At 60.4% G+C, this 57671-nt stretch carries 50 protein-coding genes and 2 pseudogenes (2 of these 52 cut by a window edge); 18 read left to right on the forward strand and 34 right to left on the reverse strand.

Annotated features, from left to right (window positions below):
• Nucleotides 1-491, reverse strand: partial view of a FadR/GntR family transcriptional regulator gene (locus V6765_RS01780; RefSeq protein WP_448425943.1) — the 5' portion only. It extends 292 nt beyond the left edge of the window; the window shows 491 of its 783 coding nt (coding positions 1-491); its start codon is at nt 489-491; its stop codon lies beyond the left edge, outside the window.
• Between the two features lie 110 nt (nt 492-601).
• On the opposite strand from V6765_RS01780, the gene V6765_RS01785 reads away from it, so the two are divergent.
• The 4 genes from V6765_RS01785 to dgoD are packed head-to-tail and all read left to right on the forward strand — an operon-like array spanning nt 602 to nt 4656.
• The gene (locus tag V6765_RS01785; protein WP_448425945.1) at nt 602-1624 is read left to right on the forward strand and encodes a TRAP transporter substrate-binding protein; all 1023 of its coding nucleotides are present in this window, start codon (nt 602-604) and stop codon (nt 1622-1624) included.
• Between the two features lie 57 nt (nt 1625-1681).
• The gene (locus V6765_RS01790; RefSeq protein WP_448425947.1) at nt 1682-2191 is read left to right on the forward strand and encodes a TRAP transporter small permease; all 510 of its coding nucleotides are present in this window, start codon (nt 1682-1684) and stop codon (nt 2189-2191) included.
• On the forward strand, nt 2188-3462 hold the full coding sequence (locus V6765_RS01795; protein ID WP_448425949.1) for a TRAP transporter large permease: 1275 nt from the start codon (nt 2188-2190) through the stop codon (nt 3460-3462). Before V6765_RS01790 ends, V6765_RS01795 begins: the two co-directional genes overlap by 4 nt.
• Before the next feature lie 18 nt (nt 3463-3480).
• Nucleotides 3481-4656, forward strand: coding sequence for a galactonate dehydratase (dgoD, locus tag V6765_RS01800; RefSeq protein WP_448425951.1), 1176 nt, complete (start codon nt 3481-3483; stop codon nt 4654-4656).
• 108 nt (nt 4657-4764) lie between these two features.
• On the opposite strand, the gene V6765_RS01805 is transcribed toward dgoD, so the two are convergent.
• From V6765_RS01805 to V6765_RS01860, 12 genes are all read right to left on the reverse strand, one after another.
• The gene (locus V6765_RS01805) at nt 4765-5895 is read right to left on the reverse strand and encodes an aromatic ring-hydroxylating oxygenase subunit alpha (protein ID WP_448425953.1); all 1131 of its coding nucleotides are present in this window, start codon (nt 5893-5895) and stop codon (nt 4765-4767) included.
• Nucleotides 5896-6046: 151 nt separating this feature from the next.
• A complete protein-coding gene (argE, locus tag V6765_RS01810; RefSeq protein ID WP_448425955.1) occupies nt 6047-7144 on the reverse strand; it encodes an acetylornithine deacetylase in 1098 nt (365 codons plus the stop codon).
• Between the two features lie 29 nt (nt 7145-7173).
• Nucleotides 7174-8103: a LysR substrate-binding domain-containing protein gene (locus V6765_RS01815; protein ID WP_448425957.1), complete on the reverse strand. Its 930-nt coding sequence runs from the start codon at nt 8101-8103 to the stop codon at nt 7174-7176.
• A 105-nt stretch (nt 8104-8208) separates the two neighbouring features.
• Nucleotides 8209-8886 (reverse strand): DUF1028 domain-containing protein, encoded by a 678-nt coding sequence (locus tag V6765_RS01820; RefSeq protein ID WP_448425958.1) that lies wholly within the window; start codon nt 8884-8886, stop codon nt 8209-8211.
• Nucleotides 8887-8934: 48 nt separating this feature from the next.
• Nucleotides 8935-9348 (reverse strand): RidA family protein, encoded by a 414-nt coding sequence (locus tag V6765_RS01825; RefSeq protein WP_448425960.1) that lies wholly within the window; start codon nt 9346-9348, stop codon nt 8935-8937.
• A 53-nt stretch (nt 9349-9401) separates the two neighbouring features.
• Nucleotides 9402-10679, reverse strand: coding sequence for a flavin-containing monooxygenase (locus V6765_RS01830; RefSeq protein ID WP_448425961.1), 1278 nt, complete (start codon nt 10677-10679; stop codon nt 9402-9404).
• Between the two features lie 200 nt (nt 10680-10879).
• Nucleotides 10880-11962: an ABC transporter ATP-binding protein gene (locus tag V6765_RS01835; RefSeq protein WP_448425963.1), complete on the reverse strand. Its 1083-nt coding sequence runs from the start codon at nt 11960-11962 to the stop codon at nt 10880-10882.
• The gene (locus V6765_RS01840) at nt 11959-12786 is read right to left on the reverse strand and encodes a carbohydrate ABC transporter permease (RefSeq protein WP_448425965.1); all 828 of its coding nucleotides are present in this window, start codon (nt 12784-12786) and stop codon (nt 11959-11961) included. The genes V6765_RS01835 and V6765_RS01840 overlap by 4 nt, the downstream gene beginning before the upstream one ends.
• Complete coding sequence (locus V6765_RS01845; protein WP_448425967.1) at nt 12783-13685, reverse strand: carbohydrate ABC transporter permease; 903 nt, start codon at nt 13683-13685, stop codon at nt 12783-12785. The genes V6765_RS01840 and V6765_RS01845 overlap by 4 nt, the downstream gene beginning before the upstream one ends.
• Nucleotides 13686-13803: 118 nt before the next feature.
• Nucleotides 13804-15039 (reverse strand): ABC transporter substrate-binding protein, encoded by a 1236-nt coding sequence (locus V6765_RS01850; protein ID WP_448425969.1) that lies wholly within the window; start codon nt 15037-15039, stop codon nt 13804-13806.
• 58 nt (nt 15040-15097) lie between these two features.
• Nucleotides 15098-16000 carry a sugar phosphate isomerase/epimerase family protein gene (locus V6765_RS01855; protein ID WP_448425971.1) on the reverse strand — a complete coding sequence of 301 codons (903 nt, stop codon included), beginning with the start codon at nt 15998-16000 and terminating at the stop codon, nt 15098-15100.
• A 4-nt stretch (nt 16001-16004) separates the two neighbouring features.
• The gene (locus V6765_RS01860) at nt 16005-17045 is read right to left on the reverse strand and encodes a Gfo/Idh/MocA family protein (protein ID WP_448425973.1); all 1041 of its coding nucleotides are present in this window, start codon (nt 17043-17045) and stop codon (nt 16005-16007) included.
• A gap of 134 nt (nt 17046-17179) precedes the next feature.
• On the opposite strand from V6765_RS01860, the gene V6765_RS01865 reads away from it, so the two are divergent.
• A complete protein-coding gene (locus tag V6765_RS01865; protein WP_448425974.1) occupies nt 17180-18196 on the forward strand; it encodes a LacI family DNA-binding transcriptional regulator in 1017 nt (338 codons plus the stop codon).
• 23 nt (nt 18197-18219) lie between these two features.
• Here the strand turns inward: V6765_RS01865 and V6765_RS01870 are convergent, their stop codons facing one another.
• From V6765_RS01870 to V6765_RS01895, 6 genes are all read right to left on the reverse strand, one after another.
• On the reverse strand, nt 18220-18972 hold the full coding sequence (locus V6765_RS01870) for an SDR family NAD(P)-dependent oxidoreductase (RefSeq protein ID WP_448425976.1): 753 nt from the start codon (nt 18970-18972) through the stop codon (nt 18220-18222).
• Nucleotides 18973-18991: 19 nt separating this feature from the next.
• Complete coding sequence (locus V6765_RS01875) at nt 18992-19453, reverse strand: MaoC family dehydratase (protein ID WP_448425978.1); 462 nt, start codon at nt 19451-19453, stop codon at nt 18992-18994.
• Complete coding sequence (locus V6765_RS01880) at nt 19453-20625, reverse strand: acetyl-CoA C-acyltransferase (RefSeq protein ID WP_448425980.1); 1173 nt, start codon at nt 20623-20625, stop codon at nt 19453-19455. Before V6765_RS01880 ends, V6765_RS01875 begins: the two co-directional genes overlap by 1 nt.
• Nucleotides 20626-21543, reverse strand: a complete 918-nt coding sequence (locus V6765_RS01885; protein ID WP_448425981.1) for an SDR family NAD(P)-dependent oxidoreductase — start codon at nt 21541-21543, stop codon at nt 20626-20628. It lies immediately after the preceding gene.
• Nucleotides 21544-21638: 95 nt separating this feature from the next.
• Complete coding sequence (locus tag V6765_RS01890; RefSeq protein ID WP_448425982.1) at nt 21639-22937, reverse strand: TetR/AcrR family transcriptional regulator; 1299 nt, start codon at nt 22935-22937, stop codon at nt 21639-21641.
• 75 nt (nt 22938-23012) lie between these two features.
• Complete coding sequence (locus tag V6765_RS01895; protein WP_448425984.1) at nt 23013-24815, reverse strand: acyl-CoA dehydrogenase; 1803 nt, start codon at nt 24813-24815, stop codon at nt 23013-23015.
• A gap of 2265 nt (nt 24816-27080) precedes the next feature.
• Here V6765_RS01895 and repA point away from each other — a divergent pair.
• The 4 genes from repA (at nt 27081) to V6765_RS01915 (ending at nt 31234) form a co-directional block, all read left to right on the forward strand.
• Nucleotides 27081-28298: a plasmid partitioning protein RepA gene (repA, locus tag V6765_RS01900; RefSeq protein ID WP_448425986.1), complete on the forward strand. Its 1218-nt coding sequence runs from the start codon at nt 27081-27083 to the stop codon at nt 28296-28298.
• A complete protein-coding gene (gene repB, locus V6765_RS01905; protein WP_448425988.1) occupies nt 28295-29299 on the forward strand; it encodes a plasmid partitioning protein RepB in 1005 nt (334 codons plus the stop codon). The genes repA and repB overlap by 4 nt, the downstream gene beginning before the upstream one ends.
• A 206-nt stretch (nt 29300-29505) precedes the next feature.
• Nucleotides 29506-30825 (forward strand): plasmid replication protein RepC, encoded by a 1320-nt coding sequence (gene repC / locus V6765_RS01910; protein WP_448425990.1) that lies wholly within the window; start codon nt 29506-29508, stop codon nt 30823-30825.
• A 16-nt stretch (nt 30826-30841) separates the two neighbouring features.
• Nucleotides 30842-31234, forward strand: coding sequence for a VOC family protein (locus V6765_RS01915; protein ID WP_448425992.1), 393 nt, complete (start codon nt 30842-30844; stop codon nt 31232-31234).
• A gap of 45 nt (nt 31235-31279) precedes the next feature.
• On the opposite strand, the gene fic is transcribed toward V6765_RS01915, so the two are convergent.
• Nucleotides 31280-32380, reverse strand: coding sequence for a protein adenylyltransferase Fic (gene fic, locus V6765_RS01920; RefSeq protein WP_448425994.1), 1101 nt, complete (start codon nt 32378-32380; stop codon nt 31280-31282).
• Between the two features lie 299 nt (nt 32381-32679).
• Here fic and V6765_RS01925 point away from each other — a divergent pair, with 299 nt between their 5' ends.
• A complete protein-coding gene (locus V6765_RS01925) occupies nt 32680-33741 on the forward strand; it encodes a DUF1963 domain-containing protein (protein WP_448425996.1) in 1062 nt (353 codons plus the stop codon).
• A gap of 51 nt (nt 33742-33792) precedes the next feature.
• Here V6765_RS01925 and V6765_RS01930 read toward each other — a convergent pair whose 3' ends face one another.
• The gene (locus V6765_RS01930) at nt 33793-34872 is read right to left on the reverse strand and encodes a tyrosine-type recombinase/integrase (RefSeq protein WP_448425998.1); all 1080 of its coding nucleotides are present in this window, start codon (nt 34870-34872) and stop codon (nt 33793-33795) included.
• A 145-nt stretch (nt 34873-35017) separates the two neighbouring features.
• On the opposite strand from V6765_RS01930, the gene V6765_RS01935 reads away from it, so the two are divergent.
• A complete protein-coding gene (locus V6765_RS01935) occupies nt 35018-35971 on the forward strand; it encodes a DUF1403 family protein (RefSeq protein ID WP_448426613.1) in 954 nt (317 codons plus the stop codon).
• Nucleotides 35972-35973: 2 nt separating this feature from the next.
• Nucleotides 35974-36684, forward strand: a complete 711-nt coding sequence (gene scpB, locus V6765_RS01940; protein ID WP_448425999.1) for an SMC-Scp complex subunit ScpB — start codon at nt 35974-35976, stop codon at nt 36682-36684.
• A gap of 66 nt (nt 36685-36750) precedes the next feature.
• On the opposite strand, the gene V6765_RS01945 is transcribed toward scpB, so the two are convergent.
• The 4 genes and pseudogenes from V6765_RS01945 to V6765_RS01960 form a co-directional block, all read right to left on the reverse strand.
• Nucleotides 36751-37581, reverse strand: coding sequence for a DUF3883 domain-containing protein (locus tag V6765_RS01945; protein ID WP_448426000.1), 831 nt, complete (start codon nt 37579-37581; stop codon nt 36751-36753).
• Nucleotides 37582-37629: 48 nt separating this feature from the next.
• Complete coding sequence (locus V6765_RS01950) at nt 37630-37953, reverse strand: helix-turn-helix domain-containing protein (protein ID WP_448426002.1); 324 nt, start codon at nt 37951-37953, stop codon at nt 37630-37632.
• A pseudogene (locus V6765_RS01955) lies at nt 37943-38303 on the reverse strand (type II toxin-antitoxin system RelE/ParE family toxin). The gene V6765_RS01950 and the pseudogene V6765_RS01955 overlap by 11 nt, the downstream one beginning before the upstream one ends.
• 48 nt (nt 38304-38351) lie before the next feature.
• Nucleotides 38352-40709: a hypothetical protein gene (locus V6765_RS01960; protein ID WP_448426003.1), complete on the reverse strand. Its 2358-nt coding sequence runs from the start codon at nt 40707-40709 to the stop codon at nt 38352-38354.
• 122 nt (nt 40710-40831) lie between these two features.
• Here V6765_RS01960 and V6765_RS01965 point away from each other — a divergent pair.
• Nucleotides 40832-41940: pseudogene (locus tag V6765_RS01965) on the forward strand (RHE_PE00001 family protein).
• A 44-nt stretch (nt 41941-41984) separates the two neighbouring features.
• Here V6765_RS01965 and V6765_RS01970 read toward each other — a convergent pair.
• From V6765_RS01970 to V6765_RS01980, 3 genes are read right to left on the reverse strand one after another with little or no spacing between them, the layout of a single operon-like run.
• The gene (locus V6765_RS01970; RefSeq protein WP_448426004.1) at nt 41985-43367 is read right to left on the reverse strand and encodes an exonuclease domain-containing protein; all 1383 of its coding nucleotides are present in this window, start codon (nt 43365-43367) and stop codon (nt 41985-41987) included.
• A 13-nt stretch (nt 43368-43380) separates the two neighbouring features.
• Nucleotides 43381-43890 carry an ImmA/IrrE family metallo-endopeptidase gene (locus V6765_RS01975; protein WP_448426005.1) on the reverse strand — a complete coding sequence of 170 codons (510 nt, stop codon included), beginning with the start codon at nt 43888-43890 and terminating at the stop codon, nt 43381-43383.
• A gap of 2 nt (nt 43891-43892) precedes the next feature.
• On the reverse strand, nt 43893-44210 hold the full coding sequence (locus V6765_RS01980; protein ID WP_448426007.1) for a helix-turn-helix domain-containing protein: 318 nt from the start codon (nt 44208-44210) through the stop codon (nt 43893-43895).
• A 171-nt stretch (nt 44211-44381) separates the two neighbouring features.
• Here V6765_RS01980 and V6765_RS01985 point away from each other — a divergent pair, with 171 nt between their 5' ends.
• Together V6765_RS01985 and V6765_RS01990 are read left to right on the forward strand one after the other, a co-directional pair.
• Complete coding sequence (locus tag V6765_RS01985) at nt 44382-45086, forward strand: multiubiquitin domain-containing protein (RefSeq protein WP_448426008.1); 705 nt, start codon at nt 44382-44384, stop codon at nt 45084-45086.
• A complete protein-coding gene (locus tag V6765_RS01990) occupies nt 45083-45415 on the forward strand; it encodes a hypothetical protein (RefSeq protein ID WP_448426010.1) in 333 nt (110 codons plus the stop codon). Before V6765_RS01985 ends, V6765_RS01990 begins: the two co-directional genes overlap by 4 nt.
• A gap of 44 nt (nt 45416-45459) precedes the next feature.
• On the opposite strand, the gene V6765_RS01995 is transcribed toward V6765_RS01990, so the two are convergent.
• Nucleotides 45460-45825, reverse strand: a complete 366-nt coding sequence (locus V6765_RS01995; protein WP_448426012.1) for a hypothetical protein — start codon at nt 45823-45825, stop codon at nt 45460-45462.
• Nucleotides 45826-45917: 92 nt separating this feature from the next.
• On the opposite strand from V6765_RS01995, the gene V6765_RS02000 reads away from it, so the two are divergent.
• The 3 genes from V6765_RS02000 to V6765_RS02010 all read left to right on the forward strand — a co-directional run bounded on the left by V6765_RS02000 (nt 45918) and on the right by V6765_RS02010 (nt 50645).
• Nucleotides 45918-46844 (forward strand): HesA/MoeB/ThiF family protein, encoded by a 927-nt coding sequence (locus V6765_RS02000; RefSeq protein WP_448426014.1) that lies wholly within the window; start codon nt 45918-45920, stop codon nt 46842-46844.
• A gap of 199 nt (nt 46845-47043) precedes the next feature.
• Complete coding sequence (locus V6765_RS02005) at nt 47044-48990, forward strand: ATP-dependent nuclease (protein ID WP_448426016.1); 1947 nt, start codon at nt 47044-47046, stop codon at nt 48988-48990.
• Complete coding sequence (locus V6765_RS02010) at nt 48987-50645, forward strand: UvrD-helicase domain-containing protein (RefSeq protein WP_448426018.1); 1659 nt, start codon at nt 48987-48989, stop codon at nt 50643-50645. Before V6765_RS02005 ends, V6765_RS02010 begins: the two co-directional genes overlap by 4 nt.
• A 96-nt stretch (nt 50646-50741) precedes the next feature.
• Here V6765_RS02010 and V6765_RS02015 read toward each other — a convergent pair whose 3' ends face one another.
• From V6765_RS02015 to V6765_RS02035, 5 genes are all read right to left on the reverse strand, one after another.
• The gene (locus V6765_RS02015; protein WP_448426019.1) at nt 50742-51773 is read right to left on the reverse strand and encodes a hypothetical protein; all 1032 of its coding nucleotides are present in this window, start codon (nt 51771-51773) and stop codon (nt 50742-50744) included.
• Nucleotides 51763-53427 (reverse strand): HsdM family class I SAM-dependent methyltransferase, encoded by a 1665-nt coding sequence (locus V6765_RS02020; protein WP_448426020.1) that lies wholly within the window; start codon nt 53425-53427, stop codon nt 51763-51765. Before V6765_RS02020 ends, V6765_RS02015 begins: the two co-directional genes overlap by 11 nt.
• 785 nt (nt 53428-54212) lie before the next feature.
• Entirely contained in the window at nt 54213-55484 is a 1272-nt protein-coding gene (gene fahA, locus V6765_RS02025) for a fumarylacetoacetase (protein ID WP_448426021.1), read from the reverse strand.
• Nucleotides 55481-57217, reverse strand: a complete 1737-nt coding sequence (locus V6765_RS02030; RefSeq protein WP_448426023.1) for a CocE/NonD family hydrolase — start codon at nt 57215-57217, stop codon at nt 55481-55483. The genes fahA and V6765_RS02030 overlap by 4 nt, the downstream gene beginning before the upstream one ends.
• Before the next feature lie 40 nt (nt 57218-57257).
• Nucleotides 57258-57671: the 3' portion of a TetR/AcrR family transcriptional regulator gene (locus V6765_RS02035; protein WP_448426025.1), read on the reverse strand. Its footprint extends 270 nt past the window's final position; 414 of the gene's 684 nt are visible here — the last part of the coding sequence; the start codon falls outside the window, past its right edge; its stop codon occupies nt 57258-57260.

Here is a 57671-nt window from a genome sequence, read left to right on the forward strand (position 1 = left end):
GAAAACATCGCCTGCAGATCATCGGCGCCCGGATGCATCGCATGGGCGCTTGAAAGGATCTGCGCGACCTGCGCTTCGGTTGCGCGCTCGGCGGCAAGTGCGGCGGCGGCCGGCTCGATGATGCAGCGCAGCTCTGTTGTCTCGGCAAACATCCGCCCGATACGCGGATGAGAGGGTTCGTGCCAGGACACAACGTCTGAATCAAGAAGGTTCCACTCGTCGAGCGGTCGCACCCGCGTGCCGTAGCGCCGCGCCGTGCGCACCAGCCCCTTGCCGGAAAGCACCTTGATCGCATCCCGGATCGTCGCGCGGCTGACATTCAGGGACTCCGCCAGTTCCGGCTCGGTCGGCATGATCTCGCCAGGGCGGTAGACATCATTGGTGATCCGCCGGCCGAGCACGGTCACCGCCTCCTTGGCCGCCCCGGTCGGCAGCGAAGAATTGAGGTCGTTCGGAAAGGCGAGCGCGCCCCGGCGATTGGTTTTTGTCATGCTGGGTCTTTACATATGATCTAGAAAACGGCACTCTCTCGTCGCTGACATTGAATCGGACTGTGTCCGACATCGTCAAGTCCCGAAGGGACTATGTGAGGGAGGAAATCATGAATATCAGACAATGGCTTGCGACGGCATGCGTCGCGGCAACGGGCGCGCTTGCCGCGCTTCCGGCTTCCGCCGAAACCATCAAGTTCGGCATCGGCATCGCCGAGGGCGATTTTCCGGAATACAACGCCCTGGTGCGCTTCAAGGAATATGTCGAGTTCAAGACCAATGGCGAGATCGAGGTCCGCCTGTTTCCGAACAACCAGCTTGGCGGCGAACGCGAGATGCTGGAACAGGTGCAGCAGGGCAGCCTCGAGCTGACCTTTGCCGCCGATGGTGCAATGGCGGGCTTCTATCCGCCGATGCAGGTCTGGTCGATCCCCTATCTGTTCGAAAGCGCGCCGATCGCCTGGCAGGTGATGAACAGCGACTTCGCCGACAATATGCGCGACGACATTCTCGACAAGACCGGCATGCGCGCGCTCGCCTTCTCGCAGAACGGCTTCCGCTCATTCACCAACAATGTGCGTCCGATCGTCAATCCGGAAGACCTGTCCGGCCTGAAGATCCGCACCATGGAAAGCCCGGTGTTCATGGAGCTGGTGAACTCCCTCGGCGCCACGGCGACGCCGATCTCGGGCGCCGAAGTGCTGATGTCGCTGCGCCAGGGCGTGGTTGACGGTCAGGAAAACCCGCCGGCGGTGGTCTATGGCGGCGGCCTCGGCGAGGTCCAGAAATACTACACGCTCGACGAACACGTCTTCGGCCTGCATGTGATCATCGCCGATGAAAAATGGTTCTCCGGCCTGTCGCCGTCCAACCAGCAAATCGTCATCGACGCGGCGAACCTGATGGCCTGGACCGAAAACCTGCAGAAGACCGAGGGCGACTGGCGCTTCTCCGAAAAGCTGAAAGAGGAGCTCGGCATGGAAATCCATGTTTCCACGCCGGAGGAAAAGGCGGCCTTCAAGGAAATCACCCAGGCCCCGGTCGAGGCCTTCATCCGCACCAAGGTGGGTGACGCGCTCGTCGACGAACTGCTCGCCACGGTCGAAGAGGCCAAGGTGAAACTCTACGACTGATCCATCCGGACACGCGCCATCCCTTGCCGAAAAGGGGTGGCGCAATGGAGTTTTCCAATGCGCGCAATTGCCCTGAGGATCGCCCGGGCGCTCGCCCGAACCACCGAAATTCTGGCGACGCTGATCATGATCGTCGTGACGGCGCTGAACCTGACACAGGTCGGCGGACGCTATCTTTTCAATACCGGTTTCAGCTGGACCGAGGAATATATGCGCTATCTGATGATCTGGCTGATGATGCTGGGCTCGGTCGCCTGCATCTTCCGCGCCGAACATATGGGCATAGAGGCGCTGGAGCACCTCGCCGGCCCGCGCTTCGCGCCGCTCGTCAAATCGGCGCTCTATTCAATCGCCGCGATCTTCTGCGTCGTCCTTCTGGTCTATAGCTGGCCGCAGGCGCTCAGAAATGCGAGCCAGGTGGCGCCTGCCTCCGGCATTCCGATGATCTATCCCTATCTCGCGCTGCCGGTCGGCGCGGCGCTGATGTTGGTGCAGATCGCCCTGTCATGGATCGCCGGCTTCGAGCCCGAACATGACGATCTTTCCGATACCGGGGGCACGGCATGATCTGGGTCGCGCTCACGGGCCTCGGTCTGCTTTTCATCGGCGTGCCCGTCGCCTTCGCCATCGGCCTTGCCGGTCTTGTCGGCATTCTTGTCGCAGATGTGCCGCTGTCGATCGCGGCGACCCGGATGTTCACCGGCGTCGACAGTTTCGTCTTCCTCGCCGTGCCGTTCTATATCCTCGCCGCTGAGATCATGAACCAGGGCGGCATCACTACGCGGCTGATCTCGATCGCCCAGCAGGCGACCAGATGGCTGCGCGGCGGCACGGCCTATGCCAATATCGGCGCATCGGTTCTGTTCTCTGGCATTTCCGGCTCTGCGGTGGCCGATGCCGCGGCCCTTGGCCGGGTGTTCATCTCCGAAATGCCGAAGGAAGGCTACACCCGTCCCTATGCGGCGGCCGTGACCGTCGCCTCCTCGATCATCGGCCCGATCATCCCGCCTTCCGGCCTCGCGATCCTGATTGCCGCCGTGTCCGGCCAGTCGGTCATCAACCTGTTCCTCGGCGGCGTGATCCCCGGCCTGCTGATCGGCCTCGCCTGTGCCGGGATCGTCTTCATCGATGCGCTGCGCAAGCGCGTGCCGATGCCGCGGCCGGCGCATACCGGCGACGGCACGGCGCGCATGATCATGGAAGGCGCGGCCGTCGCCACCCTGCCGCTGATCATCGTCGGCGGCATGGTGGTCGGCGCTTATACCGCAACCGAGGGCGGCGGCATCGCGGTCGCCTATGCGCTTGTCCTGTCGCTGTTCGTGTTTCGCGGTCTCGACATGGCCGGGCTCTGGCGGGCGATCATGAAGGCGGCGCGGATTTCGGCCTCCGTCTATCTGCTGGTCGCCGCCTCGAGCATTCTGTCCTATGCGCTGAACCTGCTCGGCATTGCCTCCTGGATCAGCAGTGCTGCGGAGATGTTTGCCGACAGCCCCGTGCTGTTCCTGTTCGCGGTTGCCTTTCTGATGCTGATTCTCGGCACCTTCCTCGATATCGGCGCGGCGATCCTGATCTTCGTTCCGCTCCTGATGCCGGCGGTGCGCGAACTCGGCATCGATCCGGTGCAGGCCAGCATGGTCGTGATGATCACGCTCGCGATCGGTCTGGTGACGCCGCCGGTCGGCGTGGTTCTGTTCGTCGTCATGCGGGTCGGCCGCATCGGCATGTATCCGCTGATGCGGGCGCTGATGCCGTTCCTGCTTGCCGAACTTGCCGCTGTCGCGCTTCTATGTCTGGTGCCGGAGTTCTCGACCTGGCTCCCCGAAAAGCTCAATCCCTGATACCGAAGGCCACCTCACGTGAAAATCACCGCCATCGAAACCGTTGTCGTCAATGCGATCCACCGGAACTGGATCTTCGTCAAAGTGGTCACCGACCAGCCGGGCCTTCACGGCTGGGGCGAAGCGACGCTTGAATGGAAGACCCGCGCCGTTATCGCCACTGTGGAGGACCTGAAACCCTTCCTGATCGGCGAGGACCCGGCCCGCACCGAGCATCTGGTGCGCCGCATGACCCATTTCAGCTTCTGGCCGCTCGGCGCCATCGGCCTGTCGGCCGTCTCCGGGATCGAGCAGGCGCTGTGGGACATCAAGGGCAAGGCGCTGGGCGTGCCGGTCTGGCAATTGCTCGGCGGCCGGGTCCGCGACAAGGTGCGTGTCTACACCCATTTGCGGCGCGCGAAGATCGGCGCGCAGGTCGGAACCGAGGACATCTCCGGCTTCTGCGACGCCGTGCAGGAGACCGTGGAAATGGGCTATGAGGCGGTCAAGCTCGGCTTTGTGCCTTATAGCGGCTATGACGCGCCGCTTCCCGCCATGCGTCACGTCGAAAAGCTCGCCGCCGCCGTGCGCGAGCGGGTCGGCGACGGTGTCGATATCATGACCGATTTCCACGGCCGTCCGCAATCGATCGACGCCGCCAAGGCCTATATCGACGCGATCGCGCCCATCCGGCCGCTGTTCGTGGAGGAGCCGATCCAGCCCGGCAATACCCCGGCCATGGCCGATCTCGCCCGTCGCGTCGACTGCCCGCTTGCCACCGGCGAACGGCTGTTCACGCCTCGCGAGTTCGCCGAGGTCGCAGAGACCCGCGCCGTCGCCTATATCCAGCCCGATCTTGCCCATTGCGTCGGCTTTTCCGGCGGTCGCCGGATTGCCGCGATCGCCGAAGCCGCCGGGATGGGTATCTGTCCTCACAACCCGATGGGTCCGGTCGCCGGCGCTGTCGCCCTGCAATTCGATGTGGCGACCCCGAATTTCGTCATTCAGGAAGAGGCGGTCGGTCTGGTGCCGTGGTTCCGGGATATCTGCAGCGCCTATCCGCTCGATCTCGTCGACGGCTTCTGGCGCGCGCCCGAAGCGCCCGGCCTCGGCATCGAGATCGATGAGGCGGCCGCCGCCAGACATCCCTTCGAACAGGAGATTATCCCGGCCATGGAGGCAGGATTGCCGGACGGAACGGTTGCGCACTGGTGATCAACCGAAAACAGCGCAACGCGAACGGCTCAAGCGCTCGCGTTGCAAACCTAGATACCACGACCCTCGGAACGGTGTAAATGGCGATGCCAGGTCACCAGGCGCGGTCTACGTCCCCGATACCTTCTGCGAAATCCAGGTGGCGAATTCGTAGTTGGGGCGTTCGAGGTGGGACAACGCGCCGGGTTTGGCGAACTTGCTCTGAAGGCCCTTCCAGACGCGCTCGGTGCAGCCGCGATCTTCCTCGTTGACGTGGTCGAGCAGGCCCTTCAGGGCCGCGAAATGCTCCTCCGCCTTCGGGTCGTTCATGTAGTCCGGAGACAGGCCGCCGCCATAGAGGATCTTCACGCCGCCCGGACCATCGGGCAGCAGCGACAGATACCAGAAATAACCGGGCGTCAGCGTGATCATCAGCGACGGGTAGATCGCGAGCAGCCAGGTGCGGCGGCGCTGGTCGCCTTCCAGCACCGTGTTGGAAGGATGCGCCAGCGCCAGCGGCACCGAGTCATCCTTGAGGATGTGATGGTAGTTGAAGCCGGGAAACCCTTCCGGGCAGACCATGTCCTGGAGCTTCGAAGCGCCGCCGATCGTACCGGCGTGACACATCGGCAGGTGATAGCTCTCCATGAAATTCTCGGCGAGGATCTTCCAGTTGGTGTCCCAGCGATGCTCCTCGCTGAACGTCTGGACATAGTCGCCCATGTTCAGATAGCCGACCAGCGTGTCGAGGTCGGACAGCGTTTCCGCGACGGGCGGCAGGCCGGGGTCGAGCGTGACCATGATCCAGCCCAGCCATTCTTCGCAGCGGATCGCCGGCAGGCTGACGTCCTTCTTGCAGAAGCTGCCGTTCTTCTCCATCGCCGGCGCGCCGCGCAGGCTGCCATCGAGCGAATAGGTCCAGGCGTGATAGGGACAGGTGATCGTGCGGACATTGCCGCGGCCTTCCAGCAGCACCGACATGCGGTGGCGGCAGACATTGGAGAGCGCCCGCAATTCGCCTTCCCTGTCGCGCAGGACGATGATCGGCTCGCCCGCGATCTCGATGGTCATGTAGTCGCCTGGCTTTTTCAGGGCATCGGCCCGTCCGGCGCAAAGCCAGCTTTTGGAGAAGATCTCGGACTGCTCGAGTGCTAGAAAATCCTCGCTCGTATAGGCCGAGACCGGCATGGCCTGGGCGTTTTCGAACGGGGTCGCCACATTCTCCGCAAGCTCGCTGACCGCGTCCACATGCTTCGTCATTCCACTCTCCTTTTCGCGACGCCCGGTCTTCGTGCTGCGTCGCGGCTTCCAACGCGGCCCTGTCCAAGGCATATTAACCGCAGAATGGCGCGCGGCGTGGAACAGAGAAAGAAAGAAATCGCTTAGTTGCAATTAAGCAAAGGCGAAGCCGTCAGCGGAACACCCAGTCGCGGATCAGGGCGTGGTAGCGTGCGAGCTGATCGATGGCGATCGATTCATCCGGCTGGTGCCCGTCCTTCATCGTGCCCGGACCGCAGACGACGGTCGGGATGCCGCGTTCGACAAAATAGCCGGCCTCGGTCCCGAACGCGACGGTCGCCGGCGTCGGGTCGGGCAGAGCGTTGGCAAACCGCGCGAGCATGGGATCGTCCGCCAGGGCCGAGAGACCGGGATACTGTCCCGTGCAGGTGATCCGCCCGCCTTCGGGAACAACGAGGCGGGAGAGAATGGCATCCGGTGTTTCGGTCGCCAGATGGCGGATTTCGAACAGAACCTCGGCATGATCCGGCACGATGTTGAGCGCCACGCCGCCCTGGGCAACGCCGGCATGGACGGTGGAAAAAGGCGGGTCGAAGGCGTTCTCCCGCGCACCCTCCTGCGCCAGCGCGTCCTGAAGGCTTCCCAGCGCGAGGATGAATTCGGCGGCCCCGTGAAGCGCATTGGTGAAATAGGGCGCCATCGCGGAGTGGCCCGGCGTGCCGTCGAATTCGGCCCGGTAGCTGGCCTTGCCCTTGTGGCCGAGCACCGGGCGCATCAGGGTCGGCTCGCCGACGATACAGAGATCCGGCCGGCCCAGCACCGGCACGACACTGTCGATCATTTCCGGAATGCCGCGACAGCCGAGCTCCTCATCCCAGCTCAGGCAGATCAGAACGGGTCTTGGCGGCGGCGTTTCCCGCAGTGTTTCGGCCAGCGCCAGCACGCAGGCAATAAAGCCCTTCATGTCGGTCGTCCCGCGACCGACATAGCGTCCAGCGCGCTCGGAGAGCCGGAACGGCTCTTCCGTCCAGGTCTGTCCGTCGACCGGAACGACATCGGTATGGGCGGAAAACAGCGTCCCGCCATCGCCATCGCCGAACCGGGCGAGCAGGCCGGCCTTGGTCCCGTCCCGCGCGGGGATGAGGGTAACATTAAACTCCGAAGCGTCCAGCAGGTCTTTCACCCAGTGGATAAGATCAATATTGGGCGTGCCGGCAATCGTCGGGAAGGCGACGAGCTGTTCGAGCAGCGGCTTTATTCTGTCCGGCATGGCGGGCTTCTCTGACTGTGGCGCGCGGCCTAGCTACCGGCGAAATGGAAAGTGTCGTCGTTCTGGATGAAATTCTTCGCGTGTTCGATAAAGGTCGAAACGGTGCGGGCGTTTGCCGCCCCCTCCGACATCAGCAGGCCCATATTGAGCGGCCGCACCGATCCCGACAGCGGCACGAAACGAAGCTTCTGGCCGTCGGGCGCGAGATTGGACAAGGGGCGGATATTGGCGACCGAATATCCGAAATTATTGGCCACCAGCGAGCGCATTACCGCCATATCCCGGGTCCGCTCCGCGATTTCCGGACGGATGCCCAGCGACGAGAAGATCGAAAGGAAATAATCGGTGCTCATCGGCAGGTCGAGCAGGATCATCGGATAGCGCGCAAGGTCCATCGGCGAGACATAGGGGCGCTCGGCAAGCGGGTGGGCCTCGCTGAACAGCGCGAAAGGCGGCAGTTCGACCAGCGGCACGAAGTTCAGATCCGCCGGAATGTTGAGATCGTAGGTGAGCGCGATATCGAGCCTTGCGGCGCGCAATTCGTTGAAAAGCTCGGACTGGTCCCGCTCGAACTGGCTGAACGCGACCTCGGGGAACAGATCGACAAAGCTGCGGCGCAGGCGCGGCAGCACGATCTGCGCAAAGGTCAGGAGGCAGCCGACCCTGAGATTGCCGCGCACCGTTCCGGCCACATCGGCCGCCAGCTGGTTGAGCGCATTGGCCTTTTCCAGCGTCTCGCGCGCGGCGTTGAGGAACAGTTCGCCGGTCTGCGACAGGGAAAGGCCGTGGGCATGGCGGCGCACGAACAGCTTGAGGCCGAACTCCGCCTCAAGCTGGGCGATGGCCGCGGAGATGGAGGGCGAGGAAACATTGATCTTCTGCGCGGCATGCGCAATCGAGCCGCAGTCACAGACCGCGACGAAATATTCCAGCTGTCTGAAGGTGATACGAAGCGGCACCCTGTTCCTCTATCCTTCAAAAGCCCCAGGCCTGTCAGCCGATGATCCAGTATAAGGTGCTTTTGCGGGGGAGCAATCGAGCATGGGACGGCCGACCGGGTTCCGTCATTCGTCGCCCGGCACGCCGTAGGAGGGCGCGGCCTCGGGGTTGAGGGCGCGGGTGACATAATCGTCCGCCTGGGGCTTGTAGATTTCAAGGGCGCGGGCCAGGGCCGCGATCGGGCAATCCGCGTCCAGCCAGTCGATGCGAAGCTCGATATAGGGCCAGCTCTGCCGGTCGACCACCAGAAGGCCGGCGGAATGGACGGGCCCGGCCTCGCCGCCCGCGGCAAGGCCCGCCTGCATCGCGGCGACCAGCCGGTCGGCAAGCGTGCCGGCGGCCGTTTCGAAGGCGGAAACCATGGTGGCGGGCACCTGGTCATTGGCCAGCAGATTGCCGCCGGCCGCGCAGTCGGTTCCGGACGCGCTGGTCCATATCCCGAGCGCCTTGGGGCCTGAATGGATCGCGCTTTCGCCCTTGCCGTCGATCGCAAGAAGCTGGCGGTAGGCCGGAAAGCCATCGGCATCGCGGGCGGAAGCCACGGCCTCTTCGGCGCTGGCGCCGTTCTTCATTGCGGCAAGCATGAGCGGGCCGAGCGCCGGGTTGGTGACATTCTGGGTCGAAACCGCGCCGACACCGGCCTCGGCGAACATGCAGCGCGCGGCAACCGCCGGGGAAGACGATGAAATGGCGACGCCGAACTGTCCGGTGTCGCGACAGCGGGCAATGATGGAAAAGGTCATGTCCAGGCCTTTGTTGGTTCGATCGGGGCTGGGTCGGTCGGGGGTGGTTCAGTCGGGGATGACGGCGGTTCCGTCGATTTCGACGAGCCATTCCGGTCGTGCGAGACAGGTGACGACCACGCCGGTCGAGACCGGGTGCACGTCCTTTATATATTCGCCCATGGTGCGGTAGACGGCCTCGCGGTGGCGCACATCGGTGAGATAAACCACGACCTTGCACAGATGCTCCATCGAGCCGCCGGCCTCCTCGATCAGCTGCCGAATATTCTGCATGACCTTGTGGGTCTGCTCGACCGGATCATGGCTTGCGATGTTTTCGGCGGTGTCGAGGTCCTGCGGGCACTGGCCACGCAGAAAAACGGTCCTGCCGCGCGCCACCACGGCCTGGCACAGGTCGTTGTCGAGCTTCTGCTCGGGATAGGTGTCCCTGGTGTTGAACTTGCGGATGCGCGTATGTGCCATGAGGCTCCCCTTTTTGCTTGCGTCCGATATCGGGCTCGATGCGGCGATGCGGCCTATTCCGCCGCTGACCGCAAGCCATCCGAAGGCGCTTGATAGTCGCGGTATTTCTGCTGGATCAGGATGTGATCGGCAACATATTTCGCATCGTGCCAGACGCCCCAGATGAAGCTCGACCCGCGCCCGGAAAGCCAGGGCAGTCCGAGAAAATAGAGGCCCGGCTCGCCGGAGACGCCGCGCTGGTGAACCGGTTGGTCGCGCTCGTCGCATATGTCGAGTTTCAGCCAGCTGTAGTCGGAGCGAAATCCGGTGGCCCAGATGACCGTGGTGATCCCGGCCTCTTCGAGATCGAGTTCGGAAACGGGATTGGCGATGCAGTCGGGCGTCGAGCCGAAGACGCGCGCCTCAGGTTCTTCCGGCAGGTTGAGGCCATTGCGGGCGACATAGGCGTCGGCCTCATCGAGCAGCGACAGGTAGTAAGAATCGCCGCCGGCGATGTTGTCGGCAAGGTCACGGGCGAAGCTGAGGACGCCGTTCTCGAAACTTTCGGTGCGGCCGACCAGCGTCATGCCGTTCTCCGCCAGCCTGCGGAAATCGATGGTCTCGCCGCCGCGCGCGCCGCTGACGGCGATGGTCACATGTTCCGTGCCGGGCGCCTGCGCCTGCAGGTTCCATTTGCCGAGAACGCCCAGCCACCAGACGAAATCGCGGCCGCGATAGGCGCGCGGCGGCCGGTCATGCGGGCCGACGGACAGATAAACCTTGCGCCCGCTGCGGGAAAGTTCATCGGCAATCTGGACGCCGGACGATCCCGCGCCGACAACCAGAACATTTCCGGCCGGCAATTGCGCGGGATTGCGGTAGGCGGACGAATGCATCTGATTGACCGAAGCCGTTTCCGGAATGATCGGCGGCATGGCGGGTTGCTGAAACGGACCGGTGGCCACGACCACGTTCAGGGCTTCGAAGTCGCCCTTGTCGGTCTTCACCAGAAAGCCGCGTTCGTGGTCCTTGCGTTCGACGGAAAGAACCTCGACCCCGCAGCGGACGGGCGCACCGATTTTTTCGGCATAGGCCACGAAATAGTCGGCAACGGCATCCTTGTGGACGAAGCTGTCGGGGTCGTCGCTCTCGAATTCGAGGTTCGGGAAACGGTCGTGCCAGGCCGGACCATTTGCAACGAGCGAATCCCAGCGCGCCGTGCGCCAGCGTTCGGCAATCCGGCTCCGTTCGAGCACGACATGCTGCGTTCCGTTGTTGCTGAGATGCTCGCTCGCCGCGATCCCGGCCTGACCCGCGCCGACCACGATCGTGTCAAATCTTTCCAAAGCCATGCGTATACAATCCCGTTGCCACGGGTCCTTTTGGACCTTCGCGTTTCGTCAAGAAACCTACGGGCATTGCCAGGCAAACAAAAATAGCAATTCTGATAGCGTATGTTAGGAGACGCCTAATCCATGGCGTGACGATACGCGGCGACAGAACCCGTAAGACAGGATCCGCAAACATGATCGACGATCCGGTATTGCGACGGTCAGCCGCCCGAAAGCGGCAGCCGTTTTTCCGTCTTTGCATCGAAGACGTGAAGCTGCGCCAGATCGAAGGCTACGCCGACGCTGTCGCCGGGCTTCACATCGGTGCGACCGTTCAGGACAAGGGTAAAGTCCTCCGCGCCATCGGCGGCGAGATAGGTGCTGGAGCCGGTGCTTTCGACGGTGGCCACCGGGAAGCTCAGCATCGCCTCATCGGCCGGGACGACGCGCAGATGCTCCGGCCGCAGGCCGACCGTGACAGAATGGCCCTCGGGCAGACCGGTCTCGACGGCGATCGTCTGCGGTCCGCCGAGTTCGAGCGTCAGCGACTTCCCGCCCGGGCCGACGCGCGCCGATACGAAATTCATGGCAGGCGAGCCGATGAAGCCGGCGACGAAGCGGTTGACGGGGCGGTCGTAGAGTTCGAGCGGCGCGCCCTGCTGCTCAATGATGCCGGCGCGCATGACGACGACGTGATCGGCCATGGTCATCGCCTCGATCTGGTCATGCGTCACATAGACCGATGTCGCCCCCAGCCGGTCGTGCAGCGCGCGGATTTCCTTGCGCATCTGTACCCTCAAAGCCGCATCGAGATTGGAGAGCGGCTCATCGAACAGGAAGGCCTTGGGATGGCGGATGATCGCCCGGCTCATCGCCACGCGCTGGCGCTGCCCGCCCGACAATTCGCGCGGATAGCGGCCGAGAAGTTCCGAAAGCCCGGTCGTTGCCGCAACCTCTTCCGCCGCCTTCTTTGCCTCCGCCTTGGCGATGCCGCGAATCCGCAGACTGTAGGTCAGGTTCTCCTCGACAGTCATATGCGGATAAAGCGCATAGGACTGGAACACCATGGCGAGATCGCGTTTGCGCGGCGGCACGTTGTTCATGGTCTCGCCGGCAATGGTCAGCGTGCCGCTGGTGATCTTCTCAAGGCCGGCGAGCGAGCGCAGCAGGGTCGACTTGCCGCAACCCGAAGGGCCGACCAGGGCGACGAAGGTGCCCTTGGGGATGCCGAGCTCGATGTCTTTCAGGGCGTGATAGGCGCCATAATGCTTATTCACGCCTTCGAACTGGATGTGATACGTCATTTGAGGGCTCCAGAGGTGAGGCCGGACACAATACGGCGTTGCAGAAGAACGAAAATGGCGAGGATCGGCGTTACGTAGATCGTCGCATAGGCCATGATCTTGTTCCACTCGGTGGTGTTCGGGCCCATGAAGCTGTTGAGGCCGACGCTTGCCGGCTGCAGCTCGGCGGCCTGGATCATCGACTTGGAATAGACGAACTCCCCGAAGGCCTGCATGAAGATCAGGATGGCGCTGACGAGAATGCCGTTGCGCGCAAGCGGCAGCACGATCCTGAAGAACGCGCCGATGCGGGAATTCCCGTCGACCATCGCCGCCTCCTCAAGTTCGATCGGCACGCTCATGAAGGTTGCGCGGACGAGGACGACGAAGAACGGCATGCTCTTGGCCGCGATCGCCAGGATCACGGCGAAGCGGGGGAAGTCAAGCAGCCCGACCTGCGAGAAACCGACGAAGATCGGCGTGATCATCAGCGATGCCGGCAGAACCTGCAACAGCAAGATCAGGAACAGGCCGGCATCGACCCAGCCGCTGCGATAGCGGGCGAGCACATAGGCGCAGCCCACGCCGAGCGCCGCAATCAGCGCGACGGAGCCGGTGGCAATGACGAGCGAGTTCCAGAGATAGCGCGCCATGTTGCGGCTCGCCCAGACATCGCCATAGGTCGCCCACTGCGGATCGGACGGCAGCAGGCGCGGCGGCGTGGCAAACATCGCCGAGCCGGTCTTCAGGCTGGTGACATACATCCAGTACAGCGGGAACAGGTAGATGACCGCCAGCATGATGGCGATGACGAGCATCAGGCGGTTGCGGGAGGTATCGCTCATCCTCTCACCTCATGGCGCGTGGAGCGGACATAGACCAGCGAGGCGAACATCACGAACACGATCATGATGACCGAAACCGTCGCGCCCTTGGCGAAATCATACTGCCGGAACGACAGATCCCAGGCCCAGTATTGGGCGACATTGGACGAATTGTTGGGCCCGCCGTCGGTGATGGCGGCAAACAGGTCGAACTGCTGCAGGGTGAAGATCAGACCGAGCGCGACGACCGCGCCGATCGTCGAGCGCATCATCGGCAGCGTGATGGTCCAGAACCGCTGGAAGACGTTGGCGCCGTCGAGTTCGGACGCCTCGTAGAGATCGCGCGGGATCGAGGACAGGCCGACCGAAAGCAGGATCATGTTGAACGAGGTTCCAAGCCAGACATTGGCGAGAATGACCGCCCAGAGGGAATAGGACGGGTCAGACCGCCAATAAATGTTGCCATCCGTTATGCCCGTCGCCGTCAGAAGGAAATTGAGCACGCCGTAATCGCCCGACAGGATCCAGTTCCAGATCGCGCCGACGACAAGGCCGGGCATCACCCAGGACACCAGAAACAGGCCGCGCAGCCACGAGGCTCCCGGAAACTGGGTGCCGAAGAACAGCGCAAGGCCGAAGCCGAGCACGAACTGACCGGCAATGGAGGCCGTGACGAAGATCGCCGTGTTGAGGAGAATGCCGAAGGTTTCCGGCTGGCTGAAGAGATCGACATAGTTCCGGAAGCCCACAAACGGCCGCGCGAGCTGGCCCATGCTGAACATGTCGACCTCCTGGAAGCTCATCAGCACATTGTAGAGCAGCGGCAGGCCGGACAGCAGGAACAGAAAGGCGAGCGGCACGGCCACCAGCGTGATATCGAAGCCGCGACCATCGGTCAGGCTGGAAAGGATGCGTTTCATATCTCCTCCGGCGTTGCCCGTAAAACCATCCGCCCCGCCGAAGCGGCGCGGATGGTCTCTCCGGGAGGAAAGGGTCCGGCGGCACCTGCCAAGGGTCAGGGCCGCCGTCAGGCGAAGATTACCGGTCCGGGACGGCGGAAATCTTCTGGGCGGCCTGGTCCAGCGCGGCCTGCGGGTCCATCTGGCCCGTCAGCGTGGCCTGGATGGCGTCCTGGATCGCCTTGGAGATCTTCGGCCATTGCGGATGCGGGCCGCGCGGCTTTGCATATTTCAACTGTTCGACGAAGGTCGCCAGCGCCGCGTCCTTCAGCTCATTGCCGGTCGGCGGGATCGCGATGTCGGAACGGGCCGGAATCTGACCGTAATTCTCGAACATCTTGTCATCCTGCGAGACGAAATATTCCAGCACCTCGAAGGCTTCCTCCGGATGCTCGGTGCTGGAGAAGATCGCCCAGTTATAATCGCCCATGGCCGAGGACCGCTCTGCGCCCTCTTCCGGCACGGGCAGCAGCGCCACACCCCAGTCGAAGTCGGCATCCGCGAGCATGCGGTCGATTTCCCACGGGCCGGAAATGGCCATGGCGGCATTGCCGGCGTTGAAGGTCGCAGTCGCGTTCCACTGGCTGTTGGTCAGCGTATCGGGAGAAGCGAGCTTCTCGTCCATGATCTCTTTCCACGTCGCCAGCGCCTCGACCGCGCCTTCGGTATTGATGTTGTCATAGGTCGCACCACCCATCTGCGCCCATGGCAGGAACTGGAAGGTGCCCTCCTCGTTCGCCTTGGCCGAGAACGCCAGACCGTAAACGTTGTTTTCCGGATCGGTCAGCGTGCGGGCCGTCTCGACAAGCTCGTCCCAGGTCTTGGGCGGCTGGGCGGGATCGAGACCGTGCTCGCGGAACATGTCCTTGTTGTAGTAGAGCGCGATCGTGTTGGTGGCCTTCGGCACGGCATAGTACTTGCCGTCCCAGGTCGCCGATTCCAGCGGACCGGGGAAGTAGTTCTCGGCATTGATGACATCCGAATCCGCGATCATGTCGGTGAGATCGAGAAACGCGTCGCGCGAGGCGAACATCGCGGTGTTCGGATTGTCGATCGCGATAATGTCGGGCGCGTTGCCGGTCGCATAGGCGCGCATGGCCTCGCTCACCACGTCATCGAACTGGATCTCGCGATATTCGACATGGATGCCGTTATCGAGATCGTTGAACTCCTTCACCAGATTGGGGGCGGGCTGGATATCCTTGTCCAGCGACCAGACGGTGATCGTCGTATCTTCGGCATAGGCGGCAACGGCAAAGGCCGATACGCCGGCAAGCGCGACGGCGCCTGCCATAAGGGTCTTGCGAATTGTCATTTTCTCTCCTCCTTTTGATTGTGCGCGTCATCCCGGCTCCCACGGCCGGAGAAGACGGCTATTGCGGATCGACGACGAATTCGCCGCCCCGGCAATTCTTCAGGTGGTTCAGCGCGTGAACCTGCCCCGTCATTTCCAGCTCATCGCGATAGACCGGGTCGTGCCAGCCCTCGATGTCGATCGATCCGGACCAGCCGGCGAGCCGCAGCTCCGAGATCACATCCGTCCAGTTGGTGTCGCCGAAACCCGGCGAGCGCATGAAGACGAAGGGATGCTTTCCGAAAACGCCATGCTCGCGGATCACCTCCCAGCGGATGGTGGCGTCCTTGCCATGCACGTGGAAGAATTTGTGCGCCCATTTGCGGATCTGCGGCAGCGGGTCGATGAGATAAACCATCTGGTGGCAGGGCTCCCATTCGAGCCCGATATTGTCGTCCGGCGTCTCGTTGAACATCAGTTCCCAGGCGTCGGGATTGTGGGCGATGTTCCAGTCGCCGGTCTGCCAGTTGCCGTCCATGGCGCAGTTTTCGAAGGCGATCTTCACGCCCTTGTCGGCGGCGCGCTTGGCAAGCTCGCTCCAGATCTCGCGATAGCGCGGCAGGCTGTCCGTCAGCGGCTTGTTGCGGATGCGGCCGGTAAAGCCGGCAACGCAGGTCGCGCCGAAATGGTGGGCATTGTCGATGCAGTCCTTCCAGCCCTGCAGCGTGTCGCGGTCGATATCGGTGGTCTCGAGCGGATTGCCGAACATGCCGAGCGTCGAGATCGTGATGTCGCGGTCGTCGATGGCCTCGCGGCAGCGCTTACCGAGTTCGGCGAGGTCCTGGCCGCGGGTGGACTGCCAGAAGAAGGGCTCGAAGCTTTCGAAACCCATGTCGGCGATCTTGGCGATGCGTTCGGCCGCGCCGCCTTCCGTTGCCTTGATCATGGTGCCGATGCGGATCGCTTTTGCGGGATTGGTCACGAATTCATTCCTTTACTTGCAAATCGACGGGAAGGCCGGTGCGCGCGCTTTCGATCGCACCCATGACCATTGCGAGGCTCTTAATATTGTCATCGCTTGCCGTTTCCGGGCGGGTCCCGTTCAGCACCGCCCGGACGAAATCGATCATCACGCTGGCGTGGCCATGAACCTCGCCCTCAGCGGGAACCGGCGGCATGTCGAGCGCCGTGAAGCCGTTCAGAAGTCCCTGTTCCTTGCCGGCAATGGTGACATCGAAATCGCTGTCGCCATCCCAGGTGATCATGCCGCGCGAACCGACGAGCCGCCAGCGCCCTTCCCAGCTCGTCGGACGGCCTTCCGCGCACCACGAGCCGCGATAGGTCAGAACCGCATCGCCGGAGAGACGGTAAATGGCATTCGCCGCCGCGCCATGGGCATACCAGGAACCGGCCGGGTTGGTTTCGACGCAATAGACCGAGAGCGGCGTCGCGCCGGACACGAACCGCGCCGCATCCAGTGTGTGGATGGCCATGTCGAGCAGCAGAACATTGTCCATGGCTTCACGGAAACCGCCGAAATGCGGGCCGAGAAAGAAGTCGCAGTGAACGCCGGTGAGGTCGCCGATCAGGCCTTCCGCAACCGCGCGCCGCAAGCGGCGGATGCCCGGAATGAAGCGCCGGTTCTGGACGATGGCGTGAATTTTCCCGGTTTCCGCCGCAAGCCGCACCAGATCGCGCGCCTCTTCCAGGGAGGCTGCAAGCGGCTTCTCGCTCAGCACATGGCAACCATGGCTGAGGCCGGTCGCGGCAACGGAATGGCGCGCGGCGGGAATAACCACGTCGAACAGGATGTCGGCATCGCAACGCTGCAGCGTATCGGCCAGATCCGTGCCGATGATGATATCGCCGAGATCGAATTCGGCCGCCAGCGCTTCGGCGGTGGCGCGGTCCAGATCGACGAGACCCACGAGTTCGATCGCGTCGCGAAGCTCTTCATTTGCCTGCAGCGCGCGAAGCCAGCCCTTGGCCATAGCTCCGCATCCGCACAGGACGGCTTTCATTTTCACGTATTTCCTCCCTTTCGGGCGGCTATTTCCTTCTCCAGGCCGCCCGTAAACGTTTACGGTACTATGAACGGGTCAATGAATATGTCAATAGATTTTCCGTAATCGTTTACGAAAAGAATAGTGGAGAAACGCCGATGGCCGGCATTCGCCAGCTCGCCGATCATCTCAATATTTCCATCGGCACGGTGTCGCGCGCCCTGAACGGCAAGCCCGACGTCAATGCGGACACCCGTCGCCGCGTCCTCGAAGCGGCCGAAAAGCTGGGCTATGTCGCCAATCAGGCGGGCCGCGCGCTGCGCCAGGGCAAGACCGGCATTGTCGGCTTCATGATGGAGACCGATCCGGAGACCACCCGCTACGGCGATCTGTTCTTCACCAGCGTGTTCGATGGCGTGCAAAGCGTATTGTCGCGTCACCAGCTCGATCTCGTGACCCTGCTCTGCTCCTCCAGCGAAGAACCGGACGCCTATCTCGACCGTATCGTCGCGCGTGGCTTCGCCGACGCCATCATTCTCTCCGGCACGCGGCGGCACGATCCCCGCTTCGAGCTTCTGGCCCGGCGCAAGATCCCGTTCATACCGCTCGGCCGCAGCCTGACCGATGTCGGCCAGCCCTGGATCGACCTCGATTTCGAAGGCATGGCGGAAACGGCGGTCAACCGCCTCGTGGCAAACGGGCATCGCCGCATCGGCATCATCTGGCCGCACGGGGATTATAACCTCGCCTATATCTTCGTCGACCGGATCCGCGAGACGCTGGCGCATCACGGCCTGTCCCTGCCCGACGCTTATATTTTCAAGGGGCCGCCCAATGAAGACGGCGGTTACCGGATCGCGCGCGACATAAAGGCATGCGCGGAGCCGCCGACGGCGATCGTTCTCGTCAACGAGGCAACCATCATGGGACTTTACCGGGGGCTGTCGGAGGTCGGCCTGAGGCCGGGCAAAGATCTCGCCATCATCGGCCGGCACAGCCCCCAGGCGAAGTTTCTGTCGCCAAGCCTCACCTCATTCGACCTGTCGCTGCGCGATCTCGGCATCGCCCTGGCCGAAACCCTGCTCGGTTCGATGCCCGCCTATCGCGAGTTCTACCCCGATATCGTCAGCCGCCGGATCTGGCCGATGACGCTGGTGGAAGGCGAAAGCGGCTGACGAGGGCGGATGGCTACCCGGGTCTACAGCGAAGACACCAGATGTCCGCCGTCGACCGGCAGGTCGATACCGGTGATATGGCGGCCAGCGTCGGAGGCGAGCAGGAGCAGCGGGCCTTCGAGGTCGGAAATCCTGCCGATCTTCTTCATCGGCGTCCTTGCGATCAAGGCGAGGCCTTCGGGCGTCTCAAAGAAGCCTGCATTCATCTCCGTCTCGATATAGCCCGGACAAAGCGCGTTGACGCGAATGCCGTGAGCGGCCCAGTCGAGCGCCAGACATTTGGTGAGGTGCGAGGCGCCAGCCTTCGACGCCGAGTAGGCGGCCAGGCCGCGCGAGGCCCGAAGCGCGGTAATCGACGAGATATTCACGATCGATCCGCCGGTCCCCTCGCGTTCCATGCGGCGCGCGACGGCCTGGGCAACGAGAAACAGGCCGCGCAGATTGGTATCAAGCGTCTTGTCCCAGTCGCTGGCGGAGATTTCAAGCGATCTGCCGAAGGTCGCGACGCCGGCGTTGTTCACCAGGATATCGATGCCGGGCGCGACGGCGTTGACCGCGGCCTCGACGGAATTCTCGTCGGTGACGTCAAGCGCCACGACCTGAACCTCGGCTCCGCCGTCAACGAGCTTGCGCTGCAGAGCCTCGAGTTTTTCCACGCGCCGGGCGGCCAGCGCGAGCCTTACACCTTGCCGCGCGAATATTTCCGCGAAGCCTGCGCCAAGGCCGCTCGATGCGCCCGTTATCAAGACTGTTTTGCGTTTCAGATCCTCAAACATTCCGTTCCCCCGGCCAGTCTCAGACAACAACCAAAATCAGCCATTCGCAAACCAGCGCCGGCTTGTCCTCGTGTTCGATATCGATGGCGACGTCGAGCGTCAGTTGCCACTGGCCCGGCTTTCGCGCGACAAGGTCCTTGAGAACAAAGCGGCCTCTTATCCGGGAGCCGGCCTTGACCGGCGAGACCATGCGCACCGAATTGAAGCCGTAATTCACCGACATCGAGACCCCCTCGATGGCTCCGACGGCATCGTCGAAAAGGGCCGAGAGCAGGGAGAGCGACAGAAAACCATGCGCGATCGTCCCGCCAAACGGCGATTTTCGGGCGCGATCCGGGTCAACGTGGATAAACTGATGGTCGTCGGTCGCTTCCGCGAACCGGTCGATGCGGTCTTGCGTGACCTCCCGCCAATCGGAATACCCGATCTCGCGGCCGATTTTGGACTGCAACGCCTCCAGACTGATCGATGCATGCGCCATCAAAGAACCTCGAACAGCCCGGCCGCGCCCATGCCGCCGCCAACGCACATGGTGACGACGACATATCTGACGCCGCGACGCTTGCCCTCGATCAGGGCATGGCCGACCATGCGCGCGCCCGACATGCCATAGGGATGACCGATGGAAATCGCGCCGCCATCGACGTTGAGGCGATTATCGGGAATGCCGAGCGTGTCGCGGCAATAGAGTACCTGAACGGCAAAGGCCTCGTTCAGCTCCCAAAGCCCGATATCGTCTATTCTGAGATCGAACCGTTCGAGCAGTTTCGGTACGGCGAAAACCGGACCGATGCCCATTTCGTCCGGCTTCGTGCCCGCTACCGCCATGCCCACATAGCGCCCGAGCGGCGTCAGGCCGCGCCGTTCGGCAAGGCCGGCCTCCATGACGATAGCGGCCGAGGCGCCGTCTGAAAGCTGGCTGGCATTGCCCGCCGTGATGACGCCGTTGTCGCGCACGGTCTTCAGCCCCGCGAGGCCCTCGGCGGTGGTCTCCGGCCGGTTGCCTTCATCCCTTGTCAACGTCACCTGGCGCTGCGACACCGCGCCGGTCGCCTTGTCGACGACATTCATCATCGCTGTCACAGGGATGATTTCGGCGTCGTAGCGGCCCGCCGCCTGCGCTGCCGCCGTTCTGTGCTGGGATTGCAGCGCGTAGGCGTCCTGCGCCGCGCGGCCAATCCCGTAACGCTTCGCCACAATCTCGGCGGTATCGATCATCGGCATGAAGGTATCGTCGTGCATGGCGACGAGTTCGGCGTCCATATCGATGCGCTGACTTTCGGTCTGAACCGTCGAGATGGATTCGACGCCGCCGGCCAGCACGACATCCATGCGATCGACAATCACCTGCTTTGCCGCCGTGGCGATTGCCATCAGGCCGGAAGAGCACTGCCGGTCGATCGTCATGCCGGGCACCGTGACGGGCAACCCGGCCCGGAGCGCCGCGGTGCGGCCGATCGTGTGCTGATAACCCTGCGGCAGGGCCGAACCGATAATGCAATCGTCAATCTCGCCGGCGTCGACTTGAGCGCGCTCCACCGCCGCCTTGATGGCGTGCGCGGCGAGGCTGGGGGCCGGCAGATTGTTGAAAGCGCCGCGATAGGCCTTGCCGATCGGCGTGCGCGCGGTGGAAACGATAACTGCGTCGCGCATTCAAGCCTCCTGCCCTGCTGAAAAACCGGCGTTCTGCAATTCCAGCCCGCCCTGAGCCGATCCGTTTTCGGGCACCAGCATTTCGTCGGCATCGCCAAGCTCTTCCAGTCTGGCGAGGATCTGTTCGGCCACATCATCGCCGCTGCCGAGATAGCGTCCCTTGGACAGGGTGATCCGGGCCGTCTCGAAACTTCCGGCGCCGGCGCACAGAATGGTCTTCGTCGGGGCTTCATTGGCCACGAGCGCCAGCACCGCGGGGCTGACCCTGGCAGGATCGAGCGCGGCCAGCATATCATCCGGCATCAGGCCTTCGAGCATGCGCGTTCCGGCCGTCGGGGCCAGGCAATTGACGTTGATATCGTATTTCGCCCCTTCGAGCGCTAGCGTGTTCATCAGGCCGACCAGCGCGAGCTTGGCCGCGCCGTAATTGGCCTGACCGAAATTGCCGTAGAGACCGGTTGAAGACGTCGTCAGCACGATGCGGCCGAACCCGCGGCTGCGCATGCCGTCCCAGACGGCTTTCACGGAATTGACGGACCCCATCAGATGTACCTCCAGCACCAGCCGGAAGTCGGCGAGGTCCATCTTGGCAAAAGTCTTGTCCCGGAGGATCCCCGCATTCGCCACCAGAATGTCAACCTGGCCCCAGCGCGCCTCGGCATCGGCAACCATCGCCTGCACCTGGCCGAAATCGGTGACATCGGCGCCATTGGCCATCGCCGCCCCGCCTGCGGCCGTGATCTCCGCAACGACCTTTGCCGCCGCCTCGGTCGAGCCGCCCGAGCCATCGACCGCGCCGCCAAAATCATTGACGACGACGCTTGCGCCGCGCCGCGCCAGCAACAGCGCGTGCTCCCGCCCGAGACCGCCGCCCGCGCCGGTCACGATTGCCACCTTGCCGGTCAAGTCAATTGCCATCTGCCACCTCCTCCAGAAATGCGAATATGGGCCACGCGGATGGTGGCCGAGGGATATTCACGATGGAGCAGAGATACCCGTCGCTCGGGGGAGTGTCAAATTTTTTGTTTATTTGTACTGTTTTCTGGAAGGCTCCAGTGACGCCCCTCGACGAGGGCGGTCAGATCGCGACGGAACTCCTGGCTGACATGCGCCAGATCCGTTGTCGCCGTTCCCATGCAGGTGATGCGGATATGTTTGCCGATAAACAGAAATTGCGCCATGAACGCAGCCAGAGACGTTTGTTCGACCTGCATGATGGAGAAGATGCGCGTCCATGCCTGCCCCTGGTCGCGTATCGCCTCCCACACTCTGACGCGCAGTTCGGGCTCACGCGCGGCCTTGAGCCAGATGCCGTAGCTCGCGAGGTTGTAACGGCCGAATTCGGTCACTTCCCGCAAAAACACCGCCGCTGTCAGGTCCACCAGACGCGGAAGATCGAGCGCCTTGAAGTCGACGCCGGTCATCACTGTCCGGTAGCGCTCTTTCGATTTCTCGAACAGTGCGTTCTGGGCCTCGCGCAGCAGTTCGGACGGCTTTGAGAAATAGTAGGCCGGCGCCGCCGGCGTCAGGCCGGCCTCTCTTGCGACGCGCTTGTAGCTGACGGCGCCGGCGCCCTGCCGGATCAGGATATCGACCGTGGCATCGAGAATGCGCTGGCGCGTGGCGCGCGCTTTCGGGGTCAGCCTGGCGGCCTGCCTTTGGCCCTCCGGGTCATGACCAGCTTCAGAAGGCGACCACGCCACAAGCGGATCTTCGCCATGCAGAAGGACACGCTCGATTGACTGCGCGTCCACCCCCAGGGCAAGGACGACGATCTGGAGGCCGATGATCTGGTCGATGACGGTGCGCGCCGATATTCCGCCGTCTTCACCGTTGTGCAAGGTCACGATCTCCGCCCAAACGTCTTCCAGCCGGCCCGCCCACAACCGCCTGAACGCCTGATCTTCCGGATGCCGGACGGATTCCAGCAAAAGCTCCATCCAGCACAGGGCATCGGCGCGGTTTTTGCTGACCGCGTTGCACAGCAGCCGGCAGACCAGCTGACGAAGACCCATGACGGGGCGGGGTGTGCGCCGGTAGCGACGCGCATAGTTTTCGAAGGCCGACACATAATCGTTCAGCAGGGTGTTGGAGACATCGGCGACGATGTCGTCCTTGGTCTTGTAATAATAGGTTGTCGCCGCAAGCCCCACCCCGGCGCGCTCGGCGACGAGGCGGTGCGTGAGGTCGGCAAGATCGCGCTCGGCGATAATGTCGATCGCCGCGCGGACGATCCTGCGCTTCGTCTCGATGGAGCGCGCTTGCCGGGCGGTTTTTCCGCGCACTTCCAAGTTCGGCAAGTCCCGGTCCATTCGAATCCCCGTGCACAGCAATAGAGGCTATATACACACAGATGCCGCGCGGATGAACCGTTCTGAAGGGCCGTTTTAGGCAACCGCTCCGAACTGCTTCGGATCAAAGTTGAAACAGGTGTCGTCCAGTGCGGCCACCAGTTCGAACTGCGCGAAAACCTTCGGCAATTCATATCGGAAGAAGTACCTGCAGGTCGATGTCTTGCCCCGGTAGAACGCGGCGTCGGCCTCACTGGCCGTCGGCAGCGCCCTTGCCGCCACAACGGCCTGCCAGAGCCAAATCCATGCGATAACGACATGGCCGAAGGCGTCGAGGTAAACAGTGGCGTTGGCAAGGCTGAGATTGACGTCGCTGGCCGATACCACGCGGTCCGCCACCTCGACCGCCACTTCAAGTGCGCGCTCCAGCGCTGCTGCCTCCGTGTCCAGTCCACCCGCGTCGCGGGCCTCCGCAATGGTCTGGCGGATCCGCCCGGCGAGCGACTTCAACGCAGCGCCATCCTGCATCCTGACCTTGCGGCCCAGGAGATCGATACCCTGAATGCCGTGGGTCCCCTCATGGATCGGGTTGAGGCGGTTATCGCGATAGATGCGTTCCACCGGGTAATCGCGCGTATAGCCATAACCGCCCAGAATCTGAATGGCGAGCTTGTTGGCCTCAAGGCAGAACTCGGACGGCCAGCTCTTGACCACCGGCGTCAGGATGTCGAGCAGCAAGCCCAGTTCGGTCTTTTCCTCAGGGGCCTCCGTCACTTTCTGCCGGTCGATCAGCATGGCCGAATAGGCGATCAGCGCCACAGCACCCTCGACGGCGGCCTTTTGCGCGACCAGCATGCGCCGGACGTCCGCATGTTCGATAATCGGCACCTGCGGTTCTAGCGGATTCTTGTTGTGCGGATGCCGGCCTTGCGCGCGCTCTTTGGCGTAATTTAGGGAATGGAGATAGCCCGCCAGGCCCAGCATGGCGGCCGACTGACCGACGAAAATGCGCGCCTCGTTCATCATATGGAACATGTAGGCGAGGCCCTTGCCCGGCTCGCCGACGATCTCGCCGACGCAATCGCCGCCCTCCCCGAAATTCAGCAGGCAATTGACGCAGCCGCGCTGGCCCATCTTGTGATTGAGGCCCGCCAGGGACACATTGTTCCACGCGCCTTTTGCCCCCTCCTCGCCGATCCGATAACGCGGCACCATGAAAAGCGATATGCCCTTCACGCCCGCAGGGCCGCCGGGGATCTTCGCCAACACCAGATGAAGGATATTGTCGGAAAGTTCGTGATCGCCGCCCGAAATCCACATCTTGCTTCCCGAGATGTTATAGAGCCCGTCGGCGCGCGGCGTGGCCTTGGTCGTGATGTCGGACAGGGACGAGCCCGCCTGCGGCTCGGAAAGGCACATGGTGCCAAAACAACGGCCATCGAGCATCGCGGGCAGATATTTGGCCTTCTGTTCAGGCGTGCAGAACACGCTCAGCAGGTTGGCATTGGCAATTGTCAGATTTGCATAATTGGCGAGGCTGACATTGGCCGCGGCGAAGATCCCGTTGGCCAGCACAGAGATGACATAGGGCAATTGCAACCCGCCATCTTCCTCGCTGAAGCTCATGCCGAACATGCCCGCATCGGCATAGGTCGCCAAAGCCGCCGCGGCCTCTTGCGGCATGACAACCTTGCCGTCGACGAATTGCGGCTCTTCGGCATCCAGAACCGGCGCCAGAGGCAGGAAATGATCTTCCGCGATTGCTTCGGCGGTATCCAGAACCGCGTTCACCGTTGCACGGTCATGCGCGGCGAAATGATCGTGCCCGAACAGGTCCTCAAGCCCGAGCATCTCAAACAGAACAAAATCAATATCCCTGCGCTGCACAATCTCCGACATGCGCTCCTCCCTTTTCGCCAAGAGAGCTAAACCAAGCCGTACCGAAACGCAAGAATTTTGTTTTTATGTACGGTTTTACTTAGTGCGCTGCCGGCCCTGCTTTCGAATTCCAGCCAGCGGAAATGAAGTCGTCAAATCAATCATTTACGAGATGGGTTGCTTCGTCGCCCGGCATGGTCCCGGCGCAGGCGAGAAAATCTGCGACCCGATTGGTGTTCGTCTCAGATATGATGATGGAGACGGTCCCCTTCCCTCCAAGGAGCGGCGGAGAATGGCAGCCGAGTCGCTCTCCTGGAGCAGCGACTTTCCGGTGCCCCGGAAAAGATCGTCCGGACGTGACCTGCGGCGGTTTCCAGCTGATGGGCGATACCATCGGGTCTTCATTCAGGCCGCGAGAGCGATCGCGAGGTGGCGCCGAGGGAAGTATTTCTCATGGCGAGATAATCCGCGCGCGTCACACTGTTTGGTGGGAAGGCCGGAATGACGCTGAAGCCATCGAAGAAATTGGCGTCGCGCAAGGCCCCTGCCCTACCCATGCGAAATTTGCCGGCGGACGCATTGGGGCGACCTCCCCTCTTTGTGGACGCTGGGTATCGAGGATGCGAAGGCTCGTTCAGCGCGTCGCTGCCGCTCCGTTTCCGCAGGTTCCGCTTTCGTTATCGTCTTGGCGTTGAACGCTCCCTTCGACAGCGCTTGATGTCCGACGGCAGGTAGTCGCCAGCTGGCCGATGCGATCCGACACTACGCCTTCGACAGCCGCGAAATCCGGGAGCGCGCGAGCACCGAGCGCTTTCGAGATGATCGACGCCCTTTCCGCCGGTGATGCTGATGGTTTTGCCGGATCATCGTCCTGTATATCGCACGACCGAAGGATTTCTATCTGCGGGCCGATGATATCGGTGGGCTCGTCGCGCCGGCGTGAGTTTTTGATCTGTCGTGCAGCGCCCAGCGCGGACGCGGCGTTTTCAATTGAAAACAATCGCGTACCGGCGCTGGTGGCTTAGCGTCGCGCCGAGGGCCCGGTCGCCGAATGGTCGGTCAGGCTGAAAGTTTTCAATTGAAAACACGTGGGTGAATATAGCTCGTCACGAACCGCCGAGCGCGACCCTTTTCCGAAATCGACGATATGTGCTGAAGCATTGTCTTGCGGCGCGCGTGGCTGGAGAGCGTTCTTCTTGAGAGGAATGACACCGTTTCTCACGCATCTCCGGCTGAGATGCTGGCCGACTTGTGCGGTGATGGATCTGATGGCGAGTTTTCAATTGAAAACAGTCGAGCAGTGGGTCGGGTTGAGGTCGTGCCGTCGGGCAGACTACTCGGCCGGCATCGCCACGACGGATGTCGAAGGGCAATCCGGCGTAAGGGCGGTGTAGACGGACGAGGCTCGCTGAATTTCGCCGGCGCGGTTCGTCTTGCAAGTTTTGCTTAGCGGTCTCGCCGCCGGTTCCATCAGGCGTGGCCGCGAATACCAACTGGCGAGCATCATGGCGTCTGTGCAAAGAACACGGAAGAGTCTTCAGAGCGTCGCCGGCATGTGAAAGCCGGTTTGCGGCGGCAAGGCGCGCCAGAACAAAGCGCATAATCGTGGGGGGCAGATCGGCCGCTCGATGACATGGTTGCGTCAACAGCACGATTTTCGCCGCCGTCCGAGGGCACCGTTGCGGCATGTGATGCTGCGCCGCCGCGGCGGCGCTGGTTATAACGCGCCGGGTCGGCGTCGTCAGGTTTTCGCATGCTCTCTTCGGCAACCAGTCTTCATAGGTCGCGTTGGACCGCATCGCGCGAGAGCACGAAAGACGTGTCGTCTTTTGACTCCTGATTAATGGAAAGATGCGTGACGAACACGGCGTGGCGACTGTCGTCGGTGATGGTATCCTTGGGAGTGCTCGATGAGTCGGCGCGTGGGCCTACGGCACGTGATGCGGGGGATGCCCGTCGTTCAAAGGGGAGGGGTGCTTGCGCAGAAATAGCTACTGGCACACCGCAATCGCCTCTTCGTCCAAGTCCAACGGTAAGGACAAAGCGCATCGTCGCCGGAGCGGCCGAGCGGATCGACGCACAAAAACCCGCTTTCGTTCAACTGACAAACACCGGCGTTAGAATGCTCGGGATGCCAGCATCATACCAAATGCCGCAACTCCCGAACCAGCAGGCCGTGGGGTACCGCGCCTGTTAATATTTGATTAACCAAAAACCCCTTGCAGAATCGGTGCGAGTCATGCAGCGTTGACGCAAATGGAGTGAAATCGGACAGGAAACCGTCAGATGACCGAAACAGCCGCATATACCGCGACCGGCGACACAGCGGCAAAGATCGAGGATTATACCGACCGGCTGTCCGCTGAGCTGCAGTCGATGCGCCAGCGCATCTATCCGCCGGAGGCGCATAAGCAGTTCACGCGCACATTTTCGACCCTCGATCTCGTAAAGCTGCTCGATGTGCCAGAAAGCACATTGCGGGCAATGACGATCGATGGCAAGGGGCCGCAGCCCTCGCGCGCGGATAATAACCGGCGCATCTATCAGGTCGGACAGCTTGCCGAGCTGCGCCAGTTTCTGGCCGACCGCCGCCCGGACGATGCCCTCAGGTTGTGGCCGCGCCGCAGGGGAGGGGAGAAGCTTCAGGTCGTCGCCACCGCAAATTTCAAGGGCGGCAGCTCCAAGACCACGACGTCGATCCACCTGTCGCATTATCTGGCGCTGCAGGGCTACCGGGTGTTGTGCATCGATCTCGATCCGCAGGCCTCGATGACCTCGATCTTCGGCCTCCAGCCGGAATTCGACGTTGGCGAGAACGAAACCGTCTATGCGGCGCTGCGCTATGACAATGAGCGCCGGCCGCTCGCCGATGTCATCCGCGAAAGCTATTTCCCCGGCATCGATCTTATTCCGGGCAATCTGGAGCTGATGGATTTCGAGTTCGATACACCGGCCTATCTCGCCCAGCGCGAGCGCGATGAGCTCGGCCTGTTCTTCGAGCGGCTGAAGAATGCGATCGCCTCGGTCGAGGGTGACTATGATTTCGTAGTGCTCGATACGCCGCCCTCGCTCGGCTATGCGACGCTGGCCGCGCTTTATGCGGCGACCGGTCTGATTGTCACGGTTCACCCGGCGATGCTGGACGTTGCCTCCTGCAATCAGTTCCTGATCATGATTTCCGATCTCGCCGATACGCTCGCGCAGTTCGGCGCCCGGTTCGATCATGATTTCCTGAAATTCCTGATGACCCGGGTTAATCCCAATGACGGGCCGCAGAAATACATGTCGAGCGTGATGCGGCGATTGTTCGAGAACGACGTGCTGGTCTACGAGGCGATCGAATCGACCGCGATCGCCGGCGCCGGCGTTGCCAAGAAGTCGCTCTATGAGCTGGAAAGCGGCGAGGTCGGCCGCGAGGCCCTGAAGCGCGCGATCGAGAGCGCCGACAATGTGAATGGCGAGATCCTGGCGCTTCTTCGGGCCGTATGGGGCAGGGCATCATGAAGAAGAACATCCTGAAAATGATGGCGGAAGCCAACAGCGACGAGAAGGCGCCGGAGCAGCCGGTCCCCTCGCCGCTTTCGCGTTCCAGGCGTGGTTCGTCCGTGGTCAGCAATGTCGGCAAAGCGTTGAATACGCTGTCGGAATCGAGCAGTGTCGTGCTGGATCCCGGCAAGATCGACGCCTCGCCCTATCGTGACCGTTTCGAAAGCGATGGCGAGGCGACGGAGGAGATCGAAAGCCTCGCGGCCTCGATCCGCGCCGAAGGGCAGAAAATGCCGGTTCTGGTTCGGCCGCACCCCACGGCCGAAGGGCGCTACCAACTCGCCTACGGCCATCGCCGGCTTGCCGCGATCCGGTTGCTCGCCGCCGAAAGCCGGACGCCGGCTGAGGTGACGATCCGTGCCTATGTCCGCCCGCTCGATGACCGGGAACTGCTGGTGGAGCAATCGCTCGAAAACGGCGTGCGCGAAAACCTCACCTGGATCGAGCAGGCGCTGTGGGCGGCGCAATTGCGCGAGGCGGGTTTTTCCAGCGTTGCGATCGAGCCGGTGCTTGGCCTTTCCAAGACGCCAATCTCGCTGATGCTGAAGGTCGCCAACGCGGTCCCCAACGATATCATTTTCGCCATCGGTCGCGCCAAGGGCGTTGGTCGGCCGAAGTGGATGGCGCTTGCGGAAACCTGCCTGAAGGGCGGGGACGAGGCGGCGTCCCGCATCCGTTCCATCCTCGATAATCCGGCCTTCCAGTCCGCCGATGCCGCGCGGCGCATCGATCTCGCGGTGAAGGCCGCGCGCGGCGGCGAGGACAGGACCGCGGAGAAATCCGTTCGCGAACTGGTCAGCAATGGCAGGAGCCTGGGCCGGATCGCAACCGGCGCCTCTGGCACCACGATATCGATCGCCAGGCAGGAATCCGGCTTCGCCGAATGGCTTTCCGAGCGCATGGATGCCCTCGCCGAGGAGTATTTTTCATCAACCACCGGCGCCAATCGCGAAGATTAAAAAACAGCGATGGCCCGATGGGCGATAACCGAAACAGGAAAAGGAGAGAAACAGACAAAAGAAAAGGCCCCCAAACGACAAGCGTCCGGAAGCCGATAAGTTCTTAGCACCTACTGATTCGCATTTCCGGCCGTCCCAGTCAAGTGGCTGCAGTTCATTCCGTGAGCTGTGGATGGGATTTCTTTTGCCTTTTTGAGAGGTGAACCATGGACAATGCGATGACAACGACGCCCTTTGGGCGGCGGCCGATGTCGCTCGCGATGCTTTCAAGCCAGAAAGTGGCGCGGGAAGCCCCCAAGGGGGCACGGCTCAACAAATGGAAACTGTTTCATACCGTGCGCGAGGCTAGGGCTGCGCTCGGGGCCAGCGATCGCGGCCTTGCGATCCTGAACGCGCTTTTAACCTTCTATCCCGAAAACGAGCTCTGCGAGGAAACCGGGTTCGTCGTCTGGCCCTCGAACGAGCAGCTGATCGCCCGCGCCAACGGCATCTCGCCGGCAACGCTGCGCCGTCATCTGGCGGTCCTGGTCGAATGCGGCCTGATCATCCGTCGCGACAGCCCCAACGGCAAGCGCTTCGCCCGCAAGGGCAGGGGAGGGCAGGTGGAGCAGGCCTATGGCTTCGACCTGTCGCCGCTCGTTGCCCGCGCCGAGGAGTTTGCCGCGATGGCCGCGCGGATCGCCGAGGAGCGTCGGGCGCTGAAATGCGCACGGGAACGGTTGACGCTGCTGCGCCGCGATATCGTCAAGATGATCGAGGCCGGGCTTGATGAGGGCGTTCCGGGCGATTGGGCAAAGATGAGCCAGGTCTATCGCGGCATCATCGACCGGCTTCCGCGCGTCCCGGACCTGGCGATGGCGGAGGATATTTGCGATGCCCTGGCTCTGCTGCATGAAGAAGTGCGTGAGACATTAGAATTTCACGTAAATTCGCAAAATAAGAACGCCAATGAGTCTCACACTGAGCGCCACAAACAGAATTCAAACCCAGAATCCCAATCTGAATCTAAAAACGTGTTTAGAAATAAACCAGAAGCGAGTGGCAACGCCGATGAAACCGACAACCTGCACAGCCTGCCGAAGCGAGAAATGCCATTGGCACTGGTGCTGGACGCCTGCGAAGGCTGGCGGGATCTGGCGAAGGGCGGCTCCATCCGCAACTGGCGGGAGTTTCTGGGCATCGTCGAGATCGCACGGCCGATGCTGGGCGTCAGTCCCAGCGCCTGGCGCGAGGCGGCGGAGGTGATGGGCGACAAACAGGCCGCGATCACCCTTGCCGCGATCTATCAGCGCGGCAACGAGATCATCAGCGCCGGCGGGTATCTGCGGAACCTGACGGAGCGGGCGAGAGACGGCCAATTCTCCGTCTGGCCGATGGTAATGGCCCTGTTGAGGGCGCGCATTGAGGCCGGAAACAGCCCGCCGCCGCCAAAACCCGATGACGATAGCGCAGGGGAGGACGGTCGCCATGACGGTTTCTCGGTCTCGCCCGCTTTGGCCCGATCGTTGAAGAGGCCGCGATCATGATGCGAAAGGCAAGCCCTTGTTCAGCCATGTAACACTTGGAACCAATGATATCGAATGCGCGGCCAGATTCTATGATGCCGTGCTCACCCCGCTCGGGCTTGAGCAGCGTCCCGTCGAACCTGACGGCGGGCCGGCAGCGCGTTGCTGGATTGTAAAGGGGCGTCCTCTTCCGCGCTTTTATATCTACGAGCCGTTCGACGGGGCGAAGGCAACCGCCGGCAATGGAACGATGGTGGCTTTCGAAGCGGCCTCGGTCGCCGCTGTGGACGCCGCCTATCGAGCGGGTCTGTCCTGCGGAGGACGTGACGCCGGCGCGCCGGGCCCAAGACCGCATTACGGCGACGGCTATTATGGCGCGTATCTGCGCGATCCCGATGGCAACAAGGTCCATTTCGTTTTCAGGGGATAGAAAGAGCTTTGCCGTCGGGAGGCTTTGTTCGGTGGAGATGCGATTTCACCCGGCCCCGCCCGGCGTCCGGTCGCTCAGAAGCGCGAGCAGGGCAGGGTTGATATAGAGGTTTTCGCGTCCGGCCTTCACCTCCTGCAGCAATCCCGCCTCGACAAGCGCCTTCAAGTAGACGGAGGCGGCCTGACGCTTGGCGATGCCGGCCTGTACGAGATCGCTGATCCTGCAATATGGATTGACGAAGATCACCTCGGCCAGCTCGCGCGAATAAATCTTCGGCAGATCGCGGCGGATACGCGCGGCGGTCTCGTCGAGCAGATCGCGAATGGCGCGGATGCGCGCGGTCGACCAGTCCGCCGTCTCGCGCACGGCCTGCAGCATGTAGAGGATCCATGCTTCCCATGCGCCATCCGTGGTCACGGCCAGCAGCCGGTCGTAATAGGCGCGTTTGTGGCCGATAACGTAGCGGCTGAGATAAAGCACCGGGATATCCAGGAGACCCTTGTCGACCAGATAGAGAAGGTTGAGGATGCGCCCGGTGCGGCCATTGCCGTCGATGAAGGGATGGATCGCCTCGAACTGGTAGTGCATGACGGCGAGCCGGATCAGCGGATCGATCTCCTCGGCCTCGTGGATGTATCGTTCCCAGTTGGCGAGCTTGTCGCGCAGCAGGGCCTGACCTTCCGGCGGCGTGTAGATGACGGCGCCCGTCGCCTCGTTCATCAGCGCCGTGCCCGGCGTCGTGCGGATGTCGAGATCGACGCCCTTGATCGTGCGGCAGACGGCAACGGCGGTCGATGTCGAGATCGGCCGGGTCTTCAGCGACTGAAAGCCCTCATTGAGCGCAGTGCGATATCTGAGCGCCTCCTTGGTGGCGGGATCGGCCCGCTCCGCCGGCTCATTGGCAAAGCGGAACAGCCGGTCGGTCGTGGTGACGATGTTTTCGATCTCGGAACTTGCCTGCGCTTCCAGCAAGGGGATCGAGTTGATGAGCACGGACTGGTTGGGGATGAGCTGTCCGGAAACGCAAAGCTCCGCAAGCGCCGCCCGTGCGTTGATGCAGGCCTTGAGCACCGCCTTGCTCTCCACGTCTTCGCGCGGGGGAAGGGGAGGCAGCGCGTTATAGGGCGTGTCCGGTTGAAATGACATGTCGCGAGCTCCCGTTCTGATCGACACATTGCAACGGATATGTCGCTGTCATCGACATAACAGCCAAACATGTCGATGGAAAGTAATTTTATCGACATGTTTATGTCTCGTAAGCTGGTTTTTCAAGCGCGGAGACTATGAATAGCTGACATAACCCCGCTTGGACACGGTGATCGCTCGCGCCTCTTTCTGATGGCAGAACCACAATCTTCCACTGCAAGGCGGCGGCTTGCAAACTCGCCACGGATTTGGCTTACCATACTATTGTGAATGGACGCGCTCGGGGTACTATCCGCTACATGACCATAGAGCCTCTGCCGCAAAACCATGATGACCTCGTTCTCTCAATGAACGAGACGGGTCTGGATCAGGACATCATATCAGTTCTCGCCGCGCAGGCGCGCCCCGCCCTTCTTTTGCGGACGTCTCAGAGCGAGGAAGACTCGATCTCGCTGGGAGCATCCAAGATCGGGGGCAGGCCAGACCTCCCGCCGGATATGGCTTGGCCAGTAAGGCCTCCATACCCGGATGCGCACAACAGAGCTGCGCATTACAGAAAGGAAGCCGACCGCCTGCTTGCGGAATCAAAAAAGCCGGCTGCCTGGATGACGTCAGAACAGGCTCAGCGCTTCAGCTCGGAGTATCAGAAGAAGGCGGACGCTATTGAATCGGAATTCCCGCTGGCGTTTTTCGGACAGTTCAATCTAGCCGATCTAAGCAGGGAAGCCGGTTTTGATGCGATCTTTCCCAGCGATGGCCGCCTGCTTCTGTTCTATGATTTCTGGGAACAGCCGGAGGAGTTCACCCCCGAGGCTTCAGTGGGATGGCGCCTGTTGTGGGATACAACACCCGTCTCGGCGCTCGTCCGAATGCCGATTCCAGACGCATTGTCATCGATCTCGGGCGACGACTGGTCATGCGTTTTTCGTGCGGCTCAAATTTCTACCCAAACCATTCTCACGCCGATCGAGCTCAATGACAAATCATGGAATGCATTTCCGCTGGATGACGAGCCGGCGCTGCAGGCCTATCAGGAGTGGTTATCCCGATTCGGGACGCCAGACATGACCGATCGGGACAATCATCAGTTCGGAGGCTTTCCGCAAACATTGCAGAATGGCCTGCAGGCTCGCAATCAGTTGGCGGCCAATGGCCTGAACTGTGGTCTATCGGAGGCTTGGGAGACGGATGCCGCGAAAGAACTTCTGAAGGCCGCCAAAGATTGGAGGCTTGTTTTGCAGATTGGCGTTGATCGCCATGCGGGTATCCCTCAACCCGGTGCCTATTACGTGATGATGCGGGAACAGGATATCGCAGCCCGACGGTTCGACCGCGCGCGCGTAACCTACCAATGTGATTGATCAGGCTCGCGTTCTCGTTTTGCTCCGTCCTGGCGGCGTTAGGCGGAGAGCCTACAACCCTGCCGCTTTGGTGAGATTAACGCGGAACCTGTCACGCCTGCGCTGGTATCGCCTTGTCATCTCGGCCGACGCATGGCCGAGCTGCTTCTGGACATAACGCTCGTCGACCTCGGCCGAGGAGGCAAGGCCCGCTCTCAAGGAGTGACCGGAGAACAGTTTTTTCCGTTCGGCCTCCGGCAACTCGCCGCGAATGCCGGCGGCGAGAACAGTCTTCTTGATGAGGCGGGCAATCTCCTGGTCCTTCAGCCGTTCGGGGCCGACGGCCTTGCCTTTGCCGGTGACCCGGCGGAACAGGGGGCCGTGGCCGATCCTGCCGAGTTTCAGCCAGGTTTCGACCGCGGCGACCGGGCAAGTGAGATCCGAGGAACCACGGCCAATCTCCACCTCGCGCCAGCCGGTCTTGCCGCGCAGCGTTACCAGCATCCCCTTGTCGAGGATTTCGATCCAGCCGTTGCCGTCTTCCGTCTGGTCGCGGCCGCAATCGAGCGCGACGATTTCCGAGCGGCGCAGACCGCCGGCAAAGCCCATCAGCAGCATGGCGCGGTCGCGCAGGCCGCGGAGCGTACCGCGGTCCAGTGTTTCGACCATGGCGATCAGCTCTTCCGGCAGGATCGCCTCCTTCTGGCGCGGCGGGGCGGCATGGCGATTGCGGATGCCGGCCAGCACCGTGGCGATGTGACGATCGCGGCGATCGAGCGCGAGGCCGCGCTGCGCATAATTCCATGAGATTGCCGACAGCCGTCGCTCGATGGTGGAGACCGCGCTCGGCTTTGCCCGGGGAGCGGCTTCCCCGGAGGCAAGCGCGGTGATGTAGAGCCCGACCGTCTCGGGATCCGGGGTGAGGGCGGAGAGCCCTTGCCGCCGGCACCAGCTCGAAAAATGCGCCCAGTCGGCGGCATAGGCGCGCCGTGTATTGGCCGAACTCGAGGCGTCGACATATCCGCGGGCGCGTTCGACCAGCGGCGCAAGATGTCCCGTCAGCGCGCCTGACGACCCGGACGGCTGCACTTCATAGGCGGCCCCTGTGCCGAGAGACGGGCTGGCGTGCGGATCGGCGTCGTTTTCGGGCATGGAGGGCCTCAAAATGGGTTTTTTCTTTATAATGAGCATTATGAACGATAATGCAAGATTATCAATCGTAATGAAGAAAAGACAAGCTGTGCGGTTATATCGATTATGCTGGCATAAACCGCTCGTATCATATACCCTCAACGCCATGGATTCGATCACCACGCCACACGTCAAAACCGCCGCGCCCACCGCGCCCCTGCCAGCCTGGGCCCGCCCGCGCGGCCCCGATATGAGCGAAGCCGATGCCGCTTTCCCGGCCGGTATCGCCCTGAAATCACTGGATGATCTCGTCCGCGCCGAACCGCCATGGGCCGGCTGCTGGAGGGAGCGGCAGGCCTTGAAATGCGCTGCCGCCGCCGTCCGCCTGACCGGCCGTACCGAGGACGAACACGCGTTGCGTGACGCGCTTTTGCTTACCGTCGCCGGCGACGATCCAGGACCGGCCGGAAAGATGTTTTCGGCCTACAAAAGGCTCGCCGCCCGAAAACCCGGGTTTGCCGCTAAGCAGGTCGAAGGTCTCGCCGACCTGACGGGTCTCGTCTTCGACGACCAACTTGCCTCTATCCCGGTCCTCGCGGATACAGCACTTCAGTCCGGCCGGGCCGTTCCCTTCGTGGTCGCCGACTTTGTGACCGCGGTCCTCGCCATCCGCCCGGATGCCGAGCCGCTGGCCTGGGCCATGGCCGACATGATGATCGCCACCTTGCTGAAATGGAACCGGCCCGTGCCGCTGCTGATGGCCGAGCGCTATGGCCCGGCGTTTCGGACCATCGGCGGCAGGGGACGCGTGCGGCCGGGCGAGCCGGCGTTCCCCCGTGCGGTCTGTCTCGCCATCGCCGACGGAGCCGTGGCCGCATTGCGCTCTGCAGATCCGATCGCCCGCCGCGCCGAAACGCTTGTGGCCATGGCGCCGAAGGTGCGGACCAAGGGCGCGGGCCCGGTTATTCAGAAACTGCTGGACGAAGACGCTATCCCGGCGAGCGCGCCCGGCAGCAACCTCTCCCGCTGGGCCGCAACCCGCCTGTTCGAACGGCTCGAAGGTTTTGGCGCCGTGCGCGAATTATCGGGCCGGTCGTCGTTCCGGATGTATGGGCTTTGACCATGACCGGATCCCCTGCCCCCAAAACACGCCGCCGGAAAGCGAACGCCGCAGCCGGACGAGAAGGGGCGAACGCCGCAGACGACCGTCTGTTTGATCGCGAGCTCGAGGCGCTGCCGCCCGAACTGCGCTGGCGCGAATGGATGCTCAGGGTTGAGGCGGTGATCTTCGCCGCCGCCGAGCCGGTTACCCGCGAAACACTTTCCCGCGTCGTCGGCAGGGACTGCAGCATCGACCTGCTGATCGATGATCTCCGCGAAGAACTCACCGGCCGGCCCTACGAAATCGTTCCGGTCGCCGGCGGCTGGCAGCATCGCAGCCGCCCCGCCTATGCCGACGCCATCCGCGCCTCCGCGGCGCCAACAAGGGGTGGCGTGTCAGCACTCTCCGAGTTCGAATCCATGGTGCTGATGGCCATCGGCTATTTCCAGCCCATCACCCGCGCCGAACTGTCAAAAATCTTCGGCAAGGAGGTCAGCCGCGACACGATCGGCTCGCTCCGCAACGCCGCCCTCATCGCCTCGGGCCCCCGCAGCCCGACACCCGGTGCGCCCTACACCTACGTCACGACAAAGCATTTCCTGTCAGCATTCGGCATGGAAACGCTCCGCGATCTGCCCGATATCGAGGCGCTGGAGGATGCCGGACTGCTCAGCAGAGCCGCCGTGCAGGAGGAGGCGATGGCGGCCGAGGTGGAGGGCGAGGAGGAATAAGGCTGTTTCCGCAGGGCTCGCGAGACTCCTTGAACCTTCATGACGACTGCCACCCCGAACCCGCCTTCAGTTGAAGGCGGCCTGAAACTGCGTCGCCATCAGCGAAACATGGGCTTCAAGCGGCGGCCGAAGCTCGAATGCGCGGGCGTCATGGGAAAAGTCGAACAGACGCACGAGGCTCCATTCGTGGCGACGGGCGTCCGCCACCTCCAGCTCGTTTCTCGAGATATAAAAAGGCGTGCGCTCCCATCCATTCGTCGTTTTCACCTCGATCAAACGTGGAAATCCGTCGGGCGCGAAACTGGCAATATCATAGCCTGCGCCGTCACCGTCCTCCTGGGAGACCCAGCGGACCTTCGCGGCCAGATCCCTCCGACCCGAGGCCGCAAGATGGGCGCGTTCGTGATGGAAAACGCGCTCTTCGCCGGCTTTGCCAAGCGCGCGGTTTCGCTCATCCCTTCCCGCCACATCAAATCTGCGCGCGATCGCCTCGATCTGTGACAGTTCGGCCGGAGGCGGCGCATTCTGCATCGTCGGCGGCACGCCGAAGAACAGGGGCGGGGCTTCAGCGAAACCTGGATGCATTTTCGCCGCGCTCGCCGTTTCGAACGACGGGTTCCTGGCAAGCCATCGCGAAACGGCCTCCGCCAGCGCCATCTGAAAATTGAAGCGGGGTTGGTAGCCGCCGATGTAGGGAAGGCCGAAGCCGATCAGCGCGGCCGAGATGTTGCAGTTCTTGAACTCGATCGAGCCTTTGGACCGGCCAAGGGACTGCTGCAGGCGCCGGTTGTTCATCGCCTTGTTATAGGCGCGACCGGCCAGCTCATTCTTCAGCATGTCGAAGTAGACGGCGACGATCGCGTCGTTTTCCGGATCAGACCAATGCTCAGCGTTCATGGCGCCAGGCTATGATGGCAAAACTGCTTTGTCACGGAGAGAATCCCGTCAACCGAGCATCTGCAGCCCATGCTTCTGTACCAGCGACAGGAGCTTGAGCGCCGGCCCGCTCGGCCGTTTGGCGCCGGTTTCCCATTTCTGCACCGTCGACGGGCTTGTGTTCAGGTAACGGGCAAAGACCGGCTGGCTGACGTGATTGTGTTCGCGCAGAGCCTTGATCGCGTCAGGCGTCAGTTCCTGCGGGATTACAAGGCAGTCCTCATCGAAGGTCCGCATTGTTTCCTTGTCGATGGTCCCGGCTGCATGCATACCTTCAACCGTACTGTGGATCGCCTCGAAGGCGTCGCTCTTGAACTTGCGTTTAGTCGCCATTGCCTATCTCCAGCAGGGCGCCGATCCCGAGTTCCGCCTCGAGGTCGGCAGTCGTCTTTCGACGGTAAAGCTCTTCGAGCTTCCGGAATGCCGCAAGCTCGTCATCATCAATGTTCGCCCGGTCCTTCTTGGCGAAGAGATAGGCGAATACGTGAGAACTCTCCGGCTTTTGCCAGAACGATGGACCGATGCATGTTTTCGTTGAGTCGCTTCTTGAAGACGCCACCACCGAGATCGTCGGCCTGACCAAGGGCAACCTGATGGATTGCCTTCGACAGAGCCTTGTCGGAAATTCGGGCCTTCTTTGCCGCCTTTGCGAACCACGCTGTTTTGAACACTCGTTCTGACATTTATCTATATAGCACCTAGTGCTATATTCCTCAAGGTTGAAAAGGCAGCTATGCCGCCTCCCATACCTGATTTAGAATTCGGGCGGCAAGCGCTGCCTTGTCCTGTGGCAGAAAGCGGCCATAGTGCTCTTGAACGACATCCGGCGTATCCTGGATCGCGTAGCTCGCCTGTTCGTAAGAGCCGGTCTGCTTGAGGATGTGCGTTGCCAGGATGTCGCGCAGATTATGAGGGCCGTGCGGCAGCAACCCCTTGATGGCGCCGCGACCGGTGTATGGATTATAGATCCCATAACGCTGTATCACCGTGCGCCAGGCTTCATAGAACGTGGTGGAGCCGTATGCCGCCTGCTTGCTGGTCGTCTTCACCGTTTTGACGAACAGGGTGCCGGGATCATCTGCCGGTCCGAGCAATACGCCGCGGTGACGATCGATATAGGCCTCGAGGTATTTGTAGAGATCGAGCAGGTCGGGCAGGATCAGGCGGAATGGCTTTTGTCCGAAGAAGGACGAGCCGGAGTTCTTGAAGGCCACGGACGGTATGAGCACTTCCCATCCGCTATCGCGGTCGCTCCAGCGTAGCTCGCCGCATTTCATGTCTTCCAGCCGTCGCTCGGATGTCGGGAACTGGCCGCGAGGGCAGACGCGAAGCTGGCGAAGGTTCTTCTGCCGAAGTCCCAGATGCAGACCGAGACGAAGCAGCAGGAACGACCGCACCGCCTCCGCAGCCGCGCGCGGATAGCGGTCTTCGTCTGGCATGCGTCTCAAAATCTCGTCAGTGATCTTGCGATATTCCGAAAGTGGGCTGTCCGCTTCCAGAACGCACATGATCGGTTCGAAGGGGTCGCGATGCACCCGCATCACTCGCTGGATTTCTTTTGAGCGGTAGCCGGCATGACGGTGGAACGCATCGCAGGCGCCATGCCAGTCCCGAGAGGCAAACGCGATCTCCTCCGGCGCAATCAAGCCTTCGATCGGGCGAACTTTCTGCAAGAGTTCGGGATGCTGCCGGATCCAGCCCACCTCTGAGCGAGTGAGGGATTGCGCGACCATCAGCATGTCTTCTTCCCATTTGGTGTAGAAACCACGGCGCTGTTCCCGCCATTGCAGATACCAATCCCAGACACCAGGGAAGATCAGGAGCCCAAATGTCAGCTGGCTGAGCGGAACGCCACGGCCTTTGACAATGCCGGCAGGAGAGGCGGCAAGCGCGCCGAACATCAGACCGAGATGTTCGATCTTCTGCGATGCCGTTTCCTCGCCCCAGACCCCGTTTCTTTGCAACCCGATCGCCGTCAGCGTCGACGTCTTGAACCGGATGAGATCGGCCATCTCCATTGCCAGCCGCGGCGGCGCATCGACGACACCGGATAGCAAGTCGGGATCCTCGAAAGATTGCACAACCGTATTGTGAATGTTCTCCGCCAGGGAATGCTCCCGGGGAGAAAGCGATCCGCCACCATAGGTGACGCCAGGAAAGCGAATGGCATAACGCTGTTTGCTGGCCTTGGCCTGATAGCGCCGATAGTCGGTTGTTCCCGAGATGATGACCCGGCGGACCCAATCAACAATCTCCTCCCGCTTGCTGAAGGGAAGACTGCTGAAATCATCAGGAAGGTGCACCGCAATCCGTCTTCGCTCGGCAGGACTGATATCGCCAAGGTCGTGACCATGGAGAGAGCGGTTCTGGTGTGGCAGCTTCGCCTTGAAATATCCTTCCGGCAATCGGTACCGCTTTTCGATGCGGGAGAGAATTCGGAAACTCGTGACCGATCTCGGCACGCTTTTGCCCTCAAACCAGGATAGCATCGTCTTGTGGTCGAATGTTTCATCGAGCCGGACGATGGCGCGATAAAGCTGCCAGTAGTTCTCGCCGAACCGACGCATCTGATAGGCAAGAGCCTCCTGGAAACCATCGGGATCATGTGCCGCATCGAACAGCGGCTCCGGGAACTCGTGGATCGGCTTCGGCTTGGGGCCTCTTGAAACCCGCGTGGGTTCCGGTTGTGAAAGGCTAGCCGTAGTTCGCCGATGCTTTCGGGTGGAAGAGCCTTTAACACTTGAGGCATCGCGAGCGGCATTCCCTTGTCGGACCCTAGGCTTTGGCGCCTGGCCGTCCTCGGACAGGGCAGGGGCGCCGAGCCATCGAGTGATTGCATCCAATGCAATGCGGAACTGCTTCTTCAAATCAGCGGAAATCTCATCCTCAATCCCACAGCCATCGATGACTGCAGCCCAGTCGATGCGTCCGTTCCGCAACGGTGGTGACTTTCGATAGGTGACAAGGCTGGTGAGATAGGACTTGATCTTCTCCAACGTGCGCTTAGTCGCGACCGGCGCTATGCGTACCTCGCAGAATTTTGAGATTTTTTGCTGAAAGTGATGTGATGAGGGATCATTTCTTGGCATGCTCTTATTCCGTTGCAATCGGCACCAACGCCGAGAGGAACCGGAGATAGAAATTGCTGTTTAACAAATGATGCACTCAGCAAAGCGAATGTCGACTACGGTGACGTGCCTCCGATACTGGATTGGCAATTTCGAACATTTTGGAACCGGCGTTTCGCGCCGCTATCGCCCTCACGCGTCTCGACGAGCGTATCGCTCGCTCATCGTTCGGCGCCGGCTTCCGCGAGCGCTAAAACTTCGCCGATGCCTGCGCCTCGCTGCGGATCGACGGCGAACTTGTCCATCTCGAAGACCTCGTCCTCCACGACGCCACCCGCGATATCCGCACCCCCACCCATGAGCTGACAATCGCCCGCGACGTGCTGCGCACCCGTCGGCGGTTTGGGCGCTGTCATCGGAAGGCATTCGCACGCTCCGGCAGACATCGGAGAACGCCTCATCCGGCACTGAGGCGGTGGAGGCCGCCAGCACAGTGCGGAGCGCGGCTGCGATCGATCCGGAAGGGGAGGGGAAAGAAATCGATGAAACCAAAGGGCTTCCCGGCGTCGACTATGCCACCATCGATGCGGTGCTCGTCCGATCGGAGGCGGCCATCGAGGATGCAACCCGGCCTGGTCGCGCCGGTGGCCGTGCGATGGCCAGCCGTCCCGAGAAGGATCCGATGATCTATGACCTCGACTGGGACGAGCATGCCCGGCTCGATGAATGATGTGGTGTGTTGCGTCAGGCCGAAAACCTGCTGGCGGTGCTACAGGCGATCGTTGCCCTCGATGCCTGGAACGAATTGTCAGTCCTGCAGCATGCGGCCTGGCTTGGCCGGCTGTTCTCCGCCGCGATCCTGCGCCAGGCCGGCGTCAAGTCAAGCACGCATCTTGCCGCCATAAATCTCGGCGTTAAAGCCATTCCCGTCGATCGGCGCCGGCATCGTGATCGGGAGACCCGGTTGCTAGCCATCGCCCACGGGTTTTTGGCGGCCGCCGAGATTGGCTTGAAAGGGCATGACCGGCTGACGCTGGCGAAGACAATGATGGACCGAAAGCTCGACGGGCGCCGGACGTCTTCAAAGCTGCCGGAACTGGTCGAGCTTGTGATGGCGAAACCGCTCGTGTCGTCAGGGATGGTGGCGAAGGCGCTCGACGTCCCGCCGCAGGCGGTGCGGCGGATTGTTTTGGAACTGGGGCTCATCGAGATGACGGGGAGGGGGAGGTCTCGGACTTGGGGCGTGCTTTGACGCAAGTGGCTCAGGCGGCCTCTGAAGGCTATGGGCAGAATCGACTAAGGAAACCGGTTGGCTAGATACTTGCTGAAACCGTCCAGTATGCGCCGGTCGCTTTCGGAACACTCGGCTGACAGAGCTTGTATCTCGGCGGTCGCCTTTGGCAGCGTGGTCCAGGGCGCGTCGGTGATCGATCCGTCCAGTCTTCGCTGGACCTCTCCGCGGAGTGCTGATTGGCGGTGCTGAGCTAGTAGGTCGGGCCGCTCGTGCAGAACCAGCCGTTGTGCGAGCCGTTGCAGTCGCCGATCTCCGAACCTACCGATGAAGTTCGCGCGATCTGGCCAATGTGCGAGATGAAATTGCTGACATAGTGCTCCATCTGTATCCCCGATGTAGTCTTCGTAGATTTGCTCTTCGACGTGCTCAGAGGTCGGCCAGACCGGCTGGCTTGCCTGGATTGCGGTCGACAATCTTCGCAAAAACTCCTCGTCAGTACGAACTTTCTGAGCCACGCGCTCAATGTCTTGGGAAGGCGCGGGCAGCAGACTTTGGTCTTCGAGTTCCCAGAGTTGGGCCATGACGGGAGATGCATTCGCCCGCAGCTTTCGGATTGGTCCGTCAGGGCGGCTTACTTCGACGAACAGCTCTTCGTTCGACAGCCGACCCAGCGAATCCATATCTGTCGCCAGATCGAGGCAATAGTGCAAGTTCCGGTCGGTCGGATGTGTGCTAACGAGCGTGACGCACACGAAGTCACTGCCAGCCCTATCGTCCAAGAGTGCGAAAGTTTCCTCCTCTTGAACAAACTCCACCACATTCCGGCGGTTTGCGAACCTGGAGAAGCTCGACCATGCGTCGGGAGCACGATCTCGGATAACTCGGCACAGCGCTAGGGTCGTCTGCGCGTCAGACAGGGCATCGTGGCTACGGTCGAATTGAATGCCGTTTGCTTGGCCGATATCTGATAGCCGAAAAGATCGCCGGCCCTCAGGGTTTACAGGTATTGTGAGGGCTCCGGGGTTGAGAAGAGCGACGGCGCGAGCGAGCCTTAAGACGTCACCACGATTATTATTGATGCTCGTGACGTACATCGGGTGCCGTAAGTTTTGATAGAACGCCTGCCGAAGGAACTCCTCGTCGAACCGTATGGAGTTGAATCCTAGAAACATGGAGGGGCTCCACCGAAGAAAAGCCTCATGAATCTCGCAAACTGCTTTGTAAAGAGATGGTACGGTGGGATCGATGATCTCCTCGATCGTAAGACCTGTAACGAGCAAGGCTTTCGGGGATGGCAGAATGCTCGGAAGAAGCCGGGCTCGAATGTGCAGAGGTGTATCTATCTGCTCCAACTCGTCGTCGGTATGTATCGCCGCGAACCGCAGAATCTGATCGAAACGCTTGTGAAGTCCGCTCGTTTCCAAATCGTAGACAACGAACCCCACGCCGCTTCTACCTTTATAGTTGCTGTAAGCGATATTGGAGCGCTACGGGGCTTACCTTGAATTTCTTGGCAACTGAGGCGATGGCCTCTTCGTCTTCCAAATCAAAGTTTTTTCCACCGAGCGCTTCGATCAAAACTGCCTTCGGCATCAGAAGCTCGGCAGCGAAATTGTTGGCTTCAATTTCGACGGCGTCTGTTCCCTCGGAGGCTAGCGTATCGCGTCTAAGAACGCCTTTGTCGACGTGAACCTTGGATTGCAGTCGCTCTTCGTGAAGCACGAAATGGGCGAGTTCATGTGCAATCGTGAAGCGCTGGCGTGTTGCGCTATGCAATGAGTTCACTCCGATAATCTTCTTGCCATCTTTGATGAACGCCATGCCGGACAAGTCACCGTCGAACGGGGCATACTGGACGGCAATCCCCATGCTTCGGACGATGCGATCCACAGGGACTGGCGCAGTTCGGACGTTGAATTGCGCCAATATCTCTATGGCTCGCTCGCGAGCTGTCTGCTTATCGACCATGGTTAGCGCGATCCGAGTGTTCGGACAAAGTGCTCAATCTGCGCGCGCTCGCGGTCATTGACATCGCTCCCCTCAAATTGAACCGGTTCCGAGTTCTCGGCGAACCAAAACGACTCTGGGACGAGATCAGTTATCGACTTAATCTCAAGCGCGTTTGCCAGCCGGTAGAGCTGGTGGAGAAGCACTTTCTGCCGACCAGTCTCGATATTCGCCAATGACGCTCGCGTCAGATCGATCCGCCCAGCCACGTCGGCTTGGGTGAGTCCCAGTTCGTGTCGGCGCTTGGCAACAGCCAATCCGAAAATTCTGTAAATTTCCATGTCGGACATTGTGAACAAAACAACAACTGTTCGCGAAAATTGTCAATAGGGCTCACCTCGAATGTGCGCATTAAAAACATTACGAAAAATTAATGTGTGTGATATAGACAGCAAATCGATTCTGCTGTTCCATATTGATGCGAGAAAACGATCAGTGAAAGGACCGAAGAGATGCGGATCTCTGAAGCAGAAATTGAGGCAGCAGCCATGAGCAAGGAAAAGCAGTTCGCGTTTGAATGGAGCGACGAAACGTTCGAGTTCCGGACGGAGCATATCGAAGACGCCAAAATCGTCGGTGTGCAGATCGGCGAGATCGCCAAAGCGTATCCGATTGAGGCCTTCGCCATTCTTCGTCATTTGAAGGGCGGCGAACTCGAATCGATCCGACCGACCGAGGCGGTGGATTTGACCGATCCCGGTGTCGAGCGCTTCTTTGTTGTGAAGGGGCCGAGCAACAACCGCTTCACCGTGGAAGGTCGCTCAATGGAGTGGCCACAGGATTTGCTTGCGGCTAAGCACATTAAGTTCTTGGCTAACGCGGGGCACGACCAGACGCTTTTCCTAGACACTGATGACGGCGATATAGAGTTCGATGATGAGGATATCGTCGATTTGTCGCCCCGCACCGTCGAGCGCTTCAAGCTTCGCAAGGCAAAAAAGACCGTCACGGTCTATTATAAGGAAAACGCCTTCGAGCTCGAACGCCGCAAGTGGACGACCGAGGAATTGCTGGCTGCCTTTCCGGTTCCCGCCGGCTACAAGCTCGATCTGATCGGCGCCGACGGTGAATTCAATGAACTGAAGCCTGGCGAAGTGATCAAAGTTCGGGAAGGCATGGAATTCTCCTCGCATCCCCCGGTAGGGCAGTCGTCATGAGTAGCCCTACTGTCGAACTGCAGAAGCTCCGCAAGATCTGCCCCAAAGCCGAACTTTGGGAGGAGGGCGGCCAGCCGGCCGTCTTCCTACCGGGGCTCAAGATCAAGTACGCGGGCGCGCGCGTTGCCGTCGATGCTCTTCTTATGCCGGGCTATCACAGCGGATATTCTACACGCCTGTTTCTCGATAAACCCTTCGTCAATCGCGGGCAAAACTGGACGACGCATACCGTTGCGGGAAACACCTGGCACGCCATGTCATGGAACGGTGTCGCGGCGTCGTTGGGATGGGATGAAATTCTCGCCGCGCATCTGGGGCCTCTGCAATGAATGTCTGTCTGAAAATCAATGGAGATCTTCTCGATAAAGTTCGATCAGACCTCCATCGCCCCCATCCCTTCGCTCATGAGCGGGTTGGGTTTCTCATCGCTGCAGCTGCTTCCGACGGGCAAGGTGGGATCATGTTGCTCGTCCGCCGATATCAGGCTGTGGCAGACGAGGATTATGAGCGGCATCCGAAGGTCGGCGCTCAGATCGGCTCGGATGCAATGAGAAAGGCTGCACAAGCCAGCTATCGGCCGCCGAGCTCCCTTCTTCATGTCCACACCCACGGCGGCCACGGTCGCCCTGGCTTTAGCCGCACTGATTTGGATAGCGCTGTGACGTTTGTGCCAGGGTTTTTCGAGACCGCGCCGCGGATGCCCCATGGCCTTCTCGTGCTGAGCGACGATTCCGTTCACGGATTGCTCTGGACGTCAGCAGATCGTCCGGCGATCCCAATCACTTCCTTCAAGAGAATTTCTGCTCCTATTCGGGCAGACTGGAGCGCCTCATGACTTGGCTGGATCGGCAGAGCTTCCTTGGAGAAGATAGCACTCAAACTCTCGACGATTTAACTGTGGGTCTTGTTGGCCTTGGTGGCGGTAATTCGCATGTCGTTCAGCAGTTGGCGCATCTGGGTATTGGCGGGTTTGTCCTCATCGATGACGACATGATCTCCGATAGCAACCTCAACCGGCTGGTTGGCGGAACGTGCGCAGACATCGCCGAAGGACATGCGAAAACAGAAATATCTAAACGCGTGATTATGAGCGTCAATCCAAGTGTCCGCGTTTCCTGTCACAAGGCAAAATGGCAAGAGGTTGCTGATCAGCTGCGGATTTGTGACATCGTGGTTGGCGGCGTTGACCGCATCATTGCCAAAAGCGAGCTCGAAGCGTTCTGCCGGCGCTTCCTTATTCCTTACATTGACATGGGAATGGACGTGCATCGTCTCGGCAAGGGCGACGAGTTTTTGGTCGCGGGACAAGTCGTGCTGTCTTCCCCCGGCGCTCCGTGCCTACGCTGTCTTGGGATCGTGACAGATAATGCGCTAGCTGATGAGGCAGGTCGATACGGAGAGGCAGGCAGCAAGCCCCAGGTCGTATGGCCCAACGGAGTCCTAGCCTCTGCCGCCGTCGGTTTGCTCGTCCAATTGTTTACGCCATGGCACGGAAAGCCGGTCCGATCAGCATACTTTGCTTATGATGCGAACGAGGGCACGATGGTCGCGTCAGAACGTTTGCGTCGGAGAGCAGATAAGCCCTGCCACCACTTTCCGCTTGCGGATGTGGGGGACCCTCGGTTCGACATACGAGATCTTCTCAACGTTATCGAGGACGATGGCCTGAAGGAAGAGATTGCCCTCTCTTGCCGACCCTCAATCAACTGGATCACTCGGCTCTTAAAATGGCTGCGGTTCAATATCACCAAAATTTAAAATCGCATGCGCTGGGCCTATCGCGAGATGATTGATTTAATTCCGACTTTTTAGTCGGCAAATCAGAGTGCTTCGATAGCGGCTGGTATGAACGCGCTTCAGACCAACCGTCGTCGTCTGCATGTAACCCTATCGCGATTTTAAGAAAATCAACGTAATGCTATGTGTAGCGTAATATTTGAGTATTGGGGAGGAAACCGTGAAACTTGTCCGATTGCGCCTATCAAATTTTCGTTCGTTCGGACCGGTGGCCACGGAAATCCGGCTGAACGACATGAGCTTTCTCCTCGGGCCGAACGGCACTGGCAAAACGGCTGTGCTCCAAGCACTTGCTCGAATGTTCAGTATCGATCCGGCGCAGCGAAAGATCCGCGTATCCGACTTTCACGTCCCTTTCAATGTTGCTTTGACAGACCTTCCTGAAGACCGAGATCTCTGGATTGAGGCAGATTTCGAATTTCCGGAGTTGGCAGTCGAGGGCGATATCGAAGAAGATCTTCCCGCGGTGCCAGGTAATTTCGCTCACATGCAACTGGCTACGGCCGTTGGTCCGGCGGTGGTGCGCTATCGGCTGAAGGCGACGATCGATAGCGACGACTATATCGAGGAAACCTTCACCTATGTCACTCGTGACGACGATCATGGGTTGCCGGTCGAGGAGAGTCGTGCGTCTAAGCATGACCGCAATGCGATCCAAGTGCATTATCTTCCGGCCCGCCGGAACCCGGCCGATCATATCTCGTATTCTGCAAATGCACTCATTGGTCGGCTGCTTCGTTCGGCGGACTGGAGCGGCGAGCGAGAAGATATCGCGGAACTCACTGCGGAGATCAGCGAAGCACTCATCGAGAATGCCGCCGTTGACGGCATCACGCAGGAGCTGGCTAACCGCTGGGGCGCTTTGCACAAGGGAGCGCATTTTGCGAATCCTGCCGTTTCGTTCGGACAAAGCGAACTAGAAAATTTGCTTCGCCATCTCAGCGTCGGTTTCACGCCTGGGTATGCAGAATCGATAGTCGATTTCACACGACTGAGCGACGGACAACAGTCTCTCCTCTATATTGCCTTGGTACTTGCCGCGCATGGCACTGGCAGCAAAGTTTTGAACGGCGAGCTCGCGGCCGCATTTGACATTGAGAAGCTGCGTCCGGCAGTCTTCACACTTGTCGCGATCGAAGAACCGGAAAACAGCCTCTCGCCGCATTATCTTGGGCGAGTGGTGAAATCGCTGACTGACTTCGCAAGAGGCAGAGATGCCCAATCCCTCCTTGCAACACATTCGCCTTCTCTCCTCAGGCGAGTGCCCCCAGAGCATGTCCGCTATTTGCGCCTGAACGAAAACCGTGCAACCGTCGTCAAGCCAATCAAGCTGCCAGATGGGGATGCAGCTCAAAAGTTCGTCCGCGAGGGTGTGCAGGCATTTCCGGAACTCTATTTTTCCCGGTTCGTCGTCCTTGGAGAAGGGGATAGCGAAGAAATTGTCCTTCCTCGTTTGATGGCCGCACGTGGAATTCTCACAGACGATGCATCTGTGTCGGTTGTCCCGCTTGGCGGCCGGCATGTGAACCACTTCTGGCGGCTCCTGCATGGCTTAGGGATCCCGCACGTAACGCTGCTCGACCTTGATCTCGCGCGCCATCAGGGGGGGTGGGGTCGGGTTAAGTATGCCGCTAAACAGCTGCGGAACTACAGCGATATTGTCGCGGTCGATTTCACGGACGACGACGTTGAGGAAATTCCCGCATGGGACGACGAGCAAGGATTGCTTGTTAACGACGACGGCTGGATCAATCGTCTCGAAAGCCACAAGGTCTTCTTTTCAAACCCGCTCGACCTGGATTTTATGATGCTCGAGGCCTACCCGCAGGCCTACAAAGTCGAGGCCGACGAGTTGGAAACCGCGGACGCAGATGCGCTCAAAGCGGTCCTCGGGAAGAAGCACGACGGAGTCGTAAATCAGTACACAGATGAGCAGCTCGAATATTTCGACGCTTACCACAAGCGATTCAAACTGGGCAGCAAGCCAACCTGGCATGTCCGAGGCATGGCCGGGATGGAGGACGATGAGTTCGTGGCCAGTTTGCCTGACGTCCTCGATCGGATGTTCGATGCGATTGAAGCGGCCCTTGTGGAACTGCCGGGATGAAACCCGAACAATGGAAACCGGCAGGGGGGCTGCAGCTTGAACCAAATGCGCTCATCGCGGCGAAAGTGAACGACCGAAATCTCGCGCTTACCGCAGGGCCGGGCGCCGGGAAAACTGAGATGCTCGCGCAGCGCGCCGATTTCCTGTTGCGCACGGGGACCTGCCGATACCCAAAAAGGATCCTTGCGATCTCTTTCAAGGTGGACGCGAGCCATAATCTCAAAGCACGGGTTCGCAAGCGCTGTGGTCCCGACCTCGCTCGACGCTTGGACAGCCACACTTTTCACGCCTTTGCAAAACGGATCATTGATCGCTTTCGTCTGGTTCTCACCGGACAAGACGCACTCGATGAGGATTATAGCATCGGCCCAAACCGTATCGAAAGAGTCTCGATCACTTTTGCGGATATGGTGCCTTTGGCAGTGCAGATCCTCGAAACAAGTGCGCTTGCCAGAAATGCGATCAGGCAGACCTACAGCCACGTTTTCCTTGACGAATTTCAAGATTGCACGAACACGCAGTTCAGGCTGATTGAAGTCTGCTTTCGTGGCACGCGTACCAACCTCACAGCAGTTGGTGATACCAAACAGCGCATCATGGGGTGGGCAGGCGCACTTGAGGGCATCTTTGCTACCTATGCGGAGAATTTTGATGCTCGGCCATTAAACCTATACCAGAATTTCCGCTCGAAGCCGCGGCTTCGTCGGATGCAGAATGCGATGGTCCGTGTAATGGATCCGCCTGCGGCAGTTGATGACGATGCTCTGCCCGGGGACGACGGCGAGATTGAAGTCTTGAGGTATTCTGACTCTGACGAGGAAGCCGCTTCGCTTGCTGACACGGTTCGTCGTTGGATCGATGTCGAGGGGATCGAGCCTTCAGAAATTGCGATCCTGGTGAGCAAGCAGCAAAACTTGTATTGCCAGAAGTTAACTGGCGCCTTTCAAGAGCTGGCGATCCCTTTCCGCGAGGAAGATAATTCTCAAGATTTGGCTGCGGAACCTGTCGCGGCCTTCATCGTCGATTTCTTCCTCGTGGTCGGCTCCGACCGGCAGCCGGCTGCCTATAGCCGCCTCTTGGAAGTCGTGGTGATGCAGCACGAGCAGGATGAAGAGCGCGAATTTGGCTCCCGCGCGCGGTGGGACGGGTTTGTCGCTCAAGTCAGGCAGCAGTTAAAGGCCGGAACACTCGACCTCTCCGATAGGCAGGTCATAGGCGCGACGGTAGATCAGCTGCTTGCAGTGATCGGGCGCGACGCGATAGTTTCGCTTGCCCCTGACTATGCCAAGGGCAACCGACTGGATCAATTGATTGAGCAAACGGTCGATCGACTGGATCAGGTATTGGCCGAGCACAGCGACATTGGTACAGCCTTGGCAACTTTTACCGGAGATCGTGCCGTCCGTATTATGTCGATACACAAGAGTAAAGGCTTGGAATTCGACTCTGTAGTCCTCCTCGGCGTCGAGAACCAGACCTTTTGGGGAGAAGATGAAGCAGAGCGATCTGCATATTTCGTGGGTGTATCTCGTGCGAAACGGCGCTTGCTACTTACTGTCTGTGAGACGCGTGAGCGTCCTGTTGGGGCCAAGCGCTGGACGACAGCGAGAACGGAGCACGAAGAATTCGTCCAGTACGCCGAGGAATATCGCTAGGGTCACCAAATAGCGCACTAAAGCTATCCAGGGGTATTTTGCCCGCCCCTCGCCAACCTTCCGCTGGTTCGCAATTGTGTGCTTCGGTTTGGCCTTCTACTTCTTTGACAAAATAGAAGCGCGGCGGCGCCTAGCCTCTTCATGCATGTTGACAGGCGTCGTTGTGAGGACGCGGGTAATCAAGGATGTGAGAAAACGGGCCGGTGAGAGGTCATCTGGAGTTCGTTCTGCGAGGATCGATACCTTCGGCAGGGCCTTGACGATGCTCTCGACCGTACTTTCAGCAAGGTGCGCTATTTCACCCTCGGCCGGTTCTGTTATTGGCTGCGGGCCTGGCTCTAATATGCCGTCGGTGGGTTCTTCTTCATCGACCGCCGGCTGTACCGGATCAGTGGAGTATTCCATCAACACCAGGCAGGTGGAGTGGTACGCATCGTCCTCACGGCCAAGCTTGGACAAAAGGTCGAACAACCACTCTGCCGTCTTGGGTTCCTTTTCCAGAATATCGGACCTTAGTCCAAACAGGAACCCGAGCGCCGCAAGCGGATGGCGTAGGCGGAGATTCTTGGCGTCGCCATAGGATTCCTCGATGCGGTTAGGCGCATTTTTTCCATAAGAGGAATCCATTCGCTTCGTCGATATCAGCAATTCTGGGCCGGTCACCCAATCCGTGATGATGACGTCGACTTGCTTCAGATAGTTTTTGCCGAGAATTGAAGCAGAGGAGGAGGTCACGCCGGGAATGGACGTGTTCGATGTCAGATAGGATTGGGCCTTGGCTCGTATCGCTGTGGGAAGCGACTTGACGAATGCCGAGACAGGCGCGGGAAGAACCCGCGGATTAGCAGGCCGGGGCCAAACCTGGTCCGTCCCGAAACCAGCCCTTCGAAGTTCATAGCTGAGCCAAACATCAAGTGCGAGGGCAGGCACGCCCGTCTGCGTCCCTACTTTCAGGTGCAAAGGGACGCCGAGCAACAGCGCAAGGGTGTCGTAATCGGGATGGAAGAAAGGCTGGCCGTCCGATCCGAGAACCCACGGATTGCTGTGTTCTCCGTCAGGTGCGGCAGCTTCAACGATGTGATCGAATATTTCCCAGGCTTCTGCTTTCGAACTTGGTTTAGCGGCCACTTGCTGACCTCACATTGCGACGGTTCACGAGTTCCGCGCGTGCATTCCGCACTGCTTCCATTTGTGTCGCCGAAACCTCGCCGTCCACCAGCAGTACCTCGTCAACTAAATTAACGGCATCGAGCAGCCGCCCTTTGTCTAGGAGCTTTCCAACGCTTCGCTTAATCTTGCGAAGCTCACCGGCGCGAGAGGCGACCAGGGACGGGGAAGGCATGGCCCACACGTCTGCCTCCTTTGGCTCGATCTTCAGGATCCCACCTCCATAGGCGCGGCCAACCATTTCGGCATGCAACAAGGTGATTGAGTTCAAGCTGGCGACAGGGAGGAGCTCGCGGCCCAAGACAGTATATTCCTCGTTCAAGTAAACCCCATGCACCGAATTAAGGTGACGCGCCTTGGCAGAGTTTTCCGTAATCCGGGGGGTGTCCGCATTCATGCATGTCAGTAAAAGATCCGCGGGTGAAACGAGCGGCACCCGATACCAAGTCTTGCGGACCCGGCATTTATAGGCGGTGTCGACGCCTGTCCTGTGGCCGTCGGCGATATATGCTGCGGCAGCCTTGGACGGCGGGTCATTCGGATAGAACAGGTGGATTGCATTGCCATCTTCACCGAGCTTCTTCAGTTGGGCTTTCGAAAGCGAAAGTCCCCGTAAATGGGAGCTTCCGGGCGGCGAAAGGCTGAGCAACTCATCCGGGTGTAGCCCGAGCTCGGCCACGCGCTGGGGAGAAAGTGTGAAGTATTTGTTGTTTCCGGTTACCATTCCGAGCGTCGTGTCGCCCCAGGTCTCCAGGTTCGTGTAGAGGCCAGCTGCCAAAACAGCGTGCAAGAGATGCACCGCATCGACATCGACGAGACTGCTGGTCCACTTGCCCGCTGGGTCGGCCGGTGTCCAGCTCAGACCTGGGCCTAAAGTGTCGAGCGTCGCAGCGTTCTTTGTCTGGCGGATCGTTGCGAACTCCGCCGGCCCCTCAAGGTAGCCTTCAGCGAGGAGAAGCACTACATCGGCCTCCGCCTCCGGAAACACTTGCTCATCAAACAAAACGAGCTGCACGTCGCGGAATCGACTGAACAGGAACTTGCGGACGGGAGCGGCATAGTTCACCGAGAGCAGTTCCGCGGGCAAGACGAAGGCCAGGCGGCCACCCTTCTTCAGGAACAACGCCGAGTACACGGTGAATGCAGCCCAACTCGACGCGAGCCCCGTCAGTGAAATGCCGCCCCTGATGGCTGCCTCCCGGGCACGGGCACGAGCTTCTCCGGAAAAGTCCTGGTATCGGATATAGGGAGGATTTCCGATGACGGCTTCGAACGCTGGATCAGGCGTGACGGCAAAGAAGTCGGACAGTTGGATATCAGCTTCGCCCCCGGCGTCAGCGACCCGCTTGCGGGCAACATCTGCGCTGTGGGCGTGTATCTCCACGCCATGAACCATTGGGCACGAGCGCCTGCGTGGAGCGAGTTCACGAAGCCGCTCGACCGCCGAAACCAGGAATGCGGCATCGCCAGCCGCAGGCTCGAGCACGCGATCCTCAGGCGCGCGAATGGCCCATTTGGAAATGAAACGCGTAATCTCTGCGGGCGTGAAAAATGCGCCTCTCTCCTTGCGGAGAATGGGAGTGTCGAAAGGGTCGCGATGGGTAACGAATGTCACTGTTAGCTCCCGAATCGTGCACGCATGGGTTCGCAGTCTTTGCCGCCTACCTATCCTATACAGATGGATTTCTGTCTACTCTTTGTTCTTATTTTCAATCTGCCGATCCCGCAGAAAATTGCGGCAAGTCGTTGCTTAACACAATTTATTGGCTGCCCGTCATTTTCCTTTGAGCTTCCTAGGCGCGAAAGATGAACGAGTGTTCAACGGAAAGGAGCGCAGTGAGCAATTCCGCAAGCAGGGGCAGGAGGTCGCTGCCGAAAACAACGAAGGCAATTACTTGTGGCTTTCGTGATTTGGTTGCATATGAGAGGCGAGCAACGCCGGAACGCGGGTGAACGGTAGCGTGTTAAATTAAAGCGAACCTTTTGGCTATGCAGCCAATACGCGCAAAGAAATACCGATACTTCTCAATATGATCGCGGATCCTTAACAACGGGTCGCCCGTTCTGATCCTTTCAGGACCTGATGGTGGAGAAGTGTAGGGCCTTGGGGGCTTGTCATTTACTTCAACAGTAAGGATGCTGAGTGTTACATCCGTTGAAAAGACGATGACGAAAACTTCCAACGTTGTAGGTGAGCGGAGCTGTCCCATAGAAGAAGACGATGCTGCGCTGCAGCAGCAGAATCGTTTTGGCGAGACGCAAGCCCAGCCGACATCGGCAATACAGCCAGACTCGATGGGCGATCATGGACCCAGCGAAATGATGGCGCTTGTACTTGAGAGGGGCGGCCACCAACGCAGCGATTGAGCACAATGGGCTTCACCGGCAGTTAATCTGGAATCACCTAAAATAAGGATCATGCAGGGCCGACAGAAGCTGTCCCTCGCAATCGCCGAACCCGATGCTGACCTCCTCTTGTCGTGCGATGCCTGTGATGCGGATCGAATCGCCGTCGTCCAGGAACCGGCGAACCGCGCCGTTTTGAAGTTTCAACGGGCGGTTTCCGTTCTGCGACAGTTCGAGAAGGCAACCGAGGCTTTCGTCGGTCGGTCCGGAGATCGTTCCGGAGCCGAGCAGATCTCCAACGCGCATCGGGCATCCACTGGACGTGTGGTGTGCGATCTGCTGTGCGGCAGAAAAATACATATTCCGGTGATTGCTGCGGGTGATCGTCGTTTCCGTCCCGTCGTCGGGCGTCAGAGTGACCTCGAAATCGATGTCGTAGAGGTTGGGGCGGTGCACCTGCAGATAGGCAAGCAAGTCGTCGTTTTCGCTACCACCACCTGTTCGTGAGGGTTCGAGCGCGAACTTGGACACGATCCAATTGCCCACGGTCGTTGCCGTCGCCTTGGACTGAAACGGTCCGAGCGGCCGGCTTTCCCAAGTCTGGATGTCTCTGGCAGACCAGTCATTGAGGAGGATATAGCCGAAGATGGCGCCGTCCGCTTCCTCAGCGGTCAGCGGTCCATTGGTACTCGTTCCCACGATGGCCCCGAGCTCCAGCTCGAAATCGAACTTTCGGGAGGGCTCGAAAACGGGTTCACTCTGATCCGGGTGTTTGAGCTGTCCCCAAGGCCGGCGTATCTTCGAGCCTGAACCGACAACGGACGAGGCGCGCCCGTTGTAGCCGATCGGCATATGTTTCCAATTCGGAGGCACAGCATCTTCGGGGCTACGGAACAGACTACCCGCGTTGAAGGCATGGTGCCAGCTTGAGAAGAAATCCGTAAACTCCGTCACGCTAAAGGGCTTGTGCAGTTCAGCTTCAGACATCGGAACCAACGCCTTGCGACATAACAGCTCCTGTTCGCGAAGTGTGGCCTCTCCGCTTTCCCGAAAGAGCGCGATCAACCGCGAACGAACGTCGAGCCAGACTTTCGGACCGAGCGTCATGAAGGCATTCCAGTGAGGCTGTTGAAAGATCAAGGGATCAATTTCGAGGAGTCCAGCCTCTGCCAGGACTGCCGGATCAACGATATCCGATCCGAGCGCGATCCCGCAGCGTGGCGGATTGCCGCGAGCGGAAAACACGCCGTATGGCAGATTGTTCAGGGGGAAATGGCAACCTCTTCTGTTGGCTTCAGGAAGCCAGCTTGCGATCAGTTTTGTCATTTGGTGGGGCTCAGGCGGGGCTGTGGATCATTGGCATTGGTCCCCGCGGCCGGAATCACGGGAGCAATAAGCCGGGAGGGATAATCGGGGCCGGTGTGAACCGATACCTTGGCCTCCGCAAGCCAGGCCGGCCGATCTGAAGTGTCATCGTGCAGCCAGGGACCCGAGCCCTTATATACCGTTTCAGCGTCGTCGCGTTGGAAGTCACGCCCTCGAATATCGACGGCGATCCGATACCCTTCCGGAAGCACGATGCATGTGGGCCATATCTCGACGACAACCTCGACGATCGCACCTGGCGTCAAAGGCTGCTTCTCGTCGTGCGTATGCCAAGGTTGCCAAGGTGTCGAACGTTGCGGACACAGCTTGCGGTGCGAGGCCCTCAGCCAGCCCTGCGAAAGCGGGGCAGCGGGATCTACAGACCCCACATAAGTCACCTCCTTCATCTCGGGAGAAAAGGCTTGCAGCGTCACGAACAGATCAGCGTCCTCGACCGAGGAGGAGATGAAGAGCGTTAGAGCCAACGGTCCGGTGATCTCCGTCTCTTCCTTGACGGGCGCGGAGAGGAACCGAACGTTTCCGGTTCCGGCAACGAAAGCCGTGGTCGCGTTTTCCCGGGGCTGTGCGGTATCCAGGCCGCCATCATTCGCCGATAGATAAAAAGGAGTCCACCGTGTCCGTTCGAGCGGCCACGCGGTTTCCTTCCGCAACTCGGCTTCCTCCTGGAAAGGCCGCCTTATATGGAGCCAAACGGGCGGTTCGTCGTTCCAGCCGTTCTCGATGCCTTTGAGATGATAGTCCAGGAAGCGTTTCTGGAGGTCCATCCCGTAGTCGAGGAGAAACCATTCCTCGTGGCGTCCGGGGTGAACTTCAAGCCATTTTCGCGTCGACGCGGCTTCCTTGAAGGCGGTGAAATTGCCGCGTGGGTGCAAGCCGCACCCCGCCCAGTTCGCCGCACTCAGAAATGGAATGGTGATCTTCTCCCAATCCGCAGAACGCTCGCGGTACCAGGTGTCATCCATCTCGCGCGCGCGCAGGTTCGCAAGCGTATTGCTTCTGTTGTTTTCTAACTCAGTCTCTGAGTACTCGGCCGGACCTGTGGAGCGTTCATTCAGCCAGGGGTCCATTGGGCCTTTGGGGTTGCCATGCTGGACCGCCAGTATCTGTCGCGGATACCAGGTCTGGAAGAACTTGTTGGATAGAATTCCTCCATGGCGCGCAAAGTCCCGATAGAAATCCGAAGCGCCTTCCCACGGGATGATGGCCGCCAGATGCGGCGGTTGAAGCGAAGCCACATTCCACTGCGTGATGGCATAGTAGGAAATTCCATTGAGCCCGACCTTGCCGTTCGACCATTCCTGCACGCCGGCCCATTCGATCGCCTCATAAAAATCCTTCGCTTCTTGTGGCGAGATTATATCGAGATAACCGGGCGACCTGCCAGAGCCACGGCTGTCAACGCGGACAACGGCATATCCCCACGGCACCCAGATTTCTGGATCAACCGTTTCCCAAGTCACATAATTGTGCTGCGAGCCTTTCAAAAGGCCGGGATGGCGGTTGGTCATCCACTCCCAACTCGCCTTGTAATGGTCCTGGTACGCAACGCCTTTTCCATAGGGACCGGCGGTCATGATGACGGGTACTTTCGCCGCGTCGTCAGGACGGAAGACATCGGCGCGCAGGCAGACGCCGTCATCCATCCGAATTTCTACATCGCGCTCAATTATCATTATTCTCCTCCAGCGATACTCGACTAGGCAGCGGGCGATTTTACTTCTGGGCAAAGCCACCGGTCAGGAAGCTGACGAGTTGCGCGTGGAGATCTTCCATTTTTGCGACCTCGATCGCGCCCTCCGAGACGGAATTCAAACGAGAAGAGGTCACGACCTCGGAAACGCCAAGAAGAACGCCGCCGACCATGAAGAAATATCTCCACACCAGAACGCTACGATCCAACTCGGGATAAAGTGTCTTCAGCGCATCGACAAAGCGGGTCGCCAGCGGGTCGAAACGCCTTTTAACGATCTCGGTGGTGATCGAATTGGGCGCCGCGCGATGAGCGTGCAATAATTTGGTCAGGAGAACACCCTCGTGGGGTCTGTCCGGCTCAAGATAGGGGCTCAGGAATATGTCGATGAGATCGCCGATATCGGGAGGGCTGTTGTTGTCATGCCCCTCGAACAA

The organism is Martelella sp. FOR1707, from assembly GCF_053484265.1.

Coding starts and splice junctions, on each gene's coding strand:
- V6765_RS01785 (WP_448425945.1), top strand. CDS start 602: ATGAATATCAGACAATGGCTTGCGACGGCATGCGTCGCGGCAACGGGC.
- V6765_RS01790 (WP_448425947.1), top strand. CDS start 1,682: ATGCGCGCAATTGCCCTGAGGATCGCCCGGGCGCTCGCCCGAACCACC.
- V6765_RS01795 (WP_448425949.1), top strand. CDS start 2,188: ATGATCTGGGTCGCGCTCACGGGCCTCGGTCTGCTTTTCATCGGCGTG.
- V6765_RS01805 (WP_448425953.1), bottom strand. CDS start 5,895: ATGACGAAGCATGTGGACGCGGTCAGCGAGCTTGCGGAGAATGTGGCG.
- argE (WP_448425955.1), bottom strand. CDS start 7,144: ATGCCGGACAGAATAAAGCCGCTGCTCGAACAGCTCGTCGCCTTCCCG.
- V6765_RS01820 (WP_448425958.1), bottom strand. CDS start 8,886: ATGACCTTTTCCATCATTGCCCGCTGTCGCGACACCGGACAGTTCGGC.
- V6765_RS01825 (WP_448425960.1), bottom strand. CDS start 9,348: ATGGCACATACGCGCATCCGCAAGTTCAACACCAGGGACACCTATCCC.
- V6765_RS01830 (WP_448425961.1), bottom strand. CDS start 10,679: ATGGCTTTGGAAAGATTTGACACGATCGTGGTCGGCGCGGGTCAGGCC.
- V6765_RS01835 (WP_448425963.1), bottom strand. CDS start 11,962: ATGACGTATCACATCCAGTTCGAAGGCGTGAATAAGCATTATGGCGCC.
- V6765_RS01840 (WP_448425965.1), bottom strand. CDS start 12,786: ATGAGCGATACCTCCCGCAACCGCCTGATGCTCGTCATCGCCATCATG.
- V6765_RS01845 (WP_448425967.1), bottom strand. CDS start 13,685: ATGAAACGCATCCTTTCCAGCCTGACCGATGGTCGCGGCTTCGATATC.
- V6765_RS01850 (WP_448425969.1), bottom strand. CDS start 15,039: ATGACAATTCGCAAGACCCTTATGGCAGGCGCCGTCGCGCTTGCCGGC.
- V6765_RS01865 (WP_448425974.1), top strand. CDS start 17,180: ATGGCCGGCATTCGCCAGCTCGCCGATCATCTCAATATTTCCATCGGC.
- V6765_RS01870 (WP_448425976.1), bottom strand. CDS start 18,972: ATGTTTGAGGATCTGAAACGCAAAACAGTCTTGATAACGGGCGCATCG.
- V6765_RS01875 (WP_448425978.1), bottom strand. CDS start 19,453: ATGGCGCATGCATCGATCAGTCTGGAGGCGTTGCAGTCCAAAATCGGC.
- V6765_RS01880 (WP_448425980.1), bottom strand. CDS start 20,625: ATGCGCGACGCAGTTATCGTTTCCACCGCGCGCACGCCGATCGGCAAG.
- V6765_RS01885 (WP_448425981.1), bottom strand. CDS start 21,543: ATGGCAATTGACTTGACCGGCAAGGTGGCAATCGTGACCGGCGCGGGC.
- V6765_RS01890 (WP_448425982.1), bottom strand. CDS start 22,937: ATGGACCGGGACTTGCCGAACTTGGAAGTGCGCGGAAAAACCGCCCGG.
- V6765_RS01895 (WP_448425984.1), bottom strand. CDS start 24,815: ATGTCGGAGATTGTGCAGCGCAGGGATATTGATTTTGTTCTGTTTGAG.
- repA (WP_448425986.1), top strand. CDS start 27,081: ATGACCGAAACAGCCGCATATACCGCGACCGGCGACACAGCGGCAAAG.
- repB (WP_448425988.1), top strand. CDS start 28,295: ATGAAGAAGAACATCCTGAAAATGATGGCGGAAGCCAACAGCGACGAG.
- repC (WP_448425990.1), top strand. CDS start 29,506: ATGGACAATGCGATGACAACGACGCCCTTTGGGCGGCGGCCGATGTCG.
- fic (WP_448425994.1), bottom strand. CDS start 32,380: ATGTCATTTCAACCGGACACGCCCTATAACGCGCTGCCTCCCCTTCCC.
- V6765_RS01925 (WP_448425996.1), top strand. CDS start 32,680: ATGACCATAGAGCCTCTGCCGCAAAACCATGATGACCTCGTTCTCTCA.
- V6765_RS01930 (WP_448425998.1), bottom strand. CDS start 34,872: ATGCCCGAAAACGACGCCGATCCGCACGCCAGCCCGTCTCTCGGCACA.
- V6765_RS01935 (WP_448426613.1), top strand. CDS start 35,018: ATGGATTCGATCACCACGCCACACGTCAAAACCGCCGCGCCCACCGCG.
- scpB (WP_448425999.1), top strand. CDS start 35,974: ATGACCGGATCCCCTGCCCCCAAAACACGCCGCCGGAAAGCGAACGCC.
- V6765_RS01945 (WP_448426000.1), bottom strand. CDS start 37,581: ATGAACGCTGAGCATTGGTCTGATCCGGAAAACGACGCGATCGTCGCC.
- V6765_RS01950 (WP_448426002.1), bottom strand. CDS start 37,953: ATGGCGACTAAACGCAAGTTCAAGAGCGACGCCTTCGAGGCGATCCAC.
- V6765_RS01960 (WP_448426003.1), bottom strand. CDS start 40,709: ATGCCAAGAAATGATCCCTCATCACATCACTTTCAGCAAAAAATCTCA.
- V6765_RS01975 (WP_448426005.1), bottom strand. CDS start 43,890: ATGGTCGATAAGCAGACAGCTCGCGAGCGAGCCATAGAGATATTGGCG.
- V6765_RS01980 (WP_448426007.1), bottom strand. CDS start 44,210: ATGGAAATTTACAGAATTTTCGGATTGGCTGTTGCCAAGCGCCGACAC.
- V6765_RS01985 (WP_448426008.1), top strand. CDS start 44,382: ATGCGGATCTCTGAAGCAGAAATTGAGGCAGCAGCCATGAGCAAGGAA.
- V6765_RS01990 (WP_448426010.1), top strand. CDS start 45,083: ATGAGTAGCCCTACTGTCGAACTGCAGAAGCTCCGCAAGATCTGCCCC.
- V6765_RS02000 (WP_448426014.1), top strand. CDS start 45,918: ATGACTTGGCTGGATCGGCAGAGCTTCCTTGGAGAAGATAGCACTCAA.
- V6765_RS02010 (WP_448426018.1), top strand. CDS start 48,987: ATGAAACCCGAACAATGGAAACCGGCAGGGGGGCTGCAGCTTGAACCA.
- fahA (WP_448426021.1), bottom strand. CDS start 55,484: ATGACAAAACTGATCGCAAGCTGGCTTCCTGAAGCCAACAGAAGAGGT.
- V6765_RS02030 (WP_448426023.1), bottom strand. CDS start 57,217: ATGATAATTGAGCGCGATGTAGAAATTCGGATGGATGACGGCGTCTGC.